The sequence below is a fragment of the Weizmannia sp. FSL K6-3076 genome (genome assembly GCF_038007245.1).
GTDB lineage: Bacteria > Bacillota > Bacilli > Bacillales > Bacillaceae_C > Weizmannia > Weizmannia faecalis.
Map to the genome: position 1 here is coordinate 2011137 of NZ_JBBOWU010000001.1, position 57671 is coordinate 2068807.

A 57671-nucleotide genomic window follows, 5' to 3' on the forward strand; every position below is an offset into this window, starting at 1 on the left:
ATCCAAAACGTTCAGTTCGCCAATCTCCCTTTTTCCCATTAACCGGAAAATAACAAGAATGGCAACATACATGAGCAGTGTCCGAAAAAAAATAATCAATAAATTTTCCAACGCCAATCCCCCCGTTCGGTCAAGGTCAAAATCATGTTTAGTATGCGCAGCCTGCGAAAAAACTATCTAAAAATCTTTTGCCCGGTTCTTTTTGCTGTTTCCAGGCATATGCTTGTACTGAGGAAAAAGCTTGTCAAAGGGGGAGAATGAAAATCGGAGCGCAAAAATACAGTATCGGCCTTGTTTACGGGCTGGGCGTCATTTTTGTCCTGCTTGCCATATCAAGCCTCGTGATTTCACTGATTCTGCGGTTTTCGGATATGACGGAGCATGCATTGCATACGGCGGTCACGATGATTTCTTTTTTCAGTTTATTTCTCGGGGGGCTCGTCGGCGGCGGAAAAGGAAAAAAGAAAGGGTGGCTCCTCGGCAGTTTGACGGGGATCCTTTACACAGCGATTGTTTTTCTCGTCCAGTACCTTGGTTATGATGAACTCTTTACGGTGAAACAAGCCATTTACCATGCTTGCTATATTGTTGTCGCCGCAATGGGGGGCATTTTAGGGGTCAACCTCTTCTCAGGAAGGTCACGGGAATCCTGAAAAAAAGCGCCGCATTACACGGCGCTTTTTTTATTTCGTTTCTCCGGCATTTTTTTCTGCCACTGTTTTGTCTGCTTTCTGGCTTTCGACTTTTGCTTTTTTCGCTGCAACGGATTCCGTTACTTCACGGATCGCCGAGCGGTCAAACGTCAGCCGCGTGCCGTTATCGCATCTTAAGACGACTTTATTTTCATCAATCGAATCCACGGTTGCATGCAAGCCGCCGATGGTGACAATTTTGTCCCCTTTCGCCAGATTGCTCTGCATCTGCTGGATGTTTTTCTGCCTCTTTTGCTGTGGCCTGATGAGCAGGAAATAAAACAGGACAAACAGAATCACCAAAGGCAGTAACTGAGCCCACGCCATCTGAATCCTCCCTTCTTTAGTTGCTTGTATTAGAAATTTTTTGCATCCGGACGGTTAAATCCGTATTGCTCAAAAAATTCTTCCCTGAAATCAAGCAGCCGGTCTTCGCGGATCGCCTGCCTTACATTTTCCATTAATTTTAACAAAAAATATAAATTATGGTAAGTGGTCAGACGAATTCCGAAAGTTTCGCCACATTTAATCAAATGCCGGATGTAAGCGCGTGAATAGTGCCGACATGTATAACAGTTGCAATGCTCATCAAGCGGGCGGAAATCGCGGGCGTACTGCGCGTTTTTGACAACGAGCCGGCCGGCTGATGTCATCACCGTGCCGTTTCTTGCAATCCGGGTTGGCAGCACACAGTCAAACATGTCAATGCCGCGGATGGCGCCGTCAATCAAAGAATCGGGCGAACCGACCCCCATCAAATAACGTGGCTTGTCCGCCGGAAGTAGCGGTGTTGTAAATTCGAGCATCCGGTTCATCACGTCCTTCGGCTCGCCAACGGACAGGCCGCCGATCGCATAGCCCGGAAACCCAAGCGAAACAAGGGCATTTGCGCTTTCAAGCCGCAAATCTTCATACGCTCCGCCCTGTACGATCCCGAATAATCCTTGCACATCCGGACGCCGATGCGCACGAAGACAGCGTTCCGCCCAGCGCGATGTCCTTTCCACCGACTGCTTCATATATTCATAAGAAGCAGGGTACGGCGGGCACTCATCGAATGCCATCATGATATCAGAACCAAGTGCATTCTGGATTTCCATTGATTTTTCCGGCGACAAAAACAGCTTGTCCCCGTTTAAATGGTTCCGAAAATGGACGCCCTCTTCCGTAATATCACGGATCTTGCTCAGGCTGAAGACCTGGAATCCGCCCGAATCGGTCAGGATCGCCTGGTCCCAGTTCATAAATTTGTGCAGCCCGCCTGCTTCTTTAACAATATCATGCCCGGGGCGCAGCCACAAATGATATGTATTGCTCAAAATGGTGCCGGCCCCCATTGTTTTTAATTCTTCCGGCGACATCGTCTTCACCGTGGCGAGCGTTCCGACCGGCATGAACATTGGGGTATCATAGGTGCCATGCGGCGTATGGAGTTTTCCAAGGCGGGCGCCCGTATGCTTTTCCGTTTTGATCAGTTCATAAGTAATGGCAGCCAAGTGATGCGCTCCTTCCACTATTTAATCAGCATCGCATCCCCGAAACTGAAGAAACGGTATTTTTCTTTTACCGCCGTCTCGTAGGCATGCAAAATATTTTCCCTTCCCGCCAATGCGCTTACCATCATAATAAGCGTCGACTTCGGCAGGTGGAAATTGGTGATCAGGGCATCAATTGCTTTATATTGATAGCCCGGATAAATGAAAATATCCGTCCAACCGCTTGAGGCGACGATTTTTCCGTCATGGGCGCTTGCCACCGTTTCAAGTGTGCGGGTGGAGGTGGTGCCAACAGAGACCACACGGCCGCCGTTTTCTTTTACTTCCGTAATCGTGCGGGCCGCTTCTTCTGATACCTGATAAAATTCCGCATGCATATCGTGGTTTTCAATATTTTCCTCATTGACGGGGCGGAAAGTGCCAAGGCCGACATGGAGCGTAATATAGACAATTTTCACGCCCATTGCCTCAATTTCTTTCAATAACGCTTCCGTAAAATGGAGCCCGGCAGTCGGCGCTGCGGCAGAACCCGGCTCTTTTGCATACACCGTCTGATAGCGGTCCTGGTCCTCGAGTTGTTCTTTAATATAGGGTGGCAGCGGCATTTTTCCGAGTTCATTCAGCACTTCGTAAAAAATTCCTTCGTACTGGAAATCCATTACCCGGCCGCCATGGTCCAGCTCCTCCGCACAAACGGCGGAAAGCTGCCCGTCGCCGAACCGGACAACCGTCCCTGTTTTCACACGTTTTGCCGGTTTGACAAGCGTTTCCCAGCGGTCTCCTTCGAGCTGTTTTAAAAGCAGCACTTCAATTTTTGCGCCTGTTTCGTCTTTTATGCCGAAAAGCCTTGCCGGCAGCACTTTTGTGTTGTTTAAGACAAGGCAGTCCCCCGGGCGCAAGTATTGTGTAATGTTTTTAAATACGCTGTGTTCAATTTCTCCTGTTTTTTTATCCAGTACCATCAGCCGACTGTCCGAACGATTTTTTAAAGGCGTTTGGGCAATCAGTTCTTCCGGCAGTTCATAATCAAATAAATCGAGTTTCATTGTTGTTTCCCCTTCATTTTGAATCCCATTTGCGGTTATTTGAACCGTCCAATGATATATAATAACACACTTAAGATCACGCTTAAAAGGATCGATGTTGCGATTGGAAAATAAAAGGTTGTGTTCCCTTTTTTAATGAGGATATCGCCCGGCAGCCGGCCGATTTTCGTAAACTGCATCAACAGGCCGATAGCAAAAAGAATCACGGCGATCGTCATCAGCACTTTTCCAAATCCGCTCATTCCGGTACCTCCATATGAAAATGTGCGTAGCAAAGCGGGGTCGCTACCCTGCCGCGCGGCGTGCGCTGCAAAAAGCCAATTTGCAGCAAATACGGCTCATATACATCTTCAATCGTTTCCCTTTCTTCCCCGATGCTGGCCGCAATCGTGTCGAGCCCGACAGGACCGCCCCGGAAGCGCTCTATGATCGCTTTTAACAGCTTATGATCAATATGGTCAAGCCCGCGTTTGTCAACTTGCAAAAGTTCAAGGGCATAATTGGCGATCTCAAGGGTGACCTTTCCGTCTCCTTTGACCTGGGCAAAGTCGCGCACCCTTCTTAACAGCCGGTTCGCAATCCGCGGCGTGCCCCGCGAACGCCTTGCAATTTCCGCTGCCCCCTCAGGCTCAATCGCCGTCTCGAGGATGCCGGCTGTCCGCAGCACAATTTCCGCCAGTTGCGCTTCGTTATAATATTCGAGCCGGCTGATCACCCCGAACCGGTCGCGCAGCGGTGCTGAAACCGAACCGGCCCTCGTCGTCGCCCCGATCAAGGTAAACGGGGGCAGGTCAAGGCGGATGGAGCGGGCACCCGATCCTTTGCCGATCACGATATCAAGGCAAAAGTCTTCCATTGCCGGGTACAGCACTTCTTCAATCGCTTTCGGCAGGCGGTGGATTTCGTCAATAAACAGCACTTCCCCCGGCTCAAGCGCGGTTAACACGCTGGCAAGATCGCCCGGCCGCTCGATGGCAGGCCCTGAAGTCGTCCGGATGTTCGCGCCCATTTCGTTTGCGATCACGGTGGCAAGCGTCGTTTTGCCAAGCCCCGGCGGACCATAAAGCAGCACGTGGTCAAGTGTTTCGCGCCGCCCTTTCGCCGCTTCAATAAACACGGCTAAATTATGCTTCACTTCATCCTGGCCGATATATTGCGCAAGGGTTTGCGGCCTGAGGCTCATTTCAAAGGAAACTTCCTGTTCATTTGCCTCGCCGGAAACTACGCGGTCTTCCATGCTCTCCCCTCCTCCATTATTTTACCATTGCTTTTAAAGCGAGTTTAATATATTCATCCGCAGAAAGCACTTCTTCCGGAAGTTCTGGCACCACTTTCGCGATTTCTTTTTCCGAATAGCCGAGCGCCGCCAAAGCGAGCATCGCTTCTTCGAGGTTTTGGTTGGTGGATGCAGGCACCGCTTTTTCCACGCCTGCCTCGTCCGGCATCTCCGGCACGAGGCCTTGCAGCTTTCCTTTCAGATCAAGAATCATCTGCCTTGCCGTTTTTTTGCCGACACCGGGGAATTTGACAAGGAAAGATTCATTTTCATTCTCAATGGCGTCAACGACCTGCTGTGGCTGCCCGTACGCAAGAATGGCAAGCGCCCCTTTTGGCCCGATGCCGGAAACATTGAGCAGCTTTTGAAACAGCGCCCGTTCTTCCGCCGTTTCAAAACCGTAAAGCGCGATCAGATCTTCGCGCACATGCTGGTATGTAAAAATTTTTCGTTCTTGTCCGATGCTTTTTGAAAAAATATACGGGTTCGGCGCCAGCAGCCGGTAGCCGATCCCCCCGTTTTCCACGACAATGTAATCCGGGCTCACGGAATCAATGATGCCTTTAATATATTCGTACAACCTTCCCACACGCTCCTCAAAAACTTGCTATCCCATATTGTACCACAGAATGCAACCGTTTTGGGAACGAATGTCCGGTCCCGCCTTTTTTTCCGGCCGGATGATTCCTAAGGCTGGGCGCTTTTCCTGTTTCCATGGCGGAAAAAACGCCTGCAACCGGAGACAGATCCGTGTCCGTGTGGCTTACCGGGCTCACTTTTTTTCGAATGCCCGCTGCCTCTTAACGCCCTTCCAGGATTTCCAGTCGAAACCATCGTCCGGGTTTTAACGGCACGATTCTTTAGCCACAGTGCAGCCGGTTTAAAAACGGCATGGTCCCTTTTCCGCAGTGCGCCGGTCTAAAACAGCATGGTCCTCTCTCGTAGTGCGCCGGTTTAAAAACAGCAAGGGCCCTCTCCACAGTGTAGCCGGTTGGATACAGGGCTAACCGGCTTTGCTGCAAAAAAGTCACTTTCCGCACCCGGCCGGAACCGGGTGCGGAAAGTGACTGGGACATTATCATTCGGCGTTATGGTAAACTTCCTGGACATCGTCATCGTCTTCCAGCCTGTCCAGCAATCGCTCCATCTTTTCTTTTTGCGCTTCATCCAAAGCAATTGTGTTTTGCGGCACCATGGTAATTTCTGCCCGGGCAAACGTAAAGCCTTTTTCCTCGAGGTTCTTCTTCACATCCATGAATTGCTCCGGATCTGTATAAATTTCAAACACTTCATCGCTCGTTTCCATTTCCTCGGCGCCTGCTTCAATCGCGGCAAGCAGCATTCCGTCTTCATCTATCTCGAGCCCTTCCCGCTCAATGACAAGATAGCCTTTGCGGTCAAACAGGAAAGACACGCATCCGTTTTCGCCGAGATTTCCGCCGTTGCGCGAAAACGCAACACGGACATTGGAAGCGGTCCGGTTTTTATTATCGGTTAAAGCCGTGACCATGACGGCAACGCCGCCCGGCCCGTACCCTTCATATGTGATTTCCTCGTAATGTTCGGCGTTTTGGCTGCCGCTTGCTTTCTCGATGGCGCGTTTAATATTGTCATTCGGCATATTGGCGGCCTTTGCCTTTTCAATGACCAGGCGGAGGCTTGAGTTCGCTTCCGGGTCAGGGCCGTTTTTCGCCGCTACATAAATTTCCTTTGCCAGTTTTTGAAAGATTTTTCCGCGCTTTGCATCTTGCGCATTTTTTCTGCCTTGAATATTTTTCCATTTGGAATGGCCGGACATGGCCATCACTCCTTTCTGACAGCGCTGATACAGTCCCCTATTACTATACCATAACTCGCCCGAAAGGAGGATGAAAAGCATTATGCTGGCCGTAAGCGTCCAGGTTTTTCCGTTATGCTTGCAAACGCCTTTTTACTTCTTTTTGAAAGCGGGCGCGTTCCCCGAATTGCCCGATGGAAAGCAGGGAAAGATGCGGCCAGTACTGCTCTTTTTCTTTTTTGCCGCTTCCAACAAACCGGTTCCACTCTCTTAAAACATCCGTCGGGTAAAGGAGCGCCTCAAGAAAAGTTTCCCTGTCCGGCGCACCGTCCAGCATTCCCCACTTTTCAAGAGCAGCAAGCGACCATGAAGCAGCGGGCAAAACCCGGTTGCAAAACTGGAGATCATCGGTCCAGGCCGGGGCAAGGCGGGCAAGGTCAAAATCAATCAAATACAGTTCCCCGTTTTTCGCACGCAAAAAATTATGGTGGGCAACATCACCGTGCGTGATGCAATACGGCGGACGGTGAAGCAAATGCTGTTTTTTCTCAAGCCGGTTTAACGCCTCGGCTGCCCATCTTTCGTACGCGGCAAAATACGTTTCCGGCAAATACCGGACAATTTGTTCTTTGTTTTCCAGAAATGTCCGGTACCGCGCCTGCCATTTTCTCAGCTGGAAAAAGCGCGGAAATTCCATTTTTACGGCTTGCGGAAAGTGCGCGGTCTTTTCGTGATACTGTTTTAACAGGCGGAAAGCGGCGTGGATGTCTGCTTCCGTCCCGAAGGTAAAACCGGCCGGGTCTTCTTCAATGTATGCCATAAACCCAAAAGCTTTGCCTTGAAAGGGGCTGTCGTTGTCATCTTCCAGAAAACGGCAAGTTTGGGTGAAACCGCTTTTCCGCAGTTCCGATGTAAGCAGCATTTGCCGTTTAAGGCGCGTATCGGAACCATATTGCTTCATGATCACTTTCTTTGTCTTTGTTCCGATAAGCCATACCCGGTCACGCAACCTGCGCCAGTCAACAATCGGTTCCTGCAGTCTGTTTTCCGCATAAAGAAGGAGACGTTTGGTTTCGTCTCCCTCTTGTCTCCGGCCGCCCATTATTTTTCTTCTTCGCCGGAAGGATCCCGTTTTTCCTGCGGCTGGTCCGTTTTTTCGCCCCGGTCATATCCGAACGGGGCCTGCATCCCGTACGGTTCCTGCATGCCGTATGGTGGTTGCGACATCCCGTATGGCGGTTGCGGCATGCCACCAAATGGTTCCTGCATGCCGTACGGTTGCGGCGCCATCCCGTACGGTTCCTGCACGCCGCCGTAAGGTTGCTCCTGGCACCCGCATGGCTGCTGGTGCGGCGGATACGGGGCGTACTGCGGCATCGTTTGCGGCGGCATGTACTGCGGCATATAGGCGGAGCTTTCTGAAGCAGCGCCGTATAAAGGAGCCTGCTGCGCTCCCCATTGCGGCGCGGCGGCAGGATGTTGCGCAGAAACCCCCGCCTGCATACCGGGGCCATACGGATAAGGAGAAGACGAAGAGGATTCTTCTTCCCATTCATAACCTGGCATCACTTGCTGCCCCTCATGCCATGCCGGCTGCTGCTGCGGCATAAACCCTGCCGGCGCGGCCATCGCCGGTATTTGCGTGAACCCTGTTGGCGCGGCCATCGCCGGCATTTGCGGATAGGCCATTGGGTACGGCATCGGATATGGGACTTGCGGATATGGCATGCTGTAAGGAGGCGGGAAAAATCCGGCGTGCATGTCCCCTCCCCCGCAGCCGCAATCGTATACCGGCATCACGGGCGGACACGGATTATACGGTACATACATTTCCGGGCACTCTTCCTTTACCGGCATGGTGTAGTGCACGCTTTCCGACGATTCGCTTTCATGGTGCTTCGGCGGCGGTGCAGCTGTATGGGTTTCGATTTCAGCCATATTGGTCACATAGTAATTATGGATGTCAATTTCAGGAATGACCGGTTGCGGCATCACCGGCTTATAAATCGTTTCTTTTTTTTCAACCACTTTTTCTTTCACCTGTGTTTCTTTCGGTGCTGGCGCTTTTGGCACCTCTTTTGGTACCGGCATTTCTTTTGCGACGGGCATCTTGGCCTCAGGCATTTGCTCGTACGGATGGGTCACGAGCGGCATTTCTTTTGCACCCGCGTGGCCCGTATAACCTGCATGGCCTGTATGTGTCTCTTTTTTTACCATGCCGCCCGTTGTCGGAACTTTAATTTTCATGCCGGGCATAATCATTTCCGGATTGGATAATTGCGCATTCAATTTTTTCAATTCGTCAAAATCGGCGCCGTATTTTTTGGCGATTTTCCAGAGCGTATCGCCTTTTTGCACGATATGGATTTTCACACATTTCCCCTCCTCAAGGCTTAAGTCCATACATTCTATGTGGTGCCGGGCAAAATGCGATTGATTTTACATAAAAACTTATGAACGTCCCGCGTCCTTTATGCCCTTTAAAGGGTTGATTCTTTCATCCCGGCGCCTTCGTATGATAAAATCCGAATGAGGCCGAATGAATGGGGGGAAACGCTGTTGGCAGAGAAGAAAAAAATTCTTGGGGATGAAAGGCGGCATTTGATCCTCGAATGGCTGCAGAATAGCCGGGAGCCGATTACGGGCGGGGAACTGGCAAAAAGGACAAATGTGAGCCGACAGATTATAGTAAATGATATTACGCTCCTGAAAGCGAAAAACGAACCGATCCTGGCAACGAGCCAGGGATATTTGTACATACACCCCGCCGGTGCGGAAAACAAAGTGGAGAAAACGCTTGTTTGTATGCATAGTCGCGAACAGGTCACAGATGAGCTGAATTTGCTCGTGGACCACGGGGTGACCGTAAAAGATGTCAAGGTGGAGCATCCGGTATACGGCGATCTGACCGCCTCGATCATGGTCTCCACCCGCGCAGAAGTGGCCCGGTTTATCCGCCGCATTGAAGAAACAAATGCCAGCTACTTATCCGAATTAACAGGCGGCATCCACTTGCATACGGTGGAAGCCGCAAGCGGGCGGCAGGTTGAAGAAGCGGAACAGGCGCTGAAAGAAGCTGGCATTTTATTTGCAGAAAATGAAAAAGAGCTGCCCTAAACATAAAGGACAGCTCTTTTTCATCACCCATCCGGCCTAAAAACCTGGGTTTAAAGCTTGTTTTGCAAAAAATAATAAGCCCGGGTTCCAGCCGGGCTTATCCTAACATTCTTGAAGAAGCGATCATCATTTATCCGCCATATACCTATAATAGGTCCCGAGTTCTTTCACGGTGCAGCCGAGCGCGTGGATTTCCTCAAGCGAAAAGCGGACAAGCTTTTCTTCTAAGGAGTGGTTCAGGTCAATCATAAAAAAGTAGTTTCCAAGCCCCGTCTTTAACGGCCGCGATTCAAGCTTGCTCAAGTTAATCTTTCGCCAGGCAAAGGCAGACAACACCTGGTGCAGTGATCCGGCCTTGTCCGTCGGCAATGTGACCATGATCGTCGATTTCAGGAAATCAGGCGTTTTTTCGATATGAAGCTCCTCATTTGAAAGGACAATGAATCTCGTATGGTTAAACGGATAATCATGGATTGCACGCCTGACAATTTCAAGACCGTACAGTTCCGCTGCCATTTCGTTGGCGATCGCCCCCCATTTCAGTTCCGGGTGTTCGCTTACATATTTCGCAGCAGCGGCCGTAGAGCCCATTGCTTCCACTTCCGCATGCCGGAATTCCCGGCGCAGAAACTGGTGGCACTGCGCAAGCGCATGGGAATGGGAAATGATTTTTTCCGTTTCCCGCCAGGCGCCGGCATTTGCAGGATGAACCATAAAATGCTGCTCGATCGGCACAATGATTTCCGCGCGGATCGGCGGCAGTTCTTCATGATACAAGTAATCGACCGTTAAATTTACCGAACCTTCCAGGGCGTTTTCAAGCGGAACAACCGCCATATCCACCTGTTTTGTCTTCACGGCTTCTAGACATTCCGGAATCGTCCGATACGCAACCCGGCTGGCCTCCGGGAACACTGACTGGACCGCGATATCGGTAAACGTCGCTTCCGGCCCGAAAAAAGCTGCTTTCATTTCCTCTCCCCCGCCGGCCGGAGTTCTAGGCTCCGGACCCTAATATTTCTACTTTATTGACAAACTCAAATGCCTGCAGTTCTTCCAGCAGATCATTTAAACTCCTGTTGATCCCGGACACATTCAGCGAAACAGTGACATTTGCCCGCCCCTGTATCGGAATCGTCTGGTGAATCGTTAAAATATTGCATGAGTAAGATGCAATAATCCTTAAAATTTCGGATAATGTCCCGGACCGGTCTTCCAAATAAAAAAACAAGGTCACAATTTTTTCTTTTACAACCGAATGGAACGGAAAAACGGTATCGCGGTATTTATAAAAAGCGCTGCGGCTTAAGCCCGCTTTTTTCGCCGCGTCCCCGACCGATACCGCTTGTCCCCTTTCCAGCAGTTCTTTCGCCTGAAGTGTTTTGATCATCGCTTCCGGCAAAACATCCTCACGCACCAAGATAAACTTATGCTCTGCTTTCTTTTCCAAAGTGCCCTTTCCTCCACTCGGGAGCCGGGATTCCCCGGCCCAGCACGGTTAATCTACAAATTCAAACTCAAAATCCAAAAGGCGGACGGTATCGCCGTTTTTCGCGCCGCGTGCACGGAGCGCGTCATCAATGCCCATTCCGCGCAGCTGGCGGGCAAATCTCCGGACAGACTCGTCATGGCTGAAATTTGTCATTTTAAACAGCTTCTCGACTTTTTCCCCGTGGATGACGAAGCTGCCGTCCGGATCGCGTGTAATGGTAAAATCGGCCTTTTCTTTTTCATGCTTGTACAATACACGGGACGGTTCCGCATCCGATTCTTCGCCAGCATGAAGCGGGAAGGCAGGTGTTTCATCGAGCAGATCGGCAATCGCAAACAAAACATCCCTTAATCCTTTGCGCGTCACCGCGGAAATCGGGAAGACGCGTGCGACATCGCCCAGCTTCTCTTTAAACGCCGCCAGATTTTCTTCCGCGCCCGGAAGGTCCATTTTATTGGCAATAATGAGCTGCGGGCGCTCAGAAAGGCGTTCATGATAAGCTTTCAGTTCTTTGTTGATCGTCAAATAATCTTCATACGGGTCGCGCCCTTCCACCGCCGCCATGTCAATGACGTGGACGATCAACCGCGTCCGTTCGATATGGCGCAAAAACTGGTGGCCGAGCCCGACGCCTTCGTGCGCGCCTTCGATCAGCCCCGGCAGATCGGCCATGACAAAACTTCTGCCGTCCTCCGTTTCGACTACACCGAGATTCGGCACAAGCGTCGTAAAATGGTATTCCGCAATTTTCGGGCGTGCCGAAGAGATAACGGAAAGCAAGGTTGATTTCCCGACGCTCGGAAAACCAACAAGGCCGACATCAGCAAGCAGTTTTAATTCAAGAACAATATAACGTTCCTGGCCCGGTTCGCCGTTTTCGGCAATTTCCGGAGCGGGATTGGCCGGTGTCGCAAAGCGGATATTGCCCCTGCCGCCGCGCCCGCCTTTGGCAATCACTGCCCGTTCCCCGTGGCGCGTTAAATCGGCAATCGTTTGTTTTGTATCATCATCAATGACGACCGTTCCCGGCGGCACCTTGACAATCATGTCTTTCGCCCCGCGGCCGTGTTTTCCTTTGCTCATGCCGTTTTCGCCATGGTCCGCTTTAAAATGGCGCTTGTAGCGGAAATCCATGAGCGTCCGCAACCCTTCATCGACTTCAAAAATGACATCGCCGCCGCGGCCGCCATCCCCGCCGGCAGGGCCGCCCATCGGCACATATTTCTCGCGGCGGAATGCGACCATCCCGTTGCCGCCGTCCCCGCCTTTCACATAAATTTTCACCTGGTCCACAAACATAAAAGATAAAACCACCTTTGCAATTGCTGTATCGTTAGGCTTTCAGAAAGATTATTTCAACCGGGAAAGCGGATTGCGGGTACGCGTGGATCACGTTCATCCCCGGACAATCGTTTTCCAGAAACCCGGCAAGCAGTCCGTACTTTTTTATTGTACCGCTAAACTCGAAAAAGAAACGGGCGCCGGATGGCAAAGTGCTGACCGACAAAGATAACCGGTTGTCTCCGTTTGGATCGACTGCTTCTTCAACGATAGCGAAAAAATTCTTCATCCAGCCGGTCAGCTCCCTATCGTCCGGTAGCACATTCCGGTCCACATCCAATATTTCGTATGCAATCCGCACCGTGTGCCCTTCCCAGTTATATGTAAGCAAAAGCTCGGCAAATTCCGGCAGATGCAAATTTGATAATTTTGACTCCTGCTGCGCTTCCCGGATAATGTCTTCCACAATATTTTTGACCTTTTCCATTTTGTTCAAGCTGGCGTATCCTTTGATCAGCTGCACCTTGTTCAGCCAGTCATGCCTGGCGTGGCGAAGCACGTCAACCGTCGTCCATTCCCGCATTTTCATAGCTCCCGTTCTCCGAAATAGGTTATGTTTAAGTATAGCAAAAATTGCCTCATGTTGCACGGGACGCGAATGATAGCGGCATGTGCCCGGCACTCGCCAGAAGAACGCGGCAACCCGTTTTTTGTACGTTTTTCAGAACGGGAGTGGTTTATTGGAAAATGCAAAAGCCCCGGGCCGCGAATATCGCAGCCCGGGGCTTTATGGGTTAGGCTTCTTGTGCCACCGGATATACGCTCACTTTTTTCTTGTCGCGGCCGAGTCGTTCAAAACGCACAACGCCGTCAACTTTCGCAAACAAAGTGTCGTCGCCCCCGCGGCCGACGTTTTCGCCCGGAAAAACTTTCGTCCCGCGCTGGCGGTAAAGGATCGAGCCGCCTGTTACGAACTGGCCGTCCGCACGTTTTGCGCCGAGGCGTTTTGCAATCGAGTCACGACCGTTTTTCGTGGAGCCGACCCCTTTTTTGGAAGCGAAAAACTGAAGATCTAATTTCAACATGATGCTCACCTCCTATTCAAAGGTTATATGGATAAATTCGCCGTATTCCCGTTCTATCGTCTCGAGGGATACAACCATGCCTTCAAGCAGAATCTGCACTTTTGTCGCCTGTTCTTCCGAAAGATGCGAAGGGATTTTGCATTCCAAAAGGCCTCTTTCGGACTGGCGGATTTCGGGTTCAACCCCCGCCACTTGCATAATGGCGTTCACCGTCCCGAAAGAAACAGCGGAAGCGCCGGCACAGACAATGTCCTGGCCGTATTCGGCAAATTCAGCATGGCCACTCATTTGAAAAGATGAGATGTTCCCATTCTTTTTGCGTTTGATGCGGACCCGGATCATGCCGCGTGCACCTTACGCATTGATTTTTTCAATGACCACTTTTGTGTACGGCTGACGGTGGCCTTGTTTTTTGTGGTAATTTTTCTTCGCTTTATATTTGAATACAACGATTTTTTTCGCACGGCCGTGTTTTTCCACTTTACCCGTAACCGTAGCGCCTTCAACAACAGGGCTACCGACTTTTACCGATTCGCCGCCGACAAAAAGAACGCGGTCAAATGTAACCGATTCGCCTTCTGCTGCATCCAATTTTTCAATATATACAGCTTGGCCTTCTTCTACTTTGATTTGTTTCCCGCCGGTTTCAATAATTGCGTACATCACTGCACCTCCTTAAGACTCAGACTCGCCAAAGACAGGCGTTTTACGAAATGTAAAAACTTGCAAAGCCTGTTCCTGAGCGGTTGTAGCACAGGGCGCTACAAACATAACATACTGATGGTAACACACACTTTTTCCTTTGTCAATTGGGATCTTTGCCTTTTGCGGCAAGGCCGGCTGCCGTCCCGAACTGCCGGATGGCATAAAACGGATGCGGATCGCGAGTGATGTGAAAAATGAGTTTCATGCCGAGCAGGTTTTCCAGCCGCTTTAAATGTACGTCCGTTTCCCCGCAAAAACAGTCCTTCACATCTTGCGTGCATTCAATCAAGACGGCTTCGTAATCCGCGTACGGCGCTTCCCACAGCTCGCGTTCGAGGCGGAAAGCAAGCGTCTCGGGGCTTTCGATTTTGCCGCTGCCCCCGCAGACCGGGCAAACGGAAAGCAGTGCCTCGGGGAGCGATTTACGCGTTTTCTTGCGCGTCATTTGTAAAATGCCAAGCTCCGTAAAACCGGTGATGCGGGTTTGTTTCTCGTCGTTTTCCAGTTCTTTTTCAAGCACCGCCCTCACTTGTGCGCGCTGTTCATCGCACTGCATATCGATAAAATCGACAAGAATGATGCCGCCGTAATCGCGCAGTTTCAGCTGGCGGCCGATTTCTTTCGCCGCAAGCAGATTCGTTTTCAGCACCGTTTCGGCCTGATCCGTTGTACCCGTATATTTTCCGGTATTCACATCTATAATGGTGAGCGCTTCTGTTTCGTCGATGACAAGATAGGCGCCGTTTTCAAGCCAGACCACTCTTTTCAAGGCTTCCTCAAGCGTCCGGTCGATACGGTAGCGGGTAAAAATATTCTGTTTTCCGCTGTAGAGCTCAAACGACCAGTCCAGTTCCGGCCGGCCCGCAAGCAATGCTTTCAGGCGGGCAAGTGCCTCCGCATCATCCACGATCACCGTGCCGCTTTTTAAGCGGACAAGTTCGCGGAAAATTTCCGCTTCCACCGTGCTTTTTTCGTGCAGAACAGCCGGTGCTTTCAGTTGTGCCGCCTTTTCGAGCAGGCATTTGTACCGAAGCCTGAGGCATTTTAGTTCATCGCGCCACCCGTCCCCGCCGGCATGGATGGCTGCGGTCCGGACAATGATTCCTTCCTGCGGTTCAAGCGCTTTGCGGACCCTGTTCCGCCACTTGTTCCGGTCTGCATCATCCGCTTTTTTGGAAACAGCCGTGTACTTTCCTTCCGGCAGATACACAATCTGTTCCCCCGAAAGCTCAATGATGCCGGTTAAAAGCGGACCTTTTTGCCCTGTTTCATCTTTTTTCACCTGGACCATAACCGTCTGCCCGGGCGAAAGATAAGCTGAAATCGTTGGATTCGAATTTTTGCTGTTCACAAAAGCAGGGAGCCGGCTGATATGCAAGTAACCGTGCCGGATGCCGCCGATATCAATAAACGCGGCATTGATTCCGGGTTTGACGTCTGCCACCTTGCCGAGATAAATATTCCCGACTTTTGCCGCATCGCCCGGCTGCCGGATGCGGATGGCAGATACTTTGCCGTTTTCGATGACCGCATATCGTTTTTCCCTTGTTTTCACGTTGATGATGATTGATCTGTCCAAAAAATTCCACCACACTGTCTTCGCTTTCAGCCGCTTCTATTGCGGCTTCCATCAATAACTATACAGGATATCGCTTACTTTCGCATTGGTTTGCTTCTCGGAAAAAAAGGCATGAAGGAGTTCATTTTCATCAAGCTTCCCGACTTCCACCCCGTTTTTAAGGACAATGAGCGGATGTTTGCGTCCCCGTTTAAAGCTTTCGAGCACTTCATACAAGTATGCGCCCGCATCCACCTCGATCGTTTCCAGATGACGGAGCGGATCCCTTTTTCCATAATACCGTTCAAGCAGGAAACGGATAAAAACAAAGTAAAGCTGTTTCCATTCTTTCCAAAGGGCGGCATATAAATAAACGGCGATCGCCCAGACGTTCAAATTTGCCGGCGCATTCAGCAGGGCGGCCGCATGAAAAAGGAGCAGCACGATAAACGAACAGCAAATCGTCATCCGGAATGCGCGCAAAAAAGGATAAACCGTGGAAAACGCCATATTCAGCAATTTCCCGCCGTCAAGCGGCCAAATCGGGAGCAAATTAAAAAAAAGAATGGCCCGGTTCCACTCCCCGATTTGCGTATACATCTGTCCAGGCAAGACATCGAAGCGGAACAACAAATACGCGAAAACGGCGATCCAAACATGCTGGAGGGGGCCTGAGAGTGTCACGATCAGTTCTTCTTTCAGCGGGCGGTTTCCGTGTTCCTCTGTTTCAGCGACGCCGCCAAACGGCAAAATGGCGATTTTTTTAACCCGCCATGAAAAATATTGCGCCGCAACCGCGTGCCCCATTTCGTGAATGAAAATGATCGCAAACAGCAGGATGAGATCTTGGAAACGGGCGGTAACAGCAGCAATGGCAGCCACGAGCCAGAAAAGGGGATGGATTTTGATTTTTTTCAGAAGCCAAAACCGCTCACTCAAATTTAATCACCTGGATCGGATCGATAAAACCGCCGTCTTTTTTAAGCGCAAAATAAAATTCCCCTTTTTCCCCGCTGCTTCGCGCCGTGCCGACCTTTTCGCCCATCTTGAGGCTGTCATACTGGCCCACATCGATTTTGCTGAGGTTTGCGTACCATGTTTCCGTTGAATCGGCATGCTGGATAATAACGGTATTGCCGAGTTTTGGCTTTTTCCCGGCAAAAATGACCGTCCCGCCGCTCATCGCTTTCACGCTTGCGCCCGGCTTTGTTTCAATCGTAACCCCTCTTCCATCAGCAGAAAAACGGGTCAGAATTTTTCCCGATACCGGCATGGCATATTGCGAATCTTCATTGGAAGCAGCGGTTTCCGTTTTTGACGATTTTTCCGGGAAGAGCGCAACCGGCTTGCCAAACTTTTTTTCATACCAGGCGGCTGCTTTTGCAAATTGAAATTCGGACGCCATTACCTGTTTGACGGCGGCTTTCGGTTTGTCAAATTCCGGACGTTCCGATTTAAACAGAATCGCCACAACGAGGACAAGACAGGCAGAAGCCAGAATTTTAAACAGCATCGTTTCTTTTTTAAAAAGCGGATGCGGCGTTTTGCCCGGCGGTTCATATACATGTGTGCCCTCATCTTTGATCAGGCTCGCATAGACCGTTTCTTTGCCGTTATAAGCCTGCTTGATCGTTTTTCTCCGCTTCGCCATTTGTCTCCGGATTTCATCGGCGCGGTTTCCCAATCGATTCACCCCTTCTGTACAGGCATTCGTTTATTACCAATGTATGACCTGTCCAAAGCGGTTAGAACCGGGAACAAAACAAGCCGCCCTGATCGTTTGGAAAAACGTTCAGAAACGGCTCTGCTATTAAGAAGATTTCGAACTGAATAATTTTTTAAAGCGCGCAAACATGCCGGGTTTCTGGTCTTCAAGCGGCATTAAAGGCACCGTTTCCCCCAAAATCCGGCGGGCAATATTCCGGTAGGCAAGGGAGGCGCGGTTCGTCGGATGGAGCGCAATCGGTTCACCCTGGTTCGAAGCGCGGATCACTTCTTCATCATCGGCTACAATCCCGATCAAATCGATTGATAAATGGCTTGTCACTTCATCGATGTCCAGCATGTCCCCGCTTTTCATCATATGGCTCCGGATCCGGTTGATGATCAGTTTCGGCGGCTCGATATGTTCTTCCTTTTCCAAAAGCCCGATGATCCGGTCGGCATCCCTTACCGCCGAGATTTCCGGTGTTGTCACAACAATCGCCTGGTCAGCGCCCGCCACTGCATTTTTATATCCCTGTTCAATGCCGGCCGGGCAGTCAATCAGAATATAATCGTAATCCTGTTTTAACCCGTGGATCAATTGTTTCATCTGTTCCGGCGTGACGGCGGATTTGTCGCTTGTCTGGGCAGCCGGCAGCAAAAAGAGCTTGTCATCGAAACGCTTGTCCTTTACGATTGCCTGGTGGATTTTACAGCGGCCTTCTACGACATCGACTAGATCGTAGATAATCCGGTTTTCAAGCCCCAACAGGACGTCAAGATTGCGGAGCCCGATGTCTGTATCGACAAGACAGACTTTCTTTCCGAGAAGCGCGAGCGCAGTCCCGAGGTTTGCCGATGTCGTCGTTTTGCCGACGCCGCCTTTTCCGGATGTAATGACAATCGCTTCACCCATATGAGAACCCTCCTTTTAATCTTGTCATATTCGGCCGCAAAGTTTTCAACACTTGCAATTTATCAATGATAATATGGTCCGATTCATCTATGTAAGCACATTCCATCTCATGCCGGTCTTCTTTCCCGTAATCATCAGGCGCCCGGTTCAGACAATCGGCAATCCGGATTTGGGACGGAACCATATTGGAAGCGACAACAACGGCGTCCCTTCTCCCGCTGTAACCGGCGTGCGCAATGCCGCGGAGGTTTCCCATGATAAAAATATTGCCGTTTGCAATCACGGTTCCGCCCGGATTGACATTGCCGACAAGCAAAAGATCGCCTTCCGCCTTTAACACCTGACCGGACCGGACGATGGTGGTAACAGGCACAATTTCATTTTCCACTTTTTCGCGCGCAGCCGCTTCTTTTGTAATGACATTGCTGATGATTTTATCGACAACAAGGTTCCGCCGGGCACGCACAAGGCTTTTGATCTCTTCTTCCTGCGCTGGCGTCAAATAGCGGTTGCCAAGCTGAATTTTGACGGCAAGGATCGGGCTGTTTTCCTCCTCATCGACAGACTGGGCCAGTAATTTTTGTTCTAATTCCGCCTTTAAAGCTTGATAGGAGCATTGGTCGTTTAAATGCAGCACAATTCCGTCTTTCGTGCCTTTTATGGTTACATTTTGCGTTTTCTTCATTTCAAACTGCTCACCTCAACGGCTCAATAAATAACGACACATCCGAAATGGCTTTCAGACGGCGTTTTGCGGCCCGGCACGCAGGAATAAGCCTCCGTGCGTGCGGTTCCGGCTGGTTTCGGCCCGCAAACCCTTTTGCTTTTTCCATTCCCCCTTGTCCGGATCATTCGACAAAAAGGCGGAAAATCCTTCTTTCCCATTTTAACAGATTTTCTCCCCGCCGGTTATTCCTTTTCTTCTTCCCTTGCACGCCGCTTTAAAAAATTCCCCATCGGATACCATGCCAAAATAAAAAAAGCGGCATTTAAAATCAAAGTCGGCCAAAGCCTGAGCAAGAGAAAATCGTCAAATCCCATCACCTGCGGATTAATTAAAGCATTGATGCCATAGACCAAAAATTCGACAATCGCCATGTTCAAGACTGCCACAAGCGTGCCGGTGAAAATATTGGACTGGAGGATCCTGTCCATTTTTTCTGTCAGGTAAACCGCAAGCGGATAGAAAAACAGATAAACGCCCAGAATGCCCGTGTAAAAAGCATCAAACAGCATGCCGAATACAAAGGCATAAATGATGGAGAGCCTTTTTCGGTAATGCATCCCCATTAAAATCAGCATAACGAGCAGAAAATGGGGAACAATGGTAAATTTTCCGCCAAAAGAACGGGCGGCAAAAAATTGGGCAAATAAACTTTCAGCAATATAGCACAGGCTTAAAATCAGAGGGAGCACGATCCGTTTCATCACTGCTCTCCTCCTGCGCTGCCTAGGTTCACTGCTTTCCGGTTGATGATGAGCACTTCGCGGACATCATAAAAATTGGCTGCCGGCTTCACATAAGCGGTTTGCGTCAGCCCGTTTTCATCCGGGGTTACTTTTTCAATGTCACCAATCAGAAGCCCGCTCGGAAACATGCCGCTTAAACCGGATGTCACGACATGATCGCCTTTTTTGACTTTGATATTAAAATCAAGCTGTTTCAAAAGCAGCATTTTTGCTTTTTTGTCGTATCCTTCGATTAAACCGTAAGCGTCTTTTTTGGCATTTTGCACTTTGGCGGATACGCGGTTCGTTTCATCGGGCGAGCTCAAAAGTTCGACGGTTGAATAAAATTTGTCGACCTGCGTCACTTTTCCGAGGAAACCACCTGAAGTGACGACAGCCATGTTTTTGGTAACGCCGTTGACTTCGCCCTTATCTATCACCACTTGCTCGTACCAATTATCCGGGTTGCGTGCAATGACCTGGGCCTGAATGGACTCTGAATCTCCAAGACTGTTTTTTTCCTTTATAATAGATCTCAAATTTTCATTTTCTTTTTTCAGTTCATGATTTTGCGCTTCCAGGCTTGTCAGCTGTTCCAAATGGGATTTCAGTTTTTTGTTTTCAGTATATGTATTTTTTAAGTCCTCGATATTGTCAAAAAAACCGGCAAGGGCATTGGCGGGTTTGGCAATGACGGACTGGCCGAGCCCGACGATATCGCGCACAAACTGTTCCGGTTTTGAAATCCGGTCGCGTTCCCTAATGGAAAATCCGATCATGGCGACAAGCAGAATGACACTGATTAAAAGGACGATCAATCGTTTATTCAAAAAAAACTGTGGCATAAAATCCACTCCTATAACACTTTGTTCCGGCCATTCCCGGATTGAAAACCATTCTCCCGCCAGAAAAAACCGGCAGGAGAATGCGTTAACAGGACACTAGCATGTCCTATTTAGAATTTTTTGCTTTGTTTTTAAACAGTTCGATATTTTCGAGCGCGCTGCCTGTTCCGATTGCTACGCAGTCGAGCGGGTTTTCAGCAATCAGCACCGGCATTTCGGTTTCTTTGCTGATGACATGGTCGAGGTTGCGCAACAGGGCGCCCCCACCTGTCAGGACGATGCCGCGATCCATAATATCAGCTGCCAGTTCAGGCGGTGTCTGCTCAAGCGTGTATTTGACCGCATCGACAATGGCATACACCGTATCGTGGAGCGCATCGGCCACCTCATCCGCGGTAATCGTGATCGTCTTCGGCAAACCGGTCAGCAAATCCCGGCCCCTGATATCCATCGGTTCGATCCCCTCCGGCTCACCTGCTGAACCAATTTCCATTTTAATTTGTTCTGCGGTTCGGTCCCCTATTAAAAGATTATAATTTTTGCGGATATAACTGATGATCGCTTCGTCCATTTCATCCCCGGCCACCCGGATCGACTGGCTTGTCACAATTCCGCCCAGCGAAATAATCGCCACTTCCGTTGTGCCGCCGCCGATATCAACAACCATGCTTCCGGTCGGCTCCCAGACAGGCAGCCCGGCACCGATCGCAGCCGCAAAAGGCTCTTCAATCGTAAAAGCATCCCGTGCCCCGGCCTGGCGGGTTGCATCAATCACCGCGCGCTCTTCCACCGCCGTAATGCCGGAAGGGACGCAGACCATGACATACGGATTTTTTGAAAAAAAGCCTTTTTTATTTGTGGCCTGCTGAATATAATATTTCATCATCGCCGCCGTCGTTTCATAATCCGCAATCACGCCGTCTTTCATCGGCCGCGTCGCCACAATGTTTCCCGGCGTCCTGCCGATCATTTTTTTTGCGGCATCCCCGACTGCGACAATCTGTTTCGTATCCGTCTGGATGGCCACAACGGAAGGTTCCCGCACCACAATTCCTTTCCCTTTTATAAAAACCAATGTATTGGCTGTCCCAAGATCAATCCCCAGGTCTTTACTTCCGAACATGGATGTATCTCCCTTTCTACACGATAAATTTTCATCACCAGTTGGTGCCATACTTTTGCTTATTTATGGATGTCACTTTAAATCTACATCCGGAATTCAGGTATTTCCGGCGCAGTGCCGGCCGTAAAAATCATACGATTTATTATATCGTAACCATAAAAAAATTCAAAGCCTTACAAATACCCTTTTTGTCTCAGACTTACAAATTTTTTCTCACCGATGATCAAATGGTCAAGAATCTCAATCCCCATTATTTTACCACATTCGGCAAGCCGTTTGGTAACTTCAATATCTTCTTTGGAAGGAGAAGGGTCTCCGGATGGATGGTTATGGAAACAAATAATGGAAGCAGCTGAACGCCTGAGCGCTTCTTTGAACACTTCGCGGGGATGGACGATCGAGGCATTTAAGCTTCCGATGAAAATCGTCTGCCGGTGGATCACCTGGTTTTTAATATTTAAATACAGGCAGACAAAATGCTCCTGGGATAAAAAGCGCATATCATTCATGACATAATTGGCCCCGTCTTGCGGCGTGCGGATTACATAACGTGTATCGTGCTGCAAATTGGCAATCCTTCTGCCGAGTTCGCTCGCGGCCAGAATCTGGACCGCTTTTGCTGTGCCGATGCCTTTGATGGACGTCATTTCCTCAAGGGAAGCATCTTTTAAAAACCGCAAGCCTTCAAAATGGCGGATCAGTCTGTTGGCAAGCTCGAGCACCGATTCTTCTTTCGTGCCGGTACGGAGTAAAATGGCAAGCAGTTCCTGATTGGAGAGGCTCTCCGCTCCTGTGCGGATCAACCGTTCACGCGGGCGGTCTTCTGCAGGAAAATCTTTGATCAGCATTTTTTCCAAATGAATTCCTCCTTTTCTGGTGCAGGAGGCGGGGGAATCGAACCAATGGGCTTTGGTATGGGAGATACAATTGTATCGTACCAAAAAACGGGCCGTGAAACAACTGCAAATTCAACCTTTTCAGACAAAAAATAATGCTATGCGGGCGCATGCCTTTATCTGGCACCACAGCCTTTCAGCCGGAAGCCCGCATTTGATTTCAATGCCCGCTGTAGACCTTTACGTAGTCCAGCAGGTTTTGTTCGGCATCCGTTAAATCCTGCCGGTTGCCGCTTTTTTGATAAGCAACGAGCGATTCATACGCGGCCGTTTCGTATTTTTTCAACCGGCCGAGCGTTTCCTGCCTGACTTTTGCCAGCTTTTTGACGTTGCCGGCTGCTGTTTCGGCTGTCTTCATGCCGTCCGGTGAAACCCGCCCGTTCTGGACAGCGGCGGCCGTTTCTTTTGCCAGTTTTTGAAAAAGCGGAACCGTTTCCCGGGCAAAAATTTGCTCATCCTTTGTCGTCGTTTGGACCTTTTTGCTGGAAAAACTGATTTCTTTTGCATACAGTTCGACGCCTTTATCTTTCCAGGCAGTTTCCATTTTTTTGGCTGTGCCGAGGCTGTCGGCCACACCTGCAAAAATATAGCGTTGCCCGTCCATCGAAAGCTGCATCGACGGAACCTTTTTCGCGGCAAGTTCGCGTGACACTTTAGAGGCGGCGCCTTCCGTGCTGAACACCCCTGCCTGGATGATGCCGATGCTTAACGCCGGAAGCTGGGCCTCTTGCTGCGCTGTGCCCGCTGCAGCGCCTTCAGCCTGCTGTTTCGGGAGTTTTGTTTGATGATCGCCGTACGCAATGAATTTTAATACAACAAACCCGAGCAGCGCCCCGAACACCAACGCGGACACGACAGAAAACAAAATCGCCGGCGCAGCCCTTTTCGCAACCGCTTTTTTCGGGAATATGCTTTTCTTTTTGGGCGCGGGTGTGTAATGGATCGGCCGGAATTCTTCAATCTGATCCGCATCAAGTTCGGGCAGCACCCATTCAAATGACTCCTCTTCTTTTACACTGTCTTCCTGTGCGGCAGCCGTTTCTTCGGCCGCTTTCCAGTCATGGACTTTCACGCTTTCTTCCGGCTGCACCTTTTTTCCGCCCACTTTGACTGTAATTTTCGCCTTTTTTTTCGCCTTGTCCAATGTTTTCACCTCTCCTGCCCGATTTGCTTCATGCTACCATAACCGGCAAAAAAAAGAACAAGACTTTTGTCGTCTTGTCCGAAAACCATTCGCCGATTTCCGGCATTTTATGCAAATTTTATCCGAGCCCGGAGATGCGCAAATACATCCCGATAAGGCTGTTTCCGAAAAAATAGGCGGCAAGCGCACCGATGGCGATAAACGGCCCGAACGGCACCGGTTTTCGTTTTTTAAATTTGCCGGCAGCCATCAAACCAACGCCGTAAAGCGCGCCAAAAAAGCAGGCTAGAAAAAAGGCCAGAAAGGTTTTCTCTATGCCGAGCACAAGCCCGATGACAAAAAACAATTTAATGTCCCCGCCACCCATCGCGCCTTTTGTGAAAAAGGCAATGAGGTAGAGGAGGCAAAAGCCGAAAACCGCCCCGAGCCAGGCGGACCACCACGGTGACGCCGGATGAAAAAGCCGGACGGCGGCAATGGCGGCTGCAAAAGGAAACAGCACTTTATCGGGAATGAGCATATACGCCAAATCGGAAACGGTAATGATGACAAGCAGTGAAATAAACAAAACGGCAAGCAAAAATTCGGGACTCCACCCGAACCGGTAAAAAGAATAGGCAAACAAGCCCCCGGTCAGCGCCTCAAATACCGGATAGACCGGGGAGATCGGCGCGCGGCAGCTTCTGCATCTGCCCCGTAAAGCAAGAAAAGACAACACCGGTATATTTTCATACCAGCTTAACGAGTGCCCACACTTCGGGCAATGCGACCCGGGACGGATAATCGATTCATGATTCGGCACGCGTAGCCCGATGACATTATAAAACGAGCCGAACACCATTCCCAGTGCCGCAAAATAAGCAGTCCACAATCCATGCATGTTTGATCCCTCTGATCTTTCAGCATAAGGTATTTTCTTGGTTCGCTACCGGCAAGCAACGGGCGATATTAAGCATATGTAATGGCAAGGATGAACATGCCGAAAACTTATTGCTCCTTTATTGCGACCGGGTCACTTTTATGTCCCGCTGCCGGCACGTCGATTTCCGGCAAATAGTCCGAATACCGGCTTAACGCCGGGTAATAAAAAGTGGAAACCGTGACGGTGTACTGCAATCCACTCGATCCAGGCGCTCCTTCCCCCGGACTGAAATTGAGGCTTTCGATCACTGTAATGCGCGGCAAGTTTTCAATCGTCTGTAAAAATGTTTTCATGCTCTTGTAGCTGTCTGACTCCACTTTTAAAGTATACGACAGTTTTTTGACACCGGCAGGCAGCACGTCTGTTTTTTGCTGTGTGCCGGATGAGGTGCCGCTCGTTGTGCTTTGTGTAGCCTCCTCGCTCCCGGACGTACCGGCAGAGTCCTGCTGGGCGTCTGTTTCCGTAATCCGGCTGCCGGAAAGGGCCTCTGCCATCCTGAACTGAAGCAGCACTTGTTCCGCAAGCGGTTTTGCCGGGATTTTCCGCAACAGGCTGACAACATTGCCAAGCTGCAGTTCCGGGCTTTGCTGTTTTTTTGACTGCAGGCTGGATAGCACCTGCTGTTCCGATTTCAATGCAGCTTTTTGTCCGGCCAGCTCGGACTTAGCCGGCGCCAGCACAAACCAGTACAAACCGAATGCGCCGGCAAGGCAAACGGCAAAGAGGGCAAGCATGATAAAAAGCTGTTTCCGGTTTAAACGGAGGTTCATTGCTGTTCCTCCTTTTTGCTAGCGGCATTGAGTGCAGTTTGATTGAGCTGGATCGTATATGTCGCTTCATAGACCGTTACACCCTCTGCTTCACCGGTTGCTGCAGTATCCGCGCCGGCTGTGCCACCCGTTGGCGCCGGGGAGGAAGAGGAACCGCCCTCGCCGTTACCACCGGATGTTTTGGATGCACCGGATGTGGAAGAGGAACCGGTTTTAGACGTGTCCGAAGAAGATCCGTCACCCGTTTTGGACGCATCTGATCCGGAAGATGTGCTGCTTGCCGTTTTGGAAGTGCCGGATCCGGAAGAGGAACCGGCTGATGTGCCGGATGTTGTGCCCGTTCCTGCAGCTGAGCCGGTTGCAGCGCCGGATGTGCCGCTTGAAGAAGCGCTGGCCGTTTCCGTATTCATTTTGATGCTGGTTAAGACGGCGCCGCTGAAATACGGACTGTCATTTAGCCGTTTTAAAAAGTAAACCGCTTCATCGGACGCATCAAACTGGACGGTCACATTCGCGCCCGTGCTGCCGCAGGAAAAGTCCGTGATATAGCCGTATTGCGGCAAAAGTTTGGTAAGCTTGTCCAATACCGGCACCGTCTTGACCGGCGTATCACTTGCCCATTTAACGGCGGACGAGAGCTTTTTAAAATCCTGTATGTCCGCATTGCTTTTTTGTGCTGCCTGTTCAGCAGCCTGGAGCGCTTCCGTCTGCTTGATTTGCTGATTAACGGCGGCAAGATCCTGTTTTGTCTGATGGAGCGCAATAAAGAAGACGATGACAAAAATGGCGGCTGCACCGGCCAGTATTCCGCCCCAAAAGAGCAGCGCGATATTTTTCGGTTCTTTTTTCGGCAGCAGGTTAATCTCGACAAGCATTTATTTCACCTCTTTCAGTGCAAGGCCCAAAACAGGCGCAAAGCGAGCGGGAAACGGCTGCCCGGTTGCGGAAGATACTTTTTCCGTTTCGATCATCTTGACCGACAGGCCAAACTGCTCCGCAAGATTGTCCGCAACCTCGGGCAAATACGGATAATCGCCGTTCAGCAAAATTTGATTGACCGCATCCTGCCCTTTCCGGATCGAAAACTGGTAATAATTCACGATTCTGTCCAGCTCTTTATAAATATTTTCCGTCTGGTAGCGGAGCAGTGGATCGTCTTCCGGCCAGCGGTACTTTTTTTCGCCAAAAGCATTGGTCTCCGTCTCCCATTTGGAAAGCGGAATATCGACTTCAAGCTCCCTGGCAAGCAGCGGGAAATGCCGGTGGAAAATGGTCGCATTGACCATCGATAAATCAAACTGGAGAAGGAGCAGATGGTCCATCGCATTCAGTGTATTCAAATGATAAAAAGACCGGTAGGCGCATAGCGGGGAAATATCGGCAGCAACCGGGCTCAGGCGGATATCGTTAAAAAAACCGGCATAATCTTCGACGACATCCCGGGGCGCAGCAAATAACAACACCTGCTTTTCCTGATTCGACTCACCAAGGAGCGCAAAGTCAAATACAGGATCGTCAAACGGCAAATGGATGGTGGAACCGAGCTCAAGGGTAATATAACCTTCCATTTCATCCATGGCAATCTCATCCGGAACAGCAATTTGGCGCACGACAACAAAATTGTCGGGCACAGCAAAACGAACTGGGTGTTTTCCCTTCAGCCCCCAATCACCAAGACATTCTTCAGCGATCATCGCAAGCGTCTCGGCATCAGCAATTTTCCCGCCGCGGATCAGTCCTTCCGGCAAATACCGCTCGCCCATTTTTGCAACAACAGGCGGGTCAATCTGCCTCAATTCGAGAAAACGAATGACATGGTCTTTGATAATGAAATTTCCGGTTTTTTTCGATGATGGAAAAAATGAGCGTGGCATCATGATGGCTCCTTAAATCTTTGTAAATTTATAACCTAAGGCTTCTCTAATTAATTAAAAGAAACCTTAGGTTATAATATTTAAAAAATCGCGCATGTTAAATCATTTGTTTACTGTAGTGTCATATTTGGTTGATTTATCGTTTATTCCACCAATGGTTGCATCTGTAAATGTTACTGTTACCCCATCATCTTCACCCGTACCATTTAATTTATAAACCATTTTCCCGTTATTTTCACTTACTGTTACAGAGTATTTTGTAAGATTCACTTCATCATCTAAGTATTTGTCTATGTCCGCTTGTTTTATTTCTCCACCTTCAGGAACACTGTTCGAAGATACATAGAGTTTCGCAGCATTGATTACTTGGACAGCATCCGATTTAATGGCACTGATTTTTGAGTGCTTGATGATGGTGTTAATCGCCGGGATCGCAATCGCGGCAATAATGGCCAGGATCACAATAACCGCCAACAGTTCAATCAACGTAAAGCCCTTTTGATTTTTCAATAACTTTCTTTTCTTGTTTAACATCGTTTCTCCTCCTAATGTCCTAGAACTTTTTACCTATATTATACATGGTTGTGTTGCATAATCCTACCTTTTTTTGATCAATTTATTGAACATTATTATAAATTTCGAACATTGGTATCATAATCGCGGCAATGATCGTGCCGACAACGGCTGCGAGCACGACGATCATAAACGGCTCAATCAGCGCTTTGATCTGGTCGGTAGCGGCTTCTACTTCGGCCTCGTAAAAGTCAGCGACTTTGCCAAGCATGGCGTCCAGCGCACCGGTTTCCTCACCAATCGCAATCATCTGCGTGACAAGCGGCGGAAAGACCCAGTGGCGCCGCATCGGTTCTGTCATCGACTGCCCTTTTTCCAGCGCATCGCGGGCCTGGCGGAGCACTTTTGTCATCACTTCGTTTTCGACGATTGCCTCCACGATCGACAATGCCTGTAAAATCGGCACGGAACTGGAAAACAACGAGCTCAATGTCCGCGTCATCCGGGCAATGATCGATTTTTGGACGAGTTTGCCGAAAATCGGGAATTTGAGCATCGCATAGTCCAAATAAAATTTACTCGTTTTGTTTTTGCGCAAAACGACCAGCAGCACGTACACCCCGATCAAAATCAGCACGACAAGCCACCAGTAGTGCTGCATAAACCCGCTTGCCGACAAAACAAGGCGCGTAACCGCAGGCAGGCTGGCTTTATAGTTTTTGAGCATCGATACAAAGGTCGGGACGATTTTTACAAGCATAAAAATGACGACAACAATCGCCATCACCCCGACAAAAGCCGGATACGTCAGCGCCGACCTTACCTTTTGCCTTGTGCGGTGCTGCTTTTCGTAGTAGGTTGCGAGCCTTTCCAATGTACCGTCAAGATTGCCGCCCGCTTCACCGGCATAAACCATATTAATGAACATCGGGGTAAACACTTTTTTATGTTTTGCGGCCGCCTGGGAAAGCGGAATCCCGCCACGCAAATCTTCCTCGACGGCCAAAAGCGTTTTCTTTAATGTTTTGCTGCTCGTCTGGCTGGCAAGTATGTTTGTAGAATCGACGACGGTTACGCCGGCTTTCAGCAGTGTTGAAAACTGGCGGAGGAAAATGACAAAATCCTGCAGTTTCACCCTGCCGCCGAGACTGATTTCCATCGTCATTAACGTTTCCGGCAGCTCATTGATTTGGAGCACGCGGACGCCTTGCCCGCGCAGCTTTACCAGCGCCTCCCGTTTCGATTCGGCCGTGACGACGCCGTTTTTCTTCCCGGCTTTTGTCCTTCCCTCGTACTTAAATCGTGGCATTTTGGACAATCTCCTGTAAATAAGGTTCCGCCGCTTCTTTGGAAATCGCGCCCGCTGCAAGCAATTCCTTCACATCGGTTTCAAGCGTGTGCATCCCGAGTGCGCGGCTCGTCTGCAGGACATTCACGATCTGGTGAACTTTCTCATTGCGGATCAGATTGGCAATGGCCGCGTTGTTGACGAGCACTTCCGTGGCCGCCCTCCGCCCTTTGTTGTCGGCTGTCGGAAAGAGGCGCTGCGAAATAATTCCAACTAAAACATTTGCCAGCTGGATGCGGATTTGCGCCTGCTGGGACGGCGGAAAAACGTCAATGATCCGGTCAATCGTCGACGGCGCGCCCGATGTGTGCAGCGTACCGAGGACAAGGTGCCCGGTTTCCGCTGCCGTAATCGCTATATGGATCGTTTCGAGATCGCGCATTTCCCCGACTAAAATCACGTCCGGGTCCTGCCTGAGTGCCGCGCGCAGGCCGTTCGCAAAGTTTTGCGTGTCAAACCCGACTTCACGCTGGTCAATGATGCATTTTTGATGTTTATGTAAATACTCAATCGGGTCTTCAAGCGTAATAATATGTTTGTGCAGCGTTTTGTTCATATGGTCGATCATGGCGGCGAGCGTCGTCGACTTTCCGCTTCCGGTCGGCCCTGTTACCAGCACTAAGCCATGCGGTTTTTCCGTGAATGCATACAATACAGGCGGCAAATGCAGTTCTTCAACTGTCGGGATCGTAGTCGGGACAACACGGATCGCCAGCGACACGCAGTTGCGCTGCCGGTACACATTGATCCGGAAACGGGATACGCCCGGGATGCCGTAAGAAAAATCAAGCTCCCCGCGTTCCTGGAAAACCGGCCACATGGTATCGGAAATGATCGCTTTTGCCATTCCTTCCGTCAATTGCGGCGTCATCACTTCTTTTCCGTAACGTTTCAGTTGGCCGTTTAAACGCAGAATCGGCGGCACGCCAACGGATAAGTGAAGATCCGATGCTTTCAGTTCAAATGCTGAGCGAAGCAAGTATTCAATTTTTTCCTTCATTCCTTTCACCTACTCCGGTAGGGCGACGCGCAACACTTCTTCGGTCGTTGTCAGCCCCTGCTTTACCTTTAGTAATCCGTCATCGAGCAGAAAAATCGTTTTATTTTGGATCGCATATTCCCTTAATTTGGATAAAGGTTCCCCGTTCATAATCCCACGCCGGATGTTTTCATTGATCATCAGCAGTTCCTGGATCGCCATCCGCCCTTTGTATCCGGTCATGTTGCAGTTTCCGCATCCTCGGCCGCGAATGATTTTCTCAATTTTGATGCCGCGTTTTTTAAAAATTTCTATTTCCCGTTTTGTCGGCACCTGTTCTTCTGCGCAGTCGCGGCACACTTTGCGAACGAGCCGCTGCGACACGACGCCACTGAGTGAGGTGGCAACGAGAAACGGCTCAACGCCCATGTCTATTAATCTTGTAATTGTGCCGAGCGCATCATTGGTATGCAGCGTACTTAAGACAAGATGGCCGGTGAGGGAAGCGCGGATAGCAATTTCAGCCGTTTCCTTGTCGCGGATTTCCCCGACCATGATAATATTCGGATCCTGCCGCAAAATCGCGCGCAGCCCTTTGCCGAACGTCATCCCGACCGCCGGATTGACCTGAATTTGGTTGACGCCTTCAATCTGGAACTCCACCGGGTCTTCCACCGTAATGATATTCACCTGTTCATCATTGAGATGGTTTAGGGCCGCATATAAAGTTGATGACTTCCCGGAACCGGTCGGCCCTGTGATCAAAATGATGCCATTCGGGCGGTGGATCAACTGCGTAAAACGCTTGAGATTCAGTTTGTTGAAATCGAGCTGGCGGATATCGTGGATGGCTGTTGAAAGATCCAAAATCCGGAGCACGATTTTTTCCCCGAATACGGTTGGCAGCGTCGATACCCGGATATCAACGGGATGGAAATCGACGTCAATTTTAATACGCCCGTCCTGCGGGATGCGGTGTTCGGTAATATCTAGATTTGCCATAATTTTAATGCGCGCCACAAGCACGCTTTGCATCGATTTCGGCAGCACCCGTTCCGTCCGCAAAATTCCGTCCACCCGGTAACGGACGATGTATTTTGTTTCCTGCGGGTCCAGATGGATATCGCTTGCCCGCATTTGGACGGCATTTTGCAAAAGCTGGTTGACGAGCTGGACAACAGGCGAATCTTCTTCCCCGGGTGCGGTTTCGGTTGCCTCTTCCTTTTCAGCAATGCCGTCCAGCAGTTCTTCCATATTGTCATCCAGGTCGTAATACTTATGGATTGCCCGCAAAATATCGTCTTTGGAGGCAATCGCCGGTTCAATCCGGAAGCCGGTCGATAGCCGCAAGTCATCGATCGCATTAAAATCCATCGGGTCCGCCATTGCGACAAACAGTTTATCCCCGTCTTTTTTGAGCGGAATGAGAAGATTTCGTTTCGCCATTTCTTTCGGCACAAGATTCATGATGCTCTGGTCAAAAGGATAGCGGAAAAGGCTGATGTGCGGGATGCCGAGCTGGAATTCGAGCGCTTCAATGAGCTGCTGCTCGGTAATCAGCCCACGCTGAAGAAGCGCATCGCCCAGTTTTTGGCCCGCCCCCTTTTCCTTCAGCACCTGTTCCAGCTGTTCTGCTGTAATTAATCCTGCATCCACCAATAAATCGCCAAGCCTTTTTCGCACTTGCTTCATCCGAATTCCCCCGCTTTATCTGTCATGTCCCGGGTCTTTATTATGTCAGCTTTTGCTGTCTGCCCCGTTATCCTTGCCGTCATGCGTGCCGGTGCTGTCATTTGAAGTTTCAGCTTTTGTGCTGGTAGTGTTTTCGCGATCCTTTGAAGTCTCAGCTTTTGTACTGGTACTTTTTTCGCTCTTTTTTGAAGCCTCTGTACCGGCACTTTTTTTGCTTTTTGAAGTCTCTTTGCCGGCACTTTTTTCGCTGCCTTTTGAACTGCTGCCACTTGTTGACGTGTCCGTTTCATGACCAGAACCGTTATCTGTTTCCGATGAGCCATCCGTATTTTCCGCTTGTGCCGGAATGCCTTTTGCAACGATTTGTGCCACCGGCGGATAAAAATCTTCCGCCAACAGCACGGATTTCAGCAGGCCGTGATTCTGGCTGTAAATATTGCGGAACACCTTGGCATAATAACCCGCTTTTCCGGCTTGCAAGACAACAGACTGATCTGCTTTTAAAGCAGGATGATATTGCACGGTTGTTTCGGGGTCGATCGTTTTTTGATCTTTCAGCACCATTTTATAGTTTTCGAGAAAAGGCCGGCCTGCCACAGATACGGAAAAAGTACCGTTTCGAGCCGTGAATTTCAGCTGATAAGCGGTTGGGTTCGGGTTGACAAAAGAGAAATCCAGCTTGCCTTTCACCACTTTTGCTTCTTTTCCAAGCGTTGCATAGTACGGCAGTTCGTTTCCCGTATTGCGTTCAATGATTTCGAAATTGGTCGGCAGCACCGCCCCGTATATGGCGGTTGCAATCATGCTGAGTGCTTCATTTGAAAACGAAGCGCCTGTTTTTTCCGCTGTTTTGAATAAGGAAAACATCCCGTGCGCAGGAATGTTGACTTGCGGAAACTGCTTTGCCCAATTTTCGAGTTCTGTTGCTTCCGCAAGCGAAACATTTGCTACTGAACCTTTTGATACTGTCGTTTCTTTTTCATTTCCGTCCACGGCATAACCGGACAAATCAAAGGAAAGATTGGCAGTCTCAAGCCGGGCGGCGGCGTGGCATATGGCCATGTCGAGCCGGGCAATATCCACGTCATCCGGGCTGACGTCGGGAAAAGACTTTGAGACCAGGTCCCGAAGCCTATTATGGTCAAGCGTGACAACAAGCGGCGCGGCCTCGCCGTTTTTTACCCGAACCATGCTTTCTGTTACGGAAAAATGCAGCTGTTCAGCCGGAAGCTTCACCGTTTTTGCCAAATAGACGATTTCTACCGGATTGGACGCCTTCCATTTCTGAACGGCAGATGATAATTTTTGCTGTGCCTGCTCTTCCGTCAGCCCGGACAGCTGTATTCCTCCGGCTATAGTGCCCTGCGCATATTTTTCTTTATGTCCGAATCCGTTCGCAATGGCCAAAGCCCCAAAATGTGAGAAACTGAATATAAATGCTGTGCTGATCAATAAGATCGTAAAAACTTTTAAATACCGCTTGTTTCCCACACTTCAGCGCCGCCTTTCATTCATCAACATGCATAGACAACTCGACAAAAACACCCGGACCGGCCTCCTGTGCCCGCTTAATGTCTTCTTCAGACAAAACCGTTCCTGCCGCGATAACCTGTTCCCCGTTTCCCGCGTAAATGTCTTTTACCGCTTTCTTTCCTTTTAAAAGTTCCACTTGTTTTGCCCGGAGTGCCTCCATTCCCTCTTCGCCCGGTTGTTCAAGCTCTTCTTCTACTTCTTTTGTCAGCAGTTTTTCAGGATCATCAAGAAAATGGCCGGGTGCTTCCTCTTTCACAACAACAATATCTCTTCCGTACGTCATCACAAAATCAGCAGAAAGGATCGTTTCCAACTCGCCTGTTTGCAAAACAACCCCTAAAATTTTGCCTGTATTTTCATCTGCGTAAAATTCTTTTACTTCGCCAACTAGCTCCCCTTTTCGTGTCATCACTTTAGCGCCGACAATGCGAATTTTTTTGTTGACGAGCTGGTCCGCAATCGGAATTTCGTTTAAATCGATGACAGCCCTGTCGCTTTCCACGGTGACCGCATACTCGCCGATCCCGACCACTTTTTTGAACGGAATTGCTTTTACGCTTACTTGCCAGTCTTCGTGTTCGATCGTTAAAAAATCGACGGATCCTTTGTCCGGGTTAATGACAAAAGACTTTACTTTTCCGATTTCAGCGCCTTCAGAAATGCTGATGATCGGCTGGCCCAAAATTTGCGTGCTTTTTTTCATCTACCTCACACCTGTTTCTTCATGGATTATTGACCGTATTTTGTCCTTAAAAAATCGATTTCTTCGCGGATGACCGGGTATTCTGCATAGGTTTCCGCCAAGTCTTTCAGCAGGACTTGCAGCTTGCCAAATTGTTGTTCAGCTATGTAATGTTCGACCAGAAGGCTTGCAAAGGTGAAATAATCTTCCGGTGCAAGCTGCGGATGCAAATGTGCTTTCACTAGCTGTTCGTACGCGTCAGCCGGCTGCGTAAGACGGTAAAGGTTCAGTTGTTCCACTAGTACCCCAAGCAATTGCTTTTGAATAGGCGTTGTCCCGTTTGGCACGGATGCTAAAGTGTCCGATGCTTCCTCAACGGCAGGGTTGCCTTTCGGTTCCATTGCTTTCTCACCGACAGAATTGCCTGCCGATTCCGCTTCGTTTGCGGCAACCGTTTCGCCCGTACCTGCGCCGCTTTCGCCTTGTCGTTCCCGTCCCTGGCCCGCTTCCGAATAGAACTTTTCGGGCTCTGCCACCTGGCCGGTTTCCTTGTCAGGCATCACGTCGATTTCTTCCGGTTCGTCTGTGTCTTCACCTGTCGCACCGCCAACTATTTCAATTTCCGTATCTGATGGCAGCTTTTCGCGTTGCCCGGCATTGTCGGTTTCATGGAAAGGAATCTCATCGATTTCTTCCAGTCCGTCTGTGCTGTCACGCTTAGACCCGCTGGCTGCTTCATCCGCCGCATCCAGATCTAAATTTACGGATTGTTCAGTTGAATTAGTTTCTTGGACAGGCACCAAACCGATTTCTTCCGGCTCGTTTGTATCTTCACCTTTCGCACCGCCAACTGTTTCATTTTCCGCATCTGATGGCAGCTTTTCACGTTGCCCGGCATTGTCGGTTTCGCGGAAAGGAATCACATCGATTTCTTCCAGTTCGTCCATGGCAGGCATGTCTGTCCCGGAAAGTTCAGCAGGTGCTTCTGTTTCCTTTTCAAAAGAAAGGAGTGGGATCTCTTCTTGTTCCACATATTGAACCTCTTTAGAACCGGATAACGTTACCGATCCTTCTCCTGCAATCACTTCGGAATCTTGACCTGTGGTTGTCCCGTCCAAAGGTTTGATATCCGGGCTCTCCGCTTCCGCCACCCATTCTTCAACTTCGTACATTTCCGGCAAATGATCCGCCTTATTTTCTTCATTTGCTTCTTCAAGCATCTCCAGACGGTTTTCAAGAAAATCAATTTCTTCTTCCCCGGAGCGTTCTGCCGCCTGTTCGTTTGCCGGAAAAGCGGTTCCCGTTTCGTTTCCGGCCGCAGCATCCTCCAGTTCTTCCCATTCGGGTTCATCCTTTTCTTCCCGTTTTAGCAGTGTCCCTTCTGTTTCAGATCCCGGCCCGTTTTTCTCCGGCAAAATCTCTTCCGTTTCAGCGGCCGGAGCACTTTTTTCAGCCGGAAGAACAGCGGCATTTACGTCAGGCAAGACCAGTGCTGCCGGCCGATTTTTCCGCGCCACCGCCATCTCTTCCTGCTCCTCCCCTACTGGAAATTCGTCTGAATCGTTATCCTGTCCAGCGAACAAAAATGCCAACTTTTTTTCGAACAGATAGGCCACACAAATTACGAGCAAAAAAGTAATTAAACCACTCTCCCATAGCGGAACCACACTGCCCGCCAAAATGCCGAAAAGCGCCAGCAAAAAAGCGGAGCCGGCCAGCACAACCACACCTTTTTTAGAAAAGCCGAAAGAAAAAAAGACAAAAAATGCCATTACGCATAAAAATCCAATTACGGCAAACGCCGCAGTGAGAAGATCCATCATCCCACCTCTGTTTCTATCAGAGTACAATATTCCCAGAAAAACCAATTGTCGAAAATCAACTAAGACTATTTTATTATAAATCATGGCGAATGGGAAGATTGTACTGCATCTTTTTACCTGTCTCTTACTGGACTGATGTATTGATTTCTTTCAAAGTCACTTTATTCACTGTCGGGATCCCTTTCGGCGGGTTTAAAATCATATCTTTTTTAAAATTAACGGTGAGTCTGGACTTTACATGATCCGCAGGCTGGGGGTTTTGAAATTCCAATTCATATCTTTTGAAAATTAACAATTCATAGATTAACTTATTTATCGTCCAGCCCCTTGATGCACTTAAACCAATCGTATTCCCATAGATACCCCCATTAATTTTCAAATTTGATCCGATGCCATATATAAACAAGTCACGATTTGAGTAGAGATAAGCATCAATCACTTTTGGACGGTCTTCATACAAATTATTGTTGGCTAACTTAATATTTCCATCACAAAGTAAAATAAGCGTGCCACTACTGTTCGAGAAATTTTCGACATCTGCGTCTCCTCGTACATAAATGCTGCCGTTTGTATTGACATCCCCGCTGCTCGTAAGGGACCCATTGACATACATCACCCCGTTTAAATTCAATGCTGAAACCTCACTCAATGTCGCATTCCCGGCAATATAAATATACTGATTTTCCCCTGTCGACAGCACTCCGTTTAAATTAGCGCCACCGCCTACATAAATTTTGCCTTTTACTGTTAATTTCCCTTTGACAGTCAAATCATCTTTTACATAAAGATCCCCATTTACAGTCAGGCTTTTGTTTTCCCCAACGGTTAAATCATCGCCGACGTACAAGTTTCCTTTTATTGGTTGACTGCCAACCTGGCTGACTGTTACATCATAGCCAAAAGCATTCCCATACTTGTCTATATTATAAGAATCGTAAGAATTTATTTTTAAATTTCCCGGCCATCCCAGCGCCTTGGCTGTAATCATATCGCCTACATTTATTTTATCAACCGTTAACTGACGATTTTTCACAACCGGAGCAACAGAAAAGTAGCGGCTGAAGCTTTCAGGTCCAAATGGCTTCCATGAATAAAAGTTGTAAACCGGCGCCGATGTTCCTGTTCCTACCGGCTGCTGATCGGCCTCAAAATATCTTCCCTTCACTGTTAACGTCCCATTGATCGCTGGATAGTAAGTTCGAATGTATTTCGTGTACCCCTCAACATAGTTCCCGTAGTTTGAAACATACAGATTCCCCCCAATATTCACATCCCCGATAATATAAGGAGACCCGTACAAATACATATTCGACGGTGTCACGGCTGTATATTGAAAAACATCCGAGACAGTGGAAAGCGTCATCATCTTTGTTAACGTTTTTCCGGACTTTCCGATTGGCACTGTTATGGTGACTTTGCCCAAAACAATGCCGTCGGGTGCTGTCCCGTCTTTCAATGTTTTATATGCGATGCTGCATTTGCCGTTTTTCTGTTGCTGTATGCTCGTTATGGCTGCCTGAAGCATGCTGATCAGCTGGCTTGGCATGACAGTACCGTTCGCAATGGTACTATTGATGCTGTCAACTTGTTTCTCAATTAAAGCAGTCGCTTCATCCGCTACCATTTCCGCATTTAATTTATCCTGTGTGCCCGTTTCAGATACTTTTACTGTTTTAAAAGTGCTGACGGATGCGGATACGAGCGAAACGGTGATAATCGCCGCGACTGCGAAAATGAGAAGGACGGTCACAAGCGTATATCCCTTCTCTTCTCTTAAAACATGCATCATGGATTCCCCTCTTCGCCCAGTTTATAAGCGGCATAGATCTTTTTCTCAAAATGATTTTGTGTGTCTTTCATTACAAAATGGCATATCAGGCTGCCATTCTCAACCGTAAAAGTTGTCCCGTCAAGTGAAATTCCATCGCTGTTTACAATCGTGCCTCCTACCGACAAGTTCCCGTCTGATACAGTGATTGTCTTGTCAGTTGAACTTTCCTGGTAGGTGCCGTCACTTCCAACATTTATATTGACATCCACTGCTTTGAAACGGGTAAAAGTCCCGTCATCATTTTCGTCATCAGGTTCAATGTCGTCCACATTTTCCATTGCACTGTTCATGTATTGCAAAATAGCCGTTTGTTCTTTGACAAAATTTTTACGTGCCATGTCGCTTTTGGATTGGGTGATCACCGTATTTAAAACGGCATAAATGACCCCGATGATCATAAATGAAATGATAACAGCCGCCAGTAATTCTACTAAAGTGAGCCCTTTTTCATCCCGGCATTTCATCTTTTCACATACCCTTTCACTTCAACCGGTTTTAGATGATTTCCACTGTCGACTTTTACTTTGACCAGCAGGAGGCGGTCAGAAAGGGAAGAATCCGCCGGAAGGGAAACGGACACATATGCCTTATAACCGGAAATTTCCGCAGCGCTATCAAGCCCTAAAACCGATTGAATATCAGCTTGTTGTGTGGTGTTCGCCATTTGCTGCACTTCATTAAAGTTTTTTTTCTGGTAAGCTCTTAATATCCCGGTTGCAATTTGCAATGCAGACAGCGAGTCATCCGCTTTCTTTGTCACGCCCGCATTATTGGCCAAAATGGAACCCACTGTGAGCATCACAATCGCTAAAATCGTAATCGAAGCGAGCACTTCGACAAGTGTAAATCCCCGGTTGTTTTTAAAAAGGGGTTTTTTCATAACAACCTCCGCTAAGCATTTTGTCCTGCGTCTTATTTCCTATAAAACTTATTTTATCAAAAAGCGCCGGGAAAGTAATTCAACAAATAGAACAAATAAAAAAAAGGGCAGAACTTTTTCAGCTCTGCCCGTTCCTTTCTGATTGGCCCAAAATGTATTTCCGGACTTTCGAAATAAAGTATAAAGACCCCGTAATGACTAAAACATCTCTTGAGCCTTTCATTTCTTTTATTTTAGCAAGTACGGTTTCTTTCCAATCCTCCGAAAATGATTTATTTTGATGATGGCTTATCTTATACAACATCTCTGCCGGAATCGCTCTTGGAAAATCAAAAGTTGTGAAAATGATTTCGTCTGTTTTGTGGTCGAGTTTCGGAATCATGTGATCCAAGTCTTTGTCGCCAAGTGCGGAAAAAATCATGTGAATGTTTTTCCCGCGCAGATGGGTGTCCATTGTTTCGATCAGGCTGTCAATGCCTTCCGGGTTGTGGGCGCCATCGATGATAACGAGCGGGTCATCCAGCAGTTTTTCAAATCGGCCGATCCACTTGCTGAGGAGAAGGCCTTTTTCCAGTGCATGCTGCGGGATGCGAAAATGGTGGATATGTCTTAACAGTTCTGCCCCCATAACGGCAAGCGCGGCATTGTAAATCTGATGGCGACCCATCATGGTGATCGACAAGCAGTCATAGGCGCCGTACGGAGAAGCAAAGCGGAAATGTTCACCGGTTAAATCCCCGCCAATCTCCGCAAAAGAAAATTCCTTTCCGGCACGGAAAAGCGGTGCCTTTTCTTTTGCCGCTTTTTCTTCAATCACCGCTAGCGCATCAGGCAGCATTGCTGTCGTTGCAACCGGCACCCCGTGTTTGATGATGCCCGCTTTTTCAAATGCGATCTCCGCAATCGTATGGCCAAGCACATTCATATGGTCATGGCCGATATTGGTAATCAGGCTGACAAGCGGTGTGATGACGTTGGTGGAGTCAAGCCTGCCGCCAAGGCCGACTTCATAAATAACGATATCCACCGGCCGGATGTCGGCAAAATACACAAGCGACATCGCTGTAATGACTTCAAACTCTGTCGGTGCGCCGAATGCTGTGTGCTCCAGTTCTTCTGCAAGCGGGCGGATCTCGTTTGTAAGCCGGATGAGGTCTGCATCTGACACCGGCGTTCCGTTTATGCTGATCCTTTCGTTAAACTGCTCAATATACGGGGAAGTAAAGGTGCCGACCGTATAGCCTGCCTGCTCTAAAATATTCCGCAAAAAGGTGACGGTCGACCCTTTGCCGTTCGTCCCGGCCACGTGAACCGTCCGGATTTTTTGTTCCGGGTGGTGCAATTTTTCCATCAGCCACTGCATCCGCTCAAGCCCTGGTTTCATCCCGAATTTCGAGCGGGACCGGATCCAGCCGACCGCTTCTTCATAGGTTTCAAACATATGCCTTTCCTCCCGTATGCAAGGAAGACGAATCCGTAAAGAATTCGCCTTCCACCCTTGTATTACTGGTTTTCAAGTTCTTTGATGCGCGCTTCGACGGTGCTTCGTTTTTCAAGATAGTCTTTTTCTTTTGCCCGTTCTTCGGCAACGACATTTTCCGGCGCTTTTTTCAGGAACCCTTGATTGGACAGTTTTTTCTGGACGCGTTCGACTTCTTTATTCCATTTCGCCAACTCTTTCCGGAGCCGGGCCAGTTCTTCTTCAAAATTAATGAGTCCTTCAAGCGGCAGGAACAGTTCGACGCCGGAAACGACTGCAGTCATGGCTTTGTCCGGTGCCTCGAGGTCAAGCCCCATTTTCAATTCATCCGGGTTGCAGAAACGGGTAATGTACGCTTCGTTTCGTTTTAAAGCCGCTAAGACCGTTTCGTCTTTCGCTTTCAAATGCAGTTTGATTTTTTTGCTTAACGGCGTATTCACTTCCGCGCGGATATTGCGGACGGAACGGATGATGTCGACAAGCAGTTTCATTTCTTCGCTAGCCGCTGCATCTGTAAGGCTTTCGTCCACCTCCGGCCAAGCGGCTGTTGTGATCGATTCCCCCTGATGCGGAAGGTTTTGCCAAATTTCCTCGGTAATAAACGGCATGAACGGGTGCAAAAGCCGCATCGTATTGTCGAGCACATACGCAAGGACCGAGCGTGTCGTTTTCTTCGCTGCTTCATCTTCGCTGTAGAGCGGCAGTTTTGCCATTTCGATGTACCAGTCGCAGAAATCGTCCCAGATAAAATTGTAAAGTGCGCGCCCAGCTTCGCCAAATTCGTATTTGTCCGCCAGTTTTGTAACGGTTTCGATCGTTTCGTTCAAACGCGTTAAAATCCATTTGTCAGCGACTGATTTTTCACCGGACAGATCCATTTCTTCGTATTTCAGCCCGTTCATGTTCATGAGTGCAAAACGGGAGGCGTTCCAAATTTTATTGGCGAAATTCCAGACCGCTTCAACTTTTTCGTAACTGAAACGCAAATCCTGGCCCGGTGCGCTACCGGTGGTAAGGAAATAGCGGAGCGAGTCCGCGCCGTATTTGTCGATGACTTCCATCGGGTCGACACCGTTGCCGAGCGATTTGCTCATTTTCCGCCCCTGCTCGTCGCGGACAAGGCCGTGGATCAGAACATCTTTGAACGGGCGCTTGCCGGTAAACGCAAGCCCCTGGAAAATCATCCGCGATACCCAGAAGAAAATGATGTCATAGCCGGTCACAAGCGTATCGGTCGGATAATAACGCTTGTAGTCTTTAGCTTCTTCATCCGGCCAGCCCATTGTCGAAAACGGCCAGAGCGCCGAGCTGAACCACGTATCGAGCACGTCCGGATCCTGTTCCCAGTTTTCAATATCGCGGGGCGGCTCAGTGTCAACATACACTTCGCCGGTTTCTTTATGGTACCAGGCCGGAATCCGGTGGCCCCACCAGAGCTGGCGCGAAATGCACCAGTCGCGGATATTTTCCATCCAGTGCAAGTATGTTTTTTCGAAGCGTACCGGCACAAAATGGACTTTTCCTTCCGACGCCTGCAGTTTTACCGCGGCATCAGCGAGCGGCTGCATTTTCACAAACCATTGCGTCGACAAATACGGTTCGACAACCGCGCCGCTCCGTTCGGAATGGCCGACCGAATGAAGATGGTCTTCCACTTTGACAAGAACGCCAAGTGCTTTCAAGTCCTCCACAATCTGTTTGCGGCATGCAAACCGGTCCATGCCTTTATATTTTCCGGCATTTTCATTCATTGTGCCATCCTCGTTCATCACAAGGATACGTTCGAGGTTGTGGCGGTTCCCGACTTCGAAGTCGTTCGGGTCATGGGCCGGCGTAATTTTTACGGCACCAGAACCAAATGTCATGTCCACATACTCGTCTGCGATAATCGGAATTTCGCGGCCGACGATCGGCAATACAATCGTTTTCCCGATTAATTGTTTGTATCGTTCATCATCCGGATGGACAGCGACCGCCGTATCACCGAGCATCGTTTCCGGGCGCGTTGTCGCGATTTCGATCGTGCCGGAACCGTCGCTTAACGGGTATGCCAGATGGTAAAATGCGCCCTGCACCTCTTTGTAGACGACTTCAATATCGGAAAGTGCCGTTTTCGTTTCCGGATCCCAGTTGATGATATACTCGCCACGGTAAATCAAGCCTTTTTTATAAAGCGAAACAAATACTTCTTTTACAGCTTTTGACAGCCCTTCATCGAGCGTAAAACGTTCGCGCGAATAATCGAGCCCGAGGCCAAGTTTTGCCCATTGTTTGCGGATAAATTGAGCGTATTCCGCTTTCCATTTCCATGCTTCTTCCATAAATTTTTCGCGGCCGAGATCATAGCGGGATTTGCCTTCTTCACGCAGTTTGGCTTCCACCTTTGCCTGTGTTGCAATCCCGGCGTGGTCCATCCCCGGCAGCCAGAGCACATCATAGCCTTGCATCCGTTTCATCCGGGTTAAAATATCCTGTAAAGCCGTATCCCAGGCATGGCCGAGGTGGAGCTTCCCGGTTACGTTCGGCGGCGGAATCACAATCGTGTACGGTTTCTTTTCCGGATCGCCTTTTGCTTCGAAAAATTTGCCGTTCACCCACCATTCATAGCGCCCTTTTTCAACAGCCTGCGGATCATATTTGGTCGGCATGCTGATGTCCTGCTGTTCCATTTGCATCATTCCTTTCTGCGTCTTTTACGGATAAACACAAAAACTCCCTTCGTCATAAAAGGACGAAAGGAGTCTGTTCGCGGTACCACCTTTTTTCACGGGCAAACGGATGCCCGGCACTCTCGGGTCAGTAACGGCACTTCGCCGGCTTTTGCTACTTTCGGTTTCACAAAAGCTACTCCCGGGCGACCTTCCAGCCTGTTTCGCATAGGAAATCTTTCAGCAGCTGATTTCCCTCTCTGCATGGAAACAAAATCTGTACTCTTCCCGTTCATTGTACTTTGATTTTTGAAATTGACTATAGTTTATGGTATCGGTTTTTGTGAAAATCGTCAATAGCATTGCCCATTTTTAGAAAAAATATGCGGCGGATGCACTGATCCGCCCGCTTTTCATACATTATTTTTGAGGGATAGGTGGATGATGATGAAGAAAAAAATTGACAAACAGGCCGTCCGTACATGGGCGCGGAATGCAAAAAAAGTGTGCAAGCAGCTGATTCTTCCGTTCTCCGTCTTTCAGGCCATCCGTACGATTATTTTTCCGACGACGTTTGACGTTTTGCTGCTTGCCATATTTATTCTCATTTATCTCGGGTTTCAGTATGAATGGTTTTAGTGGCCGTTCCTGCTTTTCATGACGCGGGGGCGGCCCCTTGTGACAACTGCATGACGACATACTCGGTATTTTTCATTCGCCAGTACTTTTCCTGCAGTTTCGCGACTGCTCTCGCTTCATGGCGTTTTCCTTCATTTGCAAAGTATTCCTCCACGGTTTGGATGATCGGTGCGGGATAAGCGAGATAGCTGAAAAATAAGCTTTTTTCATCTTCTTTCAGCGGAAAATAGCTGAAATAGGTCTTCACCCAATCCACGCAGTCGTCAAACCGGCTCGGATAGGAATCGAGCGTCCGCGACAAGAAGGGAAGCAAGTCATAAAAAGGCGCAGCGTTTTTCGCCAGTTCGAAATTGGTAAAGTACCCGAGCCCGCGTTCATCGTACAAAAAATGCTCCGTTGAAATTTTTCCGTGGATGGTCACCGTTCTCGCTTTCTCCATCTCTTTTGATTGTTCATACCAGTTTTCCAGCTGCCGGATCGAAAATTTGAGCGCCTGGTTCGTTTCATTGTAAAAGGTGCAGTACAACAGGGCAAACGGGGACATATAGACCTGCTCTTCACACCGTTCAAGGAACTCTTCCAAAAAATCCTGCTGCCCGTACCAGCGGGAAAGGGTTTCTTCATAGTATTCCCGCCGTTTTTCTATTGAGATCTCCGTATCTTTGACGGACAAGCTGTGCAGGCGTGCGAGTTCCCTGAACATTTTTTGATGTTTCTCGCCGCGTGCTTCTTTTTCTTCGTTTGGCAGCCAGGGCATTAAATAGTATAATGCCCCGTTATACAGCACCCCGTAACGGCCGTCCAACGCGGGATAGACCGGGACAATACGGTTGTATCCCCGCTGGTACAGAGACTGGACATGCCGGATAAATCCCATCCCGTTTTGCGGTGCAATTTTTTTTAAAGCAAAGATGCCCTGGCCGGTATAAATTTTATACACTTTTCCGTACCGCCCGACATATTCAGCGTTCAGGCCGTAATGCTTTACAATCCGATTGATGTCCTGCTGCGAAAGGTCAGTCACCCGTTTCACCTTCTTAGAGCGCTTCTCCTGAAAAATAGGCGCTTGCTCATTTTCATTCCCCCGCTGCGCCGCATTCGCCGCGGCTTGAACATAGGCGCAATCTAGGTTAAGAATAGCTCGTTTTGCACGCTTCCTTACGCAGGCGCTTAGCCCCTGAATTTCAGATGCATCCTTCACCTAGACGCCCGTGCCTGTGAATGCTCCGGCTCAGTGATTTTTTTCGGCGCGCGCGTTTGCGGGAACGTACAGCACTTGCCCCTCATATACATCCTGGTTCACTTCCAAATGGTTCATCCTTAAAATCTGCTGGACATTGATATTGTATTTTTCAGCAAGCTGGTCGAGCGTCTCCCCGCTTTGGACGATGCAAACCTTTAACTTGGCAGGCTTTTCTTCATCTCTCCGGGCAAAAAAGTCGGCAAGCGAAATAGATTCGTATTTTTGCTTCTTTTTCTTCTTGGCAGCCGAATCCTTTTCTTCCGGCACTTCCTCTATTTTCTCCCCGCTTTCCGGCGACTCTTCCACAATCGTTTCGCTGCTCGCCACAGAAGAAGATTCATCTTTTTCAGGCGATTCTTGCTTGAGATAAGCAGAAGATTCATCTTCCATTGCCTTGCTCTCGATCCGGAAAACGGGCTCCGTCTTCCCGGCGTCATCCGGCTCAAGAGATTCTTCGTTCAGAGCCGTTTTGCTCTCCGTCCGGAACGCGGATGCGGTTTTTCCGGACAATTCCTGTTCAGGATGCCCTTCATCCCGCACTGGGTCGGCCTGCCATTCGTTCCGCACCGGTACGCTTTCCGCTATGGATGCAGACTCGTTTTTGCCTGAAAACTCCGGTTCTGCATGCCATTCGTTCTGCACCACTCCGCTCTCCGCCAATGATGCGGATTCGTTTTTGCCGGCAAACCCCGGTTCAGCGTGCCCTTCATCCCGCACCGGTTCGCTCTCCGCCAATGATGCAGACTCATTTTTGCCTGAAAGATCCGCTTCAGCATGCCATTCGTTCTGCACCACTCCGCTCTCCGCCAACGATGCAGACTCATTTTTTCCTGGAAACTCCGGCCCAGGATGCCACTCATTCTGTACCAGTTCGCTTTCTGCCAACGATGCAGACTCATTTTTTCCGGAAAACTCCGGTTCCGCATGCCATTCATCCCGTACCGGCGCGGCTGTTTCCGCCTGCCATGAAGCACTTTCCGGCACTTTTCCGCCTGCTTCCGGCAAGAGACTCTCCTCTTCTTCTTCCGGCAGTTCGACCGGTGCTAGCACATTCAGTTCGTTTGTGTACGGTTCCGGCTGAGCAACCGATTCTTCCGGCACCACGCGCGATTCGATCGTAAAAGGTGTATACAATTCCGGGTCAGCGTGAGATTCATCCTCTTCTTCTTTTTCCTCATCTGCACGCAAAGGCACTTCTTCAAAGCTTTCCGCTTCTTCCATAAAATGGCGGGGCGGTTCGGTGCTCTCTTCTTCTTGTTCCGATAAACTCCACTCGGAATGGCTAAAAGGCGCCTGATATGCTGCGTCCGGCTCATCCAAATAGGTTTCCCGGCCGTTCAAATCCGGGTATGGTGCTGTTTCGGCTTCGTCCTCTTCCTCATCCCCGTCTTGCAATATTCCCTCAATCGCAATATCCGCATTGATTTTTAAACAATCGGTTCCGTGAAATTGATAGTCAAATCCTTCTATATTGACGTCCAGTTCCTCAATATCCGCAATTCTTGTCTTCGGAATGGTAACGTCTACCGGGAAAGATTGGTAAAATTCAAATATGCCGTCTTCTTCCCGGTACTGGACCGCCTGCACATACTTCCTGAACAGCACATCTTCCCCTTCTTCTTCCCCGCAACCGATATACTCCCCGGCCAAATAGAGATTGCCTTTGATCACGACATACTGCTCCAATTCCTGTATGGTGATATGGGGATCCAATGATATTGATAAAAGTTCTTCAACTTCCTGTCCTTTTTTAAACCAAATCAATTCTTCTAATGAAAATCGTATGGACGATTGATTTTGCGGCAAAGCGGGTTCCTCCCTTCAATTCCTCCAAATCCCAATGAATATGTCATTTACACTGTATGAAGCAATCGGGGTTTTTATGATCGCAAATAAACCGCAGCATCCGTAAATCACTTGAATGGCTTTTTCGCAACAATATTGGACGGGGAGAGAAATCGATAAAAACCGGCTCATCTGTTTTCAGGTTACCCGTTCAAAAACTTAGATTTGGTCGAGCTAGGCGAACTGATTCGGCCATCCGTTTTCGGAGTGATCCGTTCAAAAACCATCGGGCCACCCACAGAGCGTGAAATTTTCCCTACTGCTACTTCTCTCTCGCCCGCAGCGGACAGAACGCAAAAAAAACCGGCTCATCCATTTTTGGACTTGCCGGTTCATAGCCGCAGGATTACCCGCGGATTGCCTTAAATGTTTTTTCTGCTGCTTCAACGGTACGGTCAATATCCTCGTCCGTATGCGCGGCGGACAAGAAGATGCCTTCGAATTGGGACGGCGGGAGGAAAATGCCGTTTTCCGCCATGCCGCGGTAGTAGCGGGCAAACAGATCCAAATCCGAAGTGCTTGCTGATGCAAAATTATTGACTTCTTCATTGGTGAAAAAGATGCCAATCATCGATCCTGCCCGGTTAATGGTATGCGGGATATCGTATTTCACCGCTGCCTCATGAAAACCTTGTTCGAGGCGGTCGGCTTTTCGCCTGAATTCCGCATACGTTTCAGGTGTTAACTGCCGCAATGTTTCATATCCGGCCGTCATCGCAAGCGGATTGCCGGACAAAGTTCCTGCCTGGTAAACAGGGCCGGTCGGTGCGATTTTTTCCATAATGTCGACCCGTCCGCCAAATGCGCCGACAGGAAGGCCGCCGCCGATTACTTTGCCGAGGCAGGTCAAATCAGGCGTTACATCAAAGTAGCCTTGTGCACAGTGATAGTCGACACGGAAACCGGTCATCACTTCATCAAAGATCAGGAGGGCGCCGTATGCTGATGTGACTTCGCGCAACCCTTGCAAAAAGCCGGGCTTCGGCGGAACAACGCCCATATTGCCGGCAACCGGTTCGACGATGATGCAGGCAATATCTTCTCCGTACTGCTCGAATGCCGATCGGACGGCTTCCAGATCATTGTACGGGACGGCAATGGTATTTTGCGCGATTCCGAGTGGCACGCCGGGGCTATCCGGCAGACCGAGTGTGGCAACGCCCGACCCTGCTTTGATCAGGAGCGAATCGCCATGGCCGTGGTAGCTGCCTTCGAATTTTAAAATTTTATTCCGGCCTGTATAACCTCTTGCTAGGCGCAGAGCACTCATTGTGGCTTCCGTGCCGGATGAGACCATGCGGACGATTTCAATCGACGGTACGCGTTCTTTCACGAGTGACGCCAGTTTATTTTCCATGATCGTCGGCGTGCCGAAACTCGTCCCTTTTTCGGCCGTTTTTTTCAGCGCATCCACGACCCCAGGATTGGCATGGCCAAGGATGAGCGGCCCCCATGACAGCACGTAATCAATATATTCGTTTCCGTCAATATCATAAATTTTTGCGCCTTTGCCGTGGTCCATAAAAATCGGGTTCATGCCGACCGCTTTAAAGGCACGGACAGGGCTGTTCACCCCGCCCGGCATTAATGTGACCGCTTCTTTGTATGCTTCGATTGAATTTTCATATGAGCGCATCTTTCAACCTCCCGTTTATTCCGCAAGCCAGCGAGCAATATCGAGTGAAAAATAGGTAATGATGAGATCGCAGCCGGCACGCTTCATGCTTGTGATCATTTCAAGAACAATCGCCTTTTCATCAATCCAGCCGTTTTGTGCGGCGCCTTTTACCATGGAATACTCCCCGCTCACATTATACCCGACAACCGGGAGGCGGAATTCATTGCGCACATCACGGACGATATCAAGATAAGAAAGCGTCGGTTTTACGATTAGAAAATCTGCCCCTTCTTCCACATCCGACTGTGCTTCACGCAATGCTTCGAGCCGGTTGGCCGGATCCATCTGGTACGTTTTCCGGTCCCCGAAAGCGGGTGTGCTGTCAGCAGCTTCGCGGAACGGACCGTAAAACGCGGATGCATATTTGACCGCATAACTCATGATCGGCACATCTTCAAAGCCTGCTTCATCAAGCCCTTTGCGAATCGCGGTGACAAACCCGTCCATCATATTCGAAGGAGCAATGATATCAGCGCCTGCTTTTGCCTGGCTGACCGCCGTTTTCGCAAGCAGGTCAAGGCTTGGGTCGTTTAAAATTTTCCCATCTTCCACAACGCCGCAATGGCCGTGATCAGTGTACTCGCACAGGCAGGTATCCGCGATCACAATGATATCCGGGTAATTTTTCTTGATGAAACGGATGGCTTCCTGAACGATGCCGTGATCGTGGTACGCTTCCGTTCCGGTTGCATCTTTATGGTTCGGTACGCCGAATAAAATGACGGATTTAATGCCAAGGGAAACGACTTCATCCATGATTTCATGGAGCCGGTCCAGCGACCAGTGATACACACCCGGCATCGAAGCAATTTCATTTTTAATATTTTCGCCTTCAACTGCAAAAATCGGATAAATCAAGTCGTTCACTGTTAAATTCGTTTCGCGCACCAAAGCCCGCATATTGGCACTTTGGCGAAGTCTACGGTGACGGGCAAACTGTAAATCTTTCATTTTATTTCCTCCTAAACTGGTAGAATGCCGCAATGTATTGCATATTTATCCGGGAAGTATGCACAGCTGCCGGCTTGTTGGGAATGATTGCGACGGTCGCGGGCAAATCCCGCTTTTTCTATTTTGTTTTCTTCGTGTCGAACATCGCCCGGCTGGTAATCTCTCGGAGAAAACCGTACATGGCAGCCGGTTTGTTAGGCCGGCCGCTTCAATCCCGGGTTCGTGCCGGTTTCTATCTATTTTTCTTCTAAACGGACAAAATCGCATAATGCCCCAAGCATGGCCTCGACGGTGTATTCATCCGGGCAAACCGCTGCACGGCTGCCGGCTTTTTCCACTGCCTGCCTGGTTGAAGGGCCGATGACTGCGATCCGGGTTGAAAGCCCAGCGATATCCATGCCGCTTTCTTCAAGCGCGCCTTTAAAATGGCGGAAGGCGGACGGGCTTAAAAACAGAGCAAAATCGATGTGCTCCCGCCCGAGCAAACGGGTAAGCTTTTCTTTTGCCCCCTCCGGCATATACGTCTCATAGACAATCCATTCCTCTGCTATTATACCGCTTTTTCTTAGAAAATCCGCAATTTCTGTCCCGGCCAAGTTTCCTTTCGGGAGAAGGACGCGGCTTGCCCGGTGTCCGCTCCGCAAAAATTCCCGGGCAAAATCTTTTGCCGTAAACTTCCGGGGCGCAAAAGAAACCTTTAAACCGGACTGTTCCATACAGGCAGCCGTCTTTTTTCCCACAGCTGCCCAGTTTATGTTCAAATGCTCACATGCTATACCCGCACGGCTGCATGCTTCCAAAAAATAACGGACCCCGTTTTTGCTTGTAAACACAACCCAGTCGTATGCCGAGAGTTTTCGCAAAAATACAGATGCGGACAGGTCGGCATATGCACGGAAGGAAACCATCGGGACGACAAAAGGGGTGCCGCCGAGCGCTTCAATTTGTGCGGCGAGCTTTTCGCCGTCTTTTCCGCCTCTTGTGATCAGGATATTTTTCCCGCTTAAAGGCCCATTTGCCGTCATGACTGCCCGAGCTCCGCTTTCACTTGTTCAATCAGCGCCTTTGCCCCTTGCCGGCTTAAAATATCTGCCGCCTTTTCTCCGGCCGTTACCGGGTTGTGGGAGACAACCGTTTCTTTATATACCGTTTTGCCATCAGGGGAAGCGACAAGGGCAGTGAGGGAAATGCCTTCTGCCGTTTTCTTCGCAAGGCCGGCAATCGGTACCTGGCAGCCGCCTTCCATTTTATCAAGGAAGACGCGCTCCGCCTTTACCGTTTCCGCCGTTTCTGCGCTGTCGAGCTTCCGGAGCGCATCGAGCAGTTCCCCGTCATCGGCGCGGCATTCGACAGCGAGCGCGCCCTGCCCGATTGCAGGCAGGCAAATATCCGGATCAAAAAATTCGGTGACGGTATCCGCACTCCAGCCCATCCGTTTTAAACCGGCTGCCGCGAGGACGATCGCATCGTAATCCCCGTTTTTTAATTTTTCCAGCCTTGTATCAATATTGCCGCGAACAGACTTAATGCGGATATCGCTTCTTACAGCAAGCAGCTGGGCGCCGCGGCGGAGGCTGCTTGTCCCGACAACCGCCCCTTCCTTAAGGCTGGAAAAAGGGGTGCCGTTTTTGGAAATCAAGGCATCCCGGACATCTTCACGTTCCGGAATGCAGCCGATCACAAGCCCGTCCGGAAGCACAGCCGGCACATCTTTCATGCTATGTACAGCCATGTCAATTTCATGATGCAGCATGGCATCTTCAATTTCTTTGACAAACAGGCCTTTCCCACCGACTTTGGACAGGGTGACATCGAGCACTTTATCGCCCTTTGTGGTGATTTCCTTGATTTCAAAACGAAAAGGCAGCCCGAGCTGTTCAAGCTTCGCCACCACCCATTTCGTCTGCGTCAGGGCAAGTTTGCTCCGCCTCGACCCTACGACAATTGTTCTCATCCGGCAATCCTCCTAATAATACAAATGAAAATCCGATAATCCCGTAATTAGAAAAAAGTTAATCAAAATGATCAAAAAAGCGGCCGTATTCCAGTAAGCCAGTGTTTTTCCGAACATGCGGCGGCGTTCGCCGGCATACAGGAGAAAACTGTATACAAGCAGCATGGCAAACGAACCGACAATTTTCGGATCGAACCAGTGAATGGCCGGAAGCCGCAAGTATGCCCATTCCAGCCCGAGAATCAGCCCGAGCAAAAGGACCGGGACCGCAATGGCATTCATCCATTTCGAAAGCCGCTCCAGTTTTGCCAGATCATTCAGGCGCCAGATTCTGTGGCTCCATTTCTTTTCCTTCAGCCACTTATATTGTAATAAATACAGAATGGAAAAGACAAAGGACAGGGAAAACAGCACGTAAGCGATCAGCGTCATCGTAATATGCATGAGCAAAAGTTCCGATACCCTTCTCCCTGCCCCTTGTGAGACCTTCCCCGGCGCAAAAGCGTGGACCGTCATGATGAAAAAGCCGATGACGTTTGTAAAAAACACGGTAAAGTCAACGCGCAGCAGGCGGTTCAGGGCCAGAGACAGCGTCAGCAATGCCCATGCATAAAAATAAAGCCCCTCAGACAATGTCAAGACAGGGAACCGTCTGGTGTGGGCCATATACAAGATAAATATCACCGTCTGCAATGCCCAGACAACGGAAAGAAAACGGAAGGCAGCCTTGTTGGCCTTCCGGTTCCGGTGGAGAAAGTCAAGAAAATAAAGCAAAATACTGGCGGCATAAAGCAAAATCATGCCTTCATGCAGCCTGTCCGTCCATACGGCATACATTGCCGGGCTCTCCGGTTAACCCGAATAGGACGGGCGGACTGCATGCCGCGCCATTTCGGCTGCCGGCTCCGCTTGCCCCGTCTCTGTTTCTAAATTGAAAATTTGGCGGAACAGTTCCAGATTCCGGGCTGCATCCGGCGAACCCGCCATTTCTTTTGCCTGCAGAATCGGATCTTTCAGCATCTGGTTGATGATGCTTTTTGTATGTTTGCTGATGACTTTCCGTTCGCGTTCTGTTAAGTCCGGCAGCTTCCGTTCAATGCTTTTCATCGTTTCCGCCTGGATCGCGAGCGCTTTTTCCCGGAGCGCCGTGATCACCGGCACCACTCCGAGTGTATGGACCCATTCATTGAATGCGCAAACGGCATCGGAAATCATGTCCGCAATCTGCCGGGCGGCTTTTTCCCGTTCTTTCAGATTGGCTTCCACGATGCCTTCCAGGTCGTCAATATCATACAGGAAAACGGATTCAAGGGACGCGGCTTCCGGATCAATATTGCGCGGCACGGCAATATCCACAAGCAGCAGCGGGCGCCCGTTCCGTTTCTTTTCAATGGGTTTCAGCATATCTGCTGTAAGGACGTACCCTTTTGCCGAAGTGGAGGTGATCGCGATATCCGCATCCAAAAGCGCGGTTTCCAAAGATGACAGCCCGAGTGCCTCGCCATGGAAGCGTGCGGCAAGGCGCCCGGCTTTTTCCGGCGTCCGGTTGATGACGGTAATCCGGGTGGCGCCGCTGCCGTGAATGTTTTCCACAGCCAGTTCGCCCATCTTGCCGGCGCCGATGATGGCCACTTTTTTATCAGCCATGCCGCCGAAAATTTTCTTCGCAAGCTCCACAGCCGCATAACTGACCGAAACGGCATTGGAAGCAATTTCCGTTTCCGTATGGGCTTTTTTCGCCAGTGTAACCGCATCTTTGAACAGGCGGTTAAAAATGGTGCCGGTTGAACCCGACGTTTGGGCCAGCAGAAAACTGTCCCTCACCTGCCCGAGGATTTGCGTTTCGCCAAGCACCATCGAGTCAAGCCCGCAAATCACTTTAAACAAATGCGCAATGGCTTCGTTGTCTTCGTAAATAAGCAGATAGGGGGCAAATGCTTCCTTATCTATCCCGAACCATTCCGACAAAAAATCTTTAATATAATAACGCCCGGTATGCGCCTGGTCGGCGACCGCATAAATTTCCGTACGGTTGCATGTAGACACGATGACATTTTCCAAAATGCTCTTTTTCTTTTGCAGCGCCGCCATCGCATCCGCGAGGTCCGCCTCATCAAATGACAGCTGTTCGCGGATTTCAACCGGCGCAGATTTATAGTTTAAACCGACAGTAAGTATTCTCATTGTTGCCCTCCGGCACCCCCATTTTATCTTGCCAAATGCATAGGATTGAATGTTGATCTATGTTAAGATGAATAGAAGAAAAAAGATCGTTTTTCCCATTTGGCATAATAACCATTCCTACCTGTAAAATAGCAGAAACAGGCGATGGTTTCAAGCAACTAGATTGAAGGAAAGAAGTGTGTCCCATTGAAAAGCCGCAAAATTTTTTCCGCGATTATCCTGATCGGGTTCGGCCTGTATTTTTATTTGCAGCGGTTTGACCTCACCGGCATGAAGGACTACTTTACATGGCCGACGCTGTTGATCATTGTCGGGCTCGCTTTTTTAGGCGAAGGCTACTGGGGCCGGGACGGGGAATCGATTTTGCCGGGGGTCATTCTCGTCGGGTTCGGCCTCCACTTCCACCTTGCCGGCAAAATCGCAATTTGGCCGGACAATATCGGGGTCTTTGTTCTCATCATTGCCATCGGTTTTTTGCTCCGTTCGCAAAAAACCGGGGATGGCACGTTTTACGGCCTGCTGTTTCTCGTGCTGTCCATCCTGCTCCTGTTTTCCGATAAAGTAATGGGGTGGTTCGGCCTTGTCGAGAACAATGTTTCTTCCCTGATCAATTTCTGGCCGGCCGTGCTTGTCGTTATCGGCGTCTACCTGCTGTTTGCGAAAAGAAGGAGGCGGAAATAACCCTCCCGTAAAAGCCGGGCATTCAAACAGCCCGTGCGCCCGAAAAAAACGGCCAGGCGATTCCCACCGGCAAATTCCGGGGACGGGCCGCTACAAGCCCGGCTGAATAAATACTATTTCGGATGCGGTCCCGAAGCCTGCAGAAAAGCCCGGCGCCCGCATGCTGGCCCCGGGCTTTTATTCACTTGATTCTTTCCATCAGGGAAGCCCACACTTTGTCCTTCCCCTCTCCTGTTTCAGATGAAAATAAAATGATTTCGTCTTCTTTTTCCAGATTCAGCGTTTCTTTTGCCGTTTTCAAATGGGATGCCCATTTGCCTTTCGGGATTTTATCGGCTTTTGTGGCCACGACGATACACGGGATTTTGTAGTACTTTAAAAAATTGTACATCAGGCAGTCGTCGTTTGTCGGCGGATGCCGGACATCGACAATGAGCACGACCGTCTTCAGCTGTTTTCTTGACGTCATGTACGCCTCAATCATCTGGCCCCATTTTTCCCGTTCTTTTTTCGACACCTTCGCAAACCCGTAGCCGGGAACATCGACAAAGTACATTTTGTTTTCGATTTTGTAAAAATTCAGCGTCTGGGTTTTCCCCGGCTTGGAAGAGGTCCGGGCAAGGGCTTTGCGGTTGATCATTTTATTAATAAAGGAAGACTTTCCCACATTTGACCGGCCGGCAAGCGCGATTTCCGGCAAATGCCCTTCCGGATATTGCTCCTGCCGCACCGCGCTGATGACCAGTTCTGCCTCCGTTACTTTCATTTCTCCTCACCTGCAATGGCAATTTCAATAACTTCGTCCATATGCGTGACCGGGTAGAAATGGAGATCCCCGCGCACGCTTTCCGGAATGTCATCCAAATCTCTCTCATTTTCTTTCGGAATAATAATTTTTTTCAGCCCCGCTCTATGTGCGCCGAGCGATTTTTCCTTCAATCCGCCGATCGGAAGTACCCTGCCGCGCAGGGTGATTTCGCCTGTCATCCCGACTTCCTTATGCACGGCATGCTTCGTCAGTGCGGAAATCAGGGCGGTCGCAATCGTGATCCCGGCAGAAGGGCCATCCTTCGGCACAGCGCCTTCCGGAACGTGGATATGAATATCATACTTTTCATGGAAATCCGGCGCAAGCCCGAGTGCTTCCGCTTTGGAGCGGACAAAGCTGAAGGCGGTCTGGGCGGACTCTTTCATCACATCCCCAAGTTTTCCGGTCAGGACCAGCTTTCCTTTCCCCGGCGAAAGCGACACTTCGATCTGAAGTGTATCGCCGCCGACAGTCGTGTAGGCAAGCCCGGTCGCCACGCCAACCTGGTCTTCCATTTCGGCCTGCCCGTAATGGAAAAGCGGCTTTCCCAGAAAGTCAACGATATTTTTTGCTGAGACCGTGACCCGTTTTCTTTTCCCGGATACAATGATCTTCGCCGTTTTCCTGCAAACTTCGGCCAATCTCCGTTCCAGTCCGCGCACGCCTGCTTCGCGCGTATAGCGGCGCACGATCAGGCGGAGAGCCTCCGCATCCATCCTCAGCTGATTGCGGGCAAGCCCGTTTTCTTTTATTTGCTTAGGGAGCAGATGGGACTTGGCAATTTCAATTTTTTCCAATTCCGTATAACCGGAGATCGAAATGATTTCCATCCGGTCGCGCAAAGGGCCGGGAACTGCAGACAGATCGTTGGCCGTTGCAATGAACATCACTTTCGACAAATCATACGGCTCTTCAATAAAATGGTCGCTGAACGCATGGTTCTGTTCCGGATCAAGCACCTCAAGCATCGCTGCTGAGGGGTCGCCGCGAAAGTCGCTGGCCATTTTATCGATTTCATCGAGCAAAAAAACCGGATTTATCGTGCCGGCTTTTTTCATGCCCTGGATGATCCGCCCCGGCATTGCGCCGACATATGTTCTGCGGTGGCCGCGGATTTCCGATTCGTCCCTCACGCCGCCGAGCGAAACGCGGACAAATTTTCTGCCCAAAGATTTTGCAATTGACCGTGCCAGGCTCGTTTTCCCGACACCCGGAGGCCCGGCAAGGCAAAGGATCGGCCCCTTGATCGACCGGGTCAGCTGCTGCACCGCCAGGTATTCAAGGACGCGCTCCTTCACTTTTTCAAGGCCGTAGTGGTCTTCGTTCAAAATCTTTTCCGCTTTTGCGACGTTGAGGTCATCTTCTGTAGCGTTCGACCACGGGAGCGTGATCAGCCAGTCCAAATAATTGCGGATCACCGCGCTTTCAGACGAAGCGGCCGGAATTTTTTCATACCGGTCCAATTCCTTGAACGCGGTATTGGCCACATGCTCGGGCATGCCGGCATTCAAAATTTTTTCGCGCAGCTCATGCACTTCCGCCGTTTTGCCTTCTTTATCCCCAAGTTCTTTCTGGATGGCTTTCATTTGTTCTCGCAAATAATATTCTTTTTGCGTCCGCTCCATCGACTTTTTCACTTGCTGGCTGATTTCTTTTTCAAGCTGCAAAATTTCCTGTTCATTTTTGATCAGCCCGATCAGCTTTCGAATTCTTTCTTTTATATCAATCGTTTCGAGAATGTCCTGCTTTTGCGGAAGGCGGAGCGGCAAATGGGATGCGATAATATCGGCCGCCTTGCCCCCGTCTTCCATATCGGAGACCGCTTGGAAGGTTTCACCCGAAATTTTTTTCGACTGGCTGATGTACTGATTGAAAAATTCGAGCATCGTGCGCATCAACGCTTCCGTTTCTGCATCCGGCAGAAACCGCTCATCAAATGTTTCGACTTCGACGGAATAGAAGGTGCCTTCATCTTCAAAAGATACAATTTTTGCGCGCCGCACGCCTTCCACGAGCACGCGGATGGTCCCGTTCTGCAGTTTCATCATCTGGTTCACTTTTGTGAGCGTTCCGGTTTGGTATAAATCTTCCTGTTTTGGTTCTTCGATGGAAACGTCTTTTTGTGTCGTCATGAAAACTTCGCTGCCATGCATCATGGCGTTTTCAAGGGCCTGTACAGAGTAGTCCCGGCCGACGTCCAAGTGCAAAACCATCGATGGATACACAAGAATCCCCCGTAAAGGAAGCAAAGGAACTGTGTATGCGGATTGTGTTGTCATCTCAGCACCCCTATCTCGATACGTCTTTTAGGGCTATCCATTAACCCCCTATGAGCGCATTGTCGTTAAAATGTTTCTTTAATGCGATATCCAGGACTTCTTCAAGCTGCCGGACCGGAACGATCGCAATGCCGGTGATTTCCTTGAATGAGGCCTGCATGTTTTCGGCAGGAATGATCACCGTTTTGGCGCCTGCCTGTTTTGCTGCTTTTATTTTGGCATACACGCCGCCGACCGGTTTGACCTTGCCGTGCAGGCTGATTTCCCCTGTCATGGCTGCTGTCTGGTCAACAGGAATTTTATAAATGGCGGAATAAATGCCGCATGCCATCGCAATCCCGGCGGAAGGGCCGTCAACCGGAATCCCGCCCGGAAAATTGACATGGAGGTCATACTGGTCAGCGGGCACACCCATCGTCCGTAAAACGGTAATGACGTTTTCGGCGGAACCTCTCGCCATGCTTTTTCTGCGGACCGATTTTCCTTCGCCGCCGATGCTCTCTTCGTCCACAATCCCGGTAATGTTGACGCTGCCCTTTTCTTTTGCCGGAATGGCCGCCACTTCAATTTCAAGAAGTATCCCTGTGTTCGGCCCGGTTACGGCAAGCCCGTTGACAAGGCCGGCCGCCGGCTGTTCAGGGGCCCTTTTCTCATAGCGCGGCGACAACTGGCTGGCTGTTGCCACCCATTCCAGGTCCTCCTCCCGGATAAAATCCTGTCCTTCCTGGATCGCAAGTCCTGCAGCAATTTGCACCATATTGACCGCTTCCCTGCCGTTTTGGGTATATTGCGCCAAAATGTCCAGGCCGTTTTCGCTGATTGCCATATGGAT

57 protein-coding genes, 1 pseudogene and 2 other annotated features (2 of these 60 cut by a window edge) are annotated in these 57671 nt (G+C 49.6%); of the genes and pseudogenes, 4 read left to right on the top strand and 54 right to left on the bottom strand.

Annotated elements, in window-relative coordinates; all coding sequences use genetic code 11:
* On the bottom strand, positions 1-111 hold the 5' end (the start) of the coding sequence (locus NSS95_RS09565; RefSeq protein ID WP_014097886.1) for a DUF421 domain-containing protein. The gene continues 543 nt to the left of window position 1, outside the view; only the first 111 of its 654 coding nucleotides appear in the window; it begins with the start codon at positions 109-111; its stop codon lies off the left edge, out of view.
* A gap of 146 nt (positions 112-257) precedes the next feature.
* On the opposite strand from NSS95_RS09565, the gene NSS95_RS09570 reads away from it, so the two are divergent.
* Positions 258-653, top strand: a complete 396-nt coding sequence (locus tag NSS95_RS09570; RefSeq protein ID WP_014097885.1) for a TIGR04086 family membrane protein — start codon at positions 258-260, stop codon at positions 651-653.
* A 30-nt stretch (positions 654-683) separates the two neighbouring features.
* On the opposite strand, the gene yajC is transcribed toward NSS95_RS09570, so the two are convergent.
* From yajC to safA, 9 genes and pseudogenes are all read right to left on the bottom strand, one after another.
* Positions 684-1019, bottom strand: coding sequence for a preprotein translocase subunit YajC (gene yajC, locus NSS95_RS09575; protein ID WP_014097884.1), 336 nt, complete (start codon positions 1017-1019; stop codon positions 684-686).
* Between the two features lie 29 nt (positions 1020-1048).
* Positions 1049-2188, bottom strand: coding sequence for a tRNA guanosine(34) transglycosylase Tgt (gene tgt / locus NSS95_RS09580; protein WP_014097883.1), 1140 nt, complete (start codon positions 2186-2188; stop codon positions 1049-1051).
* A gap of 17 nt (positions 2189-2205) precedes the next feature.
* The gene (gene queA, locus NSS95_RS09585) at positions 2206-3234 is read right to left on the bottom strand and encodes a tRNA preQ1(34) S-adenosylmethionine ribosyltransferase-isomerase QueA (RefSeq protein ID WP_014097882.1); all 1029 of its coding nucleotides are present in this window, start codon (positions 3232-3234) and stop codon (positions 2206-2208) included.
* A gap of 35 nt (positions 3235-3269) precedes the next feature.
* Complete coding sequence (locus tag NSS95_RS09590; protein ID WP_014097881.1) at positions 3270-3476, bottom strand: DUF2905 domain-containing protein; 207 nt, start codon at positions 3474-3476, stop codon at positions 3270-3272.
* Positions 3473-4471 carry a Holliday junction branch migration DNA helicase RuvB gene (ruvB, locus tag NSS95_RS09595; protein WP_014097880.1) on the bottom strand — a complete coding sequence of 333 codons (999 nt, stop codon included), beginning with the start codon at positions 4469-4471 and terminating at the stop codon, positions 3473-3475. The genes NSS95_RS09590 and ruvB overlap by 4 nt, the downstream gene beginning before the upstream one ends.
* A 16-nt stretch (positions 4472-4487) precedes the next feature.
* A complete protein-coding gene (gene ruvA, locus NSS95_RS09600; protein ID WP_014097879.1) occupies positions 4488-5090 on the bottom strand; it encodes a Holliday junction branch migration protein RuvA in 603 nt (200 codons plus the stop codon).
* Between the two features lie 498 nt (positions 5091-5588).
* Positions 5589-6308, bottom strand: a complete 720-nt coding sequence (locus NSS95_RS09605) for a YebC/PmpR family DNA-binding transcriptional regulator (RefSeq protein WP_014097878.1) — start codon at positions 6306-6308, stop codon at positions 5589-5591.
* A 112-nt stretch (positions 6309-6420) separates the two neighbouring features.
* Complete coding sequence (locus tag NSS95_RS09610; protein WP_014097877.1) at positions 6421-7389, bottom strand: aminoglycoside phosphotransferase family protein; 969 nt, start codon at positions 7387-7389, stop codon at positions 6421-6423.
* Between the two features lie 1123 nt (positions 7390-8512).
* Positions 8513-8660, bottom strand: a pseudogene (gene safA / locus NSS95_RS16990) (SafA/ExsA family spore coat assembly protein); the annotation flags it as partial.
* A 156-nt stretch (positions 8661-8816) separates the two neighbouring features.
* Between safA and NSS95_RS09620 the strand changes: the two are divergent.
* The gene (locus tag NSS95_RS09620; RefSeq protein WP_340713870.1) at positions 8817-9404 is read left to right on the top strand and encodes a transcription repressor NadR; all 588 of its coding nucleotides are present in this window, start codon (positions 8817-8819) and stop codon (positions 9402-9404) included.
* A gap of 126 nt (positions 9405-9530) precedes the next feature.
* Here NSS95_RS09620 and pheA read toward each other — a convergent pair whose 3' ends face one another.
* The 33 genes from pheA to NSS95_RS09785 form a co-directional block, all read right to left on the bottom strand.
* Positions 9531-10376: a prephenate dehydratase gene (pheA, locus tag NSS95_RS09625; RefSeq protein WP_014097874.1), complete on the bottom strand. Its 846-nt coding sequence runs from the start codon at positions 10374-10376 to the stop codon at positions 9531-9533.
* A gap of 25 nt (positions 10377-10401) precedes the next feature.
* Positions 10402-10854, bottom strand: coding sequence for an ACT domain-containing protein (locus tag NSS95_RS09630; protein WP_014097873.1), 453 nt, complete (start codon positions 10852-10854; stop codon positions 10402-10404).
* 48 nt (positions 10855-10902) lie between these two features.
* Complete coding sequence (gene obgE, locus NSS95_RS09635; RefSeq protein ID WP_014097872.1) at positions 10903-12195, bottom strand: GTPase ObgE; 1293 nt, start codon at positions 12193-12195, stop codon at positions 10903-10905.
* Positions 12196-12229: 34 nt separating this feature from the next.
* Positions 12230-12760 (bottom strand): Spo0B C-terminal domain-containing protein, encoded by a 531-nt coding sequence (locus NSS95_RS09640; RefSeq protein WP_014097871.1) that lies wholly within the window; start codon positions 12758-12760, stop codon positions 12230-12232.
* A 211-nt stretch (positions 12761-12971) separates the two neighbouring features.
* Positions 12972-13262, bottom strand: a complete 291-nt coding sequence (gene rpmA / locus NSS95_RS09645; RefSeq protein WP_013859801.1) for a 50S ribosomal protein L27 — start codon at positions 13260-13262, stop codon at positions 12972-12974.
* A 12-nt stretch (positions 13263-13274) separates the two neighbouring features.
* Complete coding sequence (locus NSS95_RS09650) at positions 13275-13604, bottom strand: ribosomal-processing cysteine protease Prp (protein ID WP_014097870.1); 330 nt, start codon at positions 13602-13604, stop codon at positions 13275-13277.
* 12 nt (positions 13605-13616) lie between these two features.
* The gene (gene rplU, locus NSS95_RS09655; protein WP_013859803.1) at positions 13617-13925 is read right to left on the bottom strand and encodes a 50S ribosomal protein L21; all 309 of its coding nucleotides are present in this window, start codon (positions 13923-13925) and stop codon (positions 13617-13619) included.
* Positions 13926-13936: 11 nt separating this feature from the next.
* Positions 13937-14020, bottom strand: a sequence feature (ribosomal protein L21 leader region).
* A gap of 47 nt (positions 14021-14067) precedes the next feature.
* Positions 14068-15546: an Rne/Rng family ribonuclease gene (locus tag NSS95_RS09660; protein WP_035184501.1), complete on the bottom strand. Its 1479-nt coding sequence runs from the start codon at positions 15544-15546 to the stop codon at positions 14068-14070.
* Between the two features lie 51 nt (positions 15547-15597).
* Complete coding sequence (locus tag NSS95_RS09665; protein ID WP_014097868.1) at positions 15598-16464, bottom strand: M50 family metallopeptidase; 867 nt, start codon at positions 16462-16464, stop codon at positions 15598-15600.
* Positions 16457-17209 (bottom strand): M23 family metallopeptidase, encoded by a 753-nt coding sequence (locus NSS95_RS09670; RefSeq protein ID WP_017551058.1) that lies wholly within the window; start codon positions 17207-17209, stop codon positions 16457-16459. Before NSS95_RS09670 ends, NSS95_RS09665 begins: the two co-directional genes overlap by 8 nt.
* A 126-nt stretch (positions 17210-17335) precedes the next feature.
* Positions 17336-18145, bottom strand: a complete 810-nt coding sequence (gene minD / locus NSS95_RS09675) for a septum site-determining protein MinD (RefSeq protein WP_013859807.1) — start codon at positions 18143-18145, stop codon at positions 17336-17338.
* Complete coding sequence (gene minC, locus NSS95_RS09680) at positions 18138-18830, bottom strand: septum site-determining protein MinC (RefSeq protein ID WP_035184496.1); 693 nt, start codon at positions 18828-18830, stop codon at positions 18138-18140. Before minC ends, minD begins: the two co-directional genes overlap by 8 nt.
* 224 nt (positions 18831-19054) lie before the next feature.
* On the bottom strand, positions 19055-19573 hold the full coding sequence (mreD, locus tag NSS95_RS09685; protein ID WP_017551061.1) for a rod shape-determining protein MreD: 519 nt from the start codon (positions 19571-19573) through the stop codon (positions 19055-19057).
* On the bottom strand, positions 19573-20439 hold the full coding sequence (mreC, locus tag NSS95_RS09690; RefSeq protein WP_017551062.1) for a rod shape-determining protein MreC: 867 nt from the start codon (positions 20437-20439) through the stop codon (positions 19573-19575). The genes mreD and mreC overlap by 1 nt, the downstream gene beginning before the upstream one ends.
* 106 nt (positions 20440-20545) lie before the next feature.
* Positions 20546-21562: a rod shape-determining protein gene (locus NSS95_RS09695; protein WP_017551063.1), complete on the bottom strand. Its 1017-nt coding sequence runs from the start codon at positions 21560-21562 to the stop codon at positions 20546-20548.
* 173 nt (positions 21563-21735) lie between these two features.
* On the bottom strand, positions 21736-22419 hold the full coding sequence (gene radC / locus NSS95_RS09700) for a RadC family protein (protein WP_017551064.1): 684 nt from the start codon (positions 22417-22419) through the stop codon (positions 21736-21738).
* Positions 22420-22618: 199 nt separating this feature from the next.
* Entirely contained in the window at positions 22619-23611 is a 993-nt protein-coding gene (locus tag NSS95_RS09705; protein ID WP_225620896.1) for a hypothetical protein, read from the bottom strand.
* Positions 23612-23720: 109 nt separating this feature from the next.
* A complete protein-coding gene (locus NSS95_RS09710; protein ID WP_014097862.1) occupies positions 23721-24482 on the bottom strand; it encodes a prepilin peptidase in 762 nt (253 codons plus the stop codon).
* Between the two features lie 107 nt (positions 24483-24589).
* A complete protein-coding gene (gene pilO / locus NSS95_RS09715; RefSeq protein ID WP_014097861.1) occupies positions 24590-25294 on the bottom strand; it encodes a type 4a pilus biogenesis protein PilO in 705 nt (234 codons plus the stop codon).
* Positions 25291-26169 (bottom strand): PilN domain-containing protein, encoded by an 879-nt coding sequence (locus NSS95_RS09720; RefSeq protein ID WP_340713871.1) that lies wholly within the window; start codon positions 26167-26169, stop codon positions 25291-25293. Before NSS95_RS09720 ends, pilO begins: the two co-directional genes overlap by 4 nt.
* Complete coding sequence (gene pilM, locus NSS95_RS09725; RefSeq protein WP_340713872.1) at positions 26170-27168, bottom strand: type IV pilus biogenesis protein PilM; 999 nt, start codon at positions 27166-27168, stop codon at positions 26170-26172. It abuts the gene before it with no gap.
* Positions 27169-27270: 102 nt separating this feature from the next.
* Positions 27271-27702 carry a prepilin-type N-terminal cleavage/methylation domain-containing protein gene (locus NSS95_RS09730; protein ID WP_340713873.1) on the bottom strand — a complete coding sequence of 144 codons (432 nt, stop codon included), beginning with the start codon at positions 27700-27702 and terminating at the stop codon, positions 27271-27273.
* Between the two features lie 82 nt (positions 27703-27784).
* The gene (locus NSS95_RS09735; RefSeq protein ID WP_328228089.1) at positions 27785-28990 is read right to left on the bottom strand and encodes a type II secretion system F family protein; all 1206 of its coding nucleotides are present in this window, start codon (positions 28988-28990) and stop codon (positions 27785-27787) included.
* Positions 28977-30029 carry a type IV pilus twitching motility protein PilT gene (locus NSS95_RS09740; protein ID WP_014097856.1) on the bottom strand — a complete coding sequence of 351 codons (1053 nt, stop codon included), beginning with the start codon at positions 30027-30029 and terminating at the stop codon, positions 28977-28979. The genes NSS95_RS09735 and NSS95_RS09740 overlap by 14 nt, the downstream gene beginning before the upstream one ends.
* A gap of 9 nt (positions 30030-30038) precedes the next feature.
* The gene (locus NSS95_RS09745) at positions 30039-31700 is read right to left on the bottom strand and encodes a GspE/PulE family protein (RefSeq protein WP_014097855.1); all 1662 of its coding nucleotides are present in this window, start codon (positions 31698-31700) and stop codon (positions 30039-30041) included.
* A 45-nt stretch (positions 31701-31745) separates the two neighbouring features.
* Positions 31746-33191 carry a VanW family protein gene (locus tag NSS95_RS09750; protein WP_035188271.1) on the bottom strand — a complete coding sequence of 482 codons (1446 nt, stop codon included), beginning with the start codon at positions 33189-33191 and terminating at the stop codon, positions 31746-31748.
* Between the two features lie 16 nt (positions 33192-33207).
* The gene (locus tag NSS95_RS09755) at positions 33208-33936 is read right to left on the bottom strand and encodes a PRC-barrel domain-containing protein (protein WP_014097853.1); all 729 of its coding nucleotides are present in this window, start codon (positions 33934-33936) and stop codon (positions 33208-33210) included.
* Positions 33937-33962: 26 nt separating this feature from the next.
* Positions 33963-35735, bottom strand: a complete 1773-nt coding sequence (locus tag NSS95_RS09760) for a hypothetical protein (protein ID WP_014097852.1) — start codon at positions 35733-35735, stop codon at positions 33963-33965.
* Between the two features lie 127 nt (positions 35736-35862).
* Positions 35863-37527, bottom strand: a complete 1665-nt coding sequence (locus NSS95_RS09765; protein WP_340713874.1) for a hypothetical protein — start codon at positions 37525-37527, stop codon at positions 35863-35865.
* Complete coding sequence (locus NSS95_RS09770; RefSeq protein ID WP_017551077.1) at positions 37524-38033, bottom strand: type II secretion system protein; 510 nt, start codon at positions 38031-38033, stop codon at positions 37524-37526. The genes NSS95_RS09765 and NSS95_RS09770 overlap by 4 nt, the downstream gene beginning before the upstream one ends.
* A complete protein-coding gene (locus tag NSS95_RS09775; RefSeq protein WP_013859827.1) occupies positions 38030-38449 on the bottom strand; it encodes a prepilin-type N-terminal cleavage/methylation domain-containing protein in 420 nt (139 codons plus the stop codon). The genes NSS95_RS09770 and NSS95_RS09775 overlap by 4 nt, the downstream gene beginning before the upstream one ends.
* 118 nt (positions 38450-38567) lie before the next feature.
* The gene (locus NSS95_RS09780; RefSeq protein ID WP_110134030.1) at positions 38568-39890 is read right to left on the bottom strand and encodes a bifunctional folylpolyglutamate synthase/dihydrofolate synthase; all 1323 of its coding nucleotides are present in this window, start codon (positions 39888-39890) and stop codon (positions 38568-38570) included.
* Positions 39891-39952: 62 nt separating this feature from the next.
* A complete protein-coding gene (locus NSS95_RS09785; protein WP_017551078.1) occupies positions 39953-42598 on the bottom strand; it encodes a valine--tRNA ligase in 2646 nt (881 codons plus the stop codon).
* Between the two features lie 55 nt (positions 42599-42653).
* Positions 42654-42882 (bottom strand) — a binding site (T-box leader).
* 142 nt (positions 42883-43024) lie between these two features.
* On the opposite strand from NSS95_RS09785, the gene NSS95_RS09790 reads away from it, so the two are divergent.
* The gene (locus NSS95_RS09790) at positions 43025-43216 is read left to right on the top strand and encodes a hypothetical protein (RefSeq protein ID WP_014097848.1); all 192 of its coding nucleotides are present in this window, start codon (positions 43025-43027) and stop codon (positions 43214-43216) included.
* Between the two features lie 16 nt (positions 43217-43232).
* On the opposite strand, the gene ysxE is transcribed toward NSS95_RS09790, so the two are convergent.
* The 8 genes from ysxE to hemA all read right to left on the bottom strand — a co-directional run bounded on the left by ysxE (position 43233) and on the right by hemA (position 53071).
* Positions 43233-44249 carry a spore coat protein YsxE gene (gene ysxE / locus NSS95_RS09795; protein ID WP_026104585.1) on the bottom strand — a complete coding sequence of 339 codons (1017 nt, stop codon included), beginning with the start codon at positions 44247-44249 and terminating at the stop codon, positions 43233-43235.
* A 198-nt stretch (positions 44250-44447) separates the two neighbouring features.
* Positions 44448-46265, bottom strand: coding sequence for a LysM peptidoglycan-binding domain-containing protein (locus NSS95_RS09800; RefSeq protein WP_104851479.1), 1818 nt, complete (start codon positions 46263-46265; stop codon positions 44448-44450).
* A 385-nt stretch (positions 46266-46650) separates the two neighbouring features.
* The gene (gene hemL / locus NSS95_RS09805; protein WP_104851480.1) at positions 46651-47940 is read right to left on the bottom strand and encodes a glutamate-1-semialdehyde 2,1-aminomutase; all 1290 of its coding nucleotides are present in this window, start codon (positions 47938-47940) and stop codon (positions 46651-46653) included.
* Between the two features lie 15 nt (positions 47941-47955).
* Entirely contained in the window at positions 47956-48933 is a 978-nt protein-coding gene (hemB, locus tag NSS95_RS09810) for a porphobilinogen synthase (RefSeq protein ID WP_014097844.1), read from the bottom strand.
* A gap of 236 nt (positions 48934-49169) precedes the next feature.
* A complete protein-coding gene (locus tag NSS95_RS09815) occupies positions 49170-49958 on the bottom strand; it encodes a uroporphyrinogen-III synthase (RefSeq protein WP_014097843.1) in 789 nt (262 codons plus the stop codon).
* Positions 49955-50887 carry a hydroxymethylbilane synthase gene (hemC, locus tag NSS95_RS09820; protein WP_328229076.1) on the bottom strand — a complete coding sequence of 311 codons (933 nt, stop codon included), beginning with the start codon at positions 50885-50887 and terminating at the stop codon, positions 49955-49957. The genes NSS95_RS09815 and hemC overlap by 4 nt, the downstream gene beginning before the upstream one ends.
* Before the next feature lie 12 nt (positions 50888-50899).
* Entirely contained in the window at positions 50900-51724 is an 825-nt protein-coding gene (gene ccsA / locus NSS95_RS09825) for a cytochrome c biogenesis protein CcsA (protein ID WP_328229077.1), read from the bottom strand.
* Between the two features lie 15 nt (positions 51725-51739).
* On the bottom strand, positions 51740-53071 hold the full coding sequence (gene hemA / locus NSS95_RS09830; RefSeq protein WP_328013890.1) for a glutamyl-tRNA reductase: 1332 nt from the start codon (positions 53069-53071) through the stop codon (positions 51740-51742).
* A 186-nt stretch (positions 53072-53257) separates the two neighbouring features.
* On the opposite strand from hemA, the gene NSS95_RS09835 reads away from it, so the two are divergent.
* On the top strand, positions 53258-53752 hold the full coding sequence (locus tag NSS95_RS09835) for a LiaI-LiaF-like domain-containing protein (RefSeq protein ID WP_328229078.1): 495 nt from the start codon (positions 53258-53260) through the stop codon (positions 53750-53752).
* A gap of 181 nt (positions 53753-53933) precedes the next feature.
* Here NSS95_RS09835 and yihA read toward each other — a convergent pair whose 3' ends face one another.
* The 3 genes in view from yihA to lonB are tightly spaced (at most 40 nt apart) and all read right to left on the bottom strand, a layout consistent with a single transcriptional unit that may run on beyond the window.
* Positions 53934-54518 carry a ribosome biogenesis GTP-binding protein YihA/YsxC gene (gene yihA / locus NSS95_RS09840; protein ID WP_013859840.1) on the bottom strand — a complete coding sequence of 195 codons (585 nt, stop codon included), beginning with the start codon at positions 54516-54518 and terminating at the stop codon, positions 53934-53936.
* The gene (gene lon, locus NSS95_RS09845) at positions 54515-56839 is read right to left on the bottom strand and encodes an endopeptidase La (protein ID WP_168986075.1); all 2325 of its coding nucleotides are present in this window, start codon (positions 56837-56839) and stop codon (positions 54515-54517) included. The genes yihA and lon overlap by 4 nt, the downstream gene beginning before the upstream one ends.
* 40 nt (positions 56840-56879) lie before the next feature.
* Positions 56880-57671, bottom strand: partial view of an ATP-dependent protease LonB gene (gene lonB / locus NSS95_RS09850; RefSeq protein ID WP_328229079.1) — the end only. Its footprint extends 846 nt past the window's final position; the window shows 792 of its 1638 coding nt (coding positions 847-1638); the start codon falls outside the window, past its right edge; the stop codon is at positions 56880-56882.

What these genes read in the sequence shown, in the direction of transcription:
- NSS95_RS09570 (WP_014097885.1), top strand. Translation starts at nt 258, where the DNA reads ATGAAAATCGGAGCGCAAAAATACAGTATCGGCCTTGTTTACGGGCTG.
- yajC (WP_014097884.1), bottom strand. Translation starts at nt 1,019, where the DNA reads ATGGCGTGGGCTCAGTTACTGCCTTTGGTGATTCTGTTTGTCCTGTTT.
- queA (WP_014097882.1), bottom strand. Translation starts at nt 3,234, where the DNA reads ATGAAACTCGATTTATTTGATTATGAACTGCCGGAAGAACTGATTGCC.
- NSS95_RS09590 (WP_014097881.1), bottom strand. Translation starts at nt 3,476, where the DNA reads ATGAGCGGATTTGGAAAAGTGCTGATGACGATCGCCGTGATTCTTTTT.
- ruvB (WP_014097880.1), bottom strand. Translation starts at nt 4,471, where the DNA reads ATGGAAGACCGCGTAGTTTCCGGCGAGGCAAATGAACAGGAAGTTTCC.
- NSS95_RS09605 (WP_014097878.1), bottom strand. Translation starts at nt 6,308, where the DNA reads ATGTCCGGCCATTCCAAATGGAAAAATATTCAAGGCAGAAAAAATGCG.
- NSS95_RS09610 (WP_014097877.1), bottom strand. Translation starts at nt 7,389, where the DNA reads ATGGGCGGCCGGAGACAAGAGGGAGACGAAACCAAACGTCTCCTTCTT.
- NSS95_RS09620 (WP_340713870.1), top strand. Translation starts at nt 8,817, where the DNA reads ATGAGGCCGAATGAATGGGGGGAAACGCTGTTGGCAGAGAAGAAAAAA.
- pheA (WP_014097874.1), bottom strand. Translation starts at nt 10,376, where the DNA reads ATGAAAGCAGCTTTTTTCGGGCCGGAAGCGACGTTTACCGATATCGCG.
- obgE (WP_014097872.1), bottom strand. Translation starts at nt 12,195, where the DNA reads ATGTTTGTGGACCAGGTGAAAATTTATGTGAAAGGCGGGGACGGCGGC.
- NSS95_RS09640 (WP_014097871.1), bottom strand. Translation starts at nt 12,760, where the DNA reads ATGCGGGAATGGACGACGGTTGACGTGCTTCGCCACGCCAGGCATGAC.
- rpmA (WP_013859801.1), bottom strand. Translation starts at nt 13,262, where the DNA reads ATGTTGAAATTAGATCTTCAGTTTTTCGCTTCCAAAAAAGGGGTCGGC.
- NSS95_RS09650 (WP_014097870.1), bottom strand. Translation starts at nt 13,604, where the DNA reads ATGATCCGGGTCCGCATCAAACGCAAAAAGAATGGGAACATCTCATCT.
- rplU (WP_013859803.1), bottom strand. Translation starts at nt 13,925, where the DNA reads ATGTACGCAATTATTGAAACCGGCGGGAAACAAATCAAAGTAGAAGAA.
- minD (WP_013859807.1), bottom strand. Translation starts at nt 18,145, where the DNA reads ATGGGTGAAGCGATTGTCATTACATCCGGAAAAGGCGGCGTCGGCAAA.
- minC (WP_035184496.1), bottom strand. Translation starts at nt 18,830, where the DNA reads ATGAAGAAAACGCAAAATGTAACCATAAAAGGCACGAAAGACGGAATT.
- mreD (WP_017551061.1), bottom strand. Translation starts at nt 19,573, where the DNA reads ATGAAACGGATCGTGCTCCCTCTGATTTTAAGCCTGTGCTATATTGCT.
- mreC (WP_017551062.1), bottom strand. Translation starts at nt 20,439, where the DNA reads ATGCCACAGTTTTTTTTGAATAAACGATTGATCGTCCTTTTAATCAGT.
- NSS95_RS09695 (WP_017551063.1), bottom strand. Translation starts at nt 21,562, where the DNA reads ATGTTCGGAAGTAAAGACCTGGGGATTGATCTTGGGACAGCCAATACA.
- NSS95_RS09710 (WP_014097862.1), bottom strand. Translation starts at nt 24,482, where the DNA reads ATGCATGGATTGTGGACTGCTTATTTTGCGGCACTGGGAATGGTGTTC.
- pilO (WP_014097861.1), bottom strand. Translation starts at nt 25,294, where the DNA reads ATGAACCTCCGTTTAAACCGGAAACAGCTTTTTATCATGCTTGCCCTC.
- NSS95_RS09720 (WP_340713871.1), bottom strand. Translation starts at nt 26,169, where the DNA reads ATGCTTGTCGAGATTAACCTGCTGCCGAAAAAAGAACCGAAAAATATC.
- pilM (WP_340713872.1), bottom strand. Translation starts at nt 27,168, where the DNA reads ATGCCACGCTCATTTTTTCCATCATCGAAAAAAACCGGAAATTTCATT.
- NSS95_RS09730 (WP_340713873.1), bottom strand. Translation starts at nt 27,702, where the DNA reads ATGTTAAACAAGAAAAGAAAGTTATTGAAAAATCAAAAGGGCTTTACG.
- NSS95_RS09735 (WP_328228089.1), bottom strand. Translation starts at nt 28,990, where the DNA reads ATGCCACGATTTAAGTACGAGGGAAGGACAAAAGCCGGGAAGAAAAAC.
- NSS95_RS09740 (WP_014097856.1), bottom strand. Translation starts at nt 30,029, where the DNA reads ATGAAGGAAAAAATTGAATACTTGCTTCGCTCAGCATTTGAACTGAAA.
- NSS95_RS09745 (WP_014097855.1), bottom strand. Translation starts at nt 31,700, where the DNA reads ATGAAGCAAGTGCGAAAAAGGCTTGGCGATTTATTGGTGGATGCAGGA.
- NSS95_RS09755 (WP_014097853.1), bottom strand. Translation starts at nt 33,936, where the DNA reads ATGAAAAAAAGCACGCAAATTTTGGGCCAGCCGATCATCAGCATTTCT.
- NSS95_RS09760 (WP_014097852.1), bottom strand. Translation starts at nt 35,735, where the DNA reads ATGGATCTTCTCACTGCGGCGTTTGCCGTAATTGGATTTTTATGCGTA.
- NSS95_RS09765 (WP_340713874.1), bottom strand. Translation starts at nt 37,527, where the DNA reads ATGATGCATGTTTTAAGAGAAGAGAAGGGATATACGCTTGTGACCGTC.
- NSS95_RS09770 (WP_017551077.1), bottom strand. Translation starts at nt 38,033, where the DNA reads ATGAAATGCCGGGATGAAAAAGGGCTCACTTTAGTAGAATTACTGGCG.
- NSS95_RS09775 (WP_013859827.1), bottom strand. Translation starts at nt 38,449, where the DNA reads ATGAAAAAACCCCTTTTTAAAAACAACCGGGGATTTACACTTGTCGAA.
- NSS95_RS09780 (WP_110134030.1), bottom strand. Translation starts at nt 39,890, where the DNA reads ATGTTTGAAACCTATGAAGAAGCGGTCGGCTGGATCCGGTCCCGCTCG.
- NSS95_RS09785 (WP_017551078.1), bottom strand. Translation starts at nt 42,598, where the DNA reads ATGGAACAGCAGGACATCAGCATGCCGACCAAATATGATCCGCAGGCT.
- NSS95_RS09790 (WP_014097848.1), top strand. Translation starts at nt 43,025, where the DNA reads ATGAAGAAAAAAATTGACAAACAGGCCGTCCGTACATGGGCGCGGAAT.
- hemL (WP_104851480.1), bottom strand. Translation starts at nt 47,940, where the DNA reads ATGCGCTCATATGAAAATTCAATCGAAGCATACAAAGAAGCGGTCACA.
- hemB (WP_014097844.1), bottom strand. Translation starts at nt 48,933, where the DNA reads ATGAAAGATTTACAGTTTGCCCGTCACCGTAGACTTCGCCAAAGTGCC.
- NSS95_RS09815 (WP_014097843.1), bottom strand. Translation starts at nt 49,958, where the DNA reads ATGACGGCAAATGGGCCTTTAAGCGGGAAAAATATCCTGATCACAAGA.
- hemC (WP_328229076.1), bottom strand. Translation starts at nt 50,887, where the DNA reads ATGAGAACAATTGTCGTAGGGTCGAGGCGGAGCAAACTTGCCCTGACG.
- ccsA (WP_328229077.1), bottom strand. Translation starts at nt 51,724, where the DNA reads ATGTATGCCGTATGGACGGACAGGCTGCATGAAGGCATGATTTTGCTT.
- hemA (WP_328013890.1), bottom strand. Translation starts at nt 53,071, where the DNA reads ATGAGAATACTTACTGTCGGTTTAAACTATAAATCTGCGCCGGTTGAA.
- yihA (WP_013859840.1), bottom strand. Translation starts at nt 54,518, where the DNA reads ATGAAAGTAACGGAGGCAGAACTGGTCATCAGCGCGGTGCGGCAGGAG.
- lon (WP_168986075.1), bottom strand. Translation starts at nt 56,839, where the DNA reads ATGACAACACAATCCGCATACACAGTTCCTTTGCTTCCTTTACGGGGG.